This is a genomic window from Streptomyces sp. VTCC 41912 (assembly GCF_045799175.1).
Lineage (GTDB): Bacteria > Actinomycetota > Actinomycetes > Streptomycetales > Streptomycetaceae > Streptomyces > Streptomyces albulus_C.
The window spans coordinates 55,882-98,943 of record NZ_JBJMAB010000034.1 but is presented as its reverse complement, the minus strand read 5'-3'; the positions used below and the strand labels follow the sequence as shown (position 1 = coordinate 98,943).

Below are 43,062 nucleotides of genomic sequence, written 5' to 3'. Positions count from 1 at the left end.
GGCATCAAGCCGGTCATCGCCCGACGCGGCACCGAACACGGCTCCGGCCTGGGAACCAAGCGATGGGTCGTGGAACAGACGATCGCGCTCCTGCACTGGTTCGGCCGCCTGCGCATCCGTTGGGAAACTCGAGACGACATCCACGAGGCGTTCCTTAAACTCGCCTGTTCACTGATCTGCTGGCGACGCCTGCAAAACACGTTGCGTTAGGAACTCTTAGACCCGCGGTGTTCCCGGTTCGAGCCCGGGGGCGGGCACTGCTGACCAGCTCGTTTGCTGTTCGGCGACGGGCACCAGGACCAACGACTACGAGCACCAGGCGGTGAAGATGAACGGCTGTATCGACTGCACCAGTCCGGCAACTCGGCGGGGCCGGTGCGATGTTCACGACCAGGCGCACCAGGACCGGCCGTCGGTTCGGGCCAGGCGTTCGCGGGGCCGGCGACGGGCAAAGCGGTTCGACGCTGCTTCACGGCTCCGGCGGACCCTTGAGCGAAAGGGCCATGGCTGGTGTGACTGGTGCCTGGACGACTTCCCCGCGGACGGGATGGACGTCGATCACGTGCGGCCCCTCGCGTTGGGAGGGGCCGACACGGACGGAAACGTTCAGGTGTTGTGCCGGGGGTGCCATGCGCTGAAGACGGGGACGGAGTTCGGGGCCGCTCGCATCGAATGACGGGTTGGACGGCCCCGAACACAATGGCTGTTCAACGCTCGGTGCGATCCCGGGTCCTGATCTCGCTCCGGCGCTGGGCACGGGCACGCTGCCACTCCTGCCACAGTTCCTTGCGGTCCCGGGAGTTCTGGGGCCAAACGTGGCGAGCCAACCGGGTAACTCCGGCAACGATGGTGACGAGTGCGATGACGGCGAGGACAGCCCACCACGGGGCGCCTTCCGGCAGTTTGAACACGACTGTTGACCTTCCGACCTTGCTTGGTCGGCGGGCTACCTAGGCAGCCAGTACGGCGCTCCCCGGCGCACGACTGCTGTGATGCCCACCCCAGTTGATGTTCACGGGGAAGGCAGGGTTGGGCCCTCGGGGGATGACTTCTGGTGTTCGTTCGAGCGGGATGGGCGTCCACACGGGCAAGTCGTTCCTTGCGGCGCGACCAAGGAGCCCCGAGAGTAGGCGCAGGAGTAGGCGTGCAAGGAATCCGATTAGGCGCGCGATCAGTTCGGCTAGCGCACTCAGGAACTCTCGGGCTGCCTCGCGTCGTTCCTCGGCGGTGGTTGCGGTGCGCATCCCGTAAGCGGCTACGTGAAGGCGGGATCGAAGCCCCTTTGCGATGCGTACGGCCGCGTACGCCTCACGAGTTAGGAAGAAGTCAAGATCACTGATGCGTGTGGGCCTGATGTACGGGATGTCCACGGCCGGATCGTTGATGTACGAGACGCGTTCGTCCGTCAGGAACAGCTCAACAACCTCTTTGGCCAAGGCGCTTGGTATGTAGAACCTGGCCGGCTGGGTCTCGTTCTCTTCCATCACACCCCCTTCCCGATGCCCTGAACGACTGTAGCGGCTGCCTCCGACAGTATCCCCACCCTCCTGGAGGTGATCCCCCATGCCCCGCAAACCCCGCCCCCCTTGCAGCGTCCCCGGGTGCCCCGAGCTGACGCGCACTGGTGGTCGCTGCGACCGGCATCGACGTGAGGCTGAGAGGCAGCGCGGTACGTCTGCCGAGCGGGGCTACGGGACACGGTGGCAGCGCATCCGTAAGGCGTACCTGTACCGGAATCCGTGGTGCGTGCTGTGTGGTCGCATGGCGACGGTTGCTGACCATTTCCCTTTGTCGCGGCGTGAGTTAGTCGCGCAAGGGGTGAGTGATCCTGATGCGTTTGCTTGTCTGCGTCCGTTGTGTGCGACGTGCCATAACCGCGAGACAGCGAGGCATCAACCGGGCGGTTGGGCTGCCGAAAAACGTTCAAACTCGCAGCGTTTTTGAATGAATTACCAGGGGGGTACCCCCTTCCCCTCCCGCCGCTGATCGGCAGGGAGGGATTTCTTTCGCATGGCTAAATAAGCCATTTCTGTGGGCTGGCCCATTCACCAGCCACCAACGAGAGGGCGATCATTCATTCGCCCTCACATCTCTCAAAGGAGAATTTTTATGGCTCTCACCCTTGTCGAATCTGCGAAGCTTTCGCTTGACCAGTTGCAGCGTGGCGTGATCGAGACGTTCGTGCAGGAGTCTCCGATCCTGGACCGGCTTCCGCTGATTCAGGTGACCGGGAACGCATACAAGTACAACGAGGAGTCCAGTCTTCCCGGTGTTTCCTTCCGGGCTGTGAACGAGGCTTACCCGGAGAGTACGGGCACGCTGAACCAGCGGATCGAGACCCTCGCCATCCTCGGCGGGGACGCCGACCTGGACAAGTTCATCGTGCAGACCCGGGGCAACCTGAACGACCAGCGAGCCATTCAGACCATGCTCAAGGTCAAGGCGGCGTCGATTCACTTCGCCGACCAGTTCTTCAACGGTGACGTGGAAGTCAACCCGAAGGGTTTCGACGGGCTGCGCAAGCGGTTGCTCGGTGCTCAGGTGCTGGATTCGAAGGAGACCGGTCCTGTCGCCAACGGCTATGACTTCTTTGACACCTTGGACGCGCTGACCGCACAGGTACGTGGCATCAACGGCTCTAACGGAGCGCTGTACATGAACGCTGCCGTCCGGGCGAAGATCGAGTCCGGGTTCCGTCGGCTCGGTGGCGGCGAATTGCTCAGGGAGGTCATTGCGGGGAAGAGCACCGTCATGTGGAAGGGCGTCCCCCTCCTGGACGCCGGGCAGAAGCTCGACGGAGCGGACGTGCTGCCGCTCACGACGGGCACGGGCGGGAAGCAGACCGGTGACATCTACGCGGTGCGCTTCGGTACCAGCGAAGCTGACGCCGGTGTCTCCGGACTGACCAACGGTGGTGTCCAGGTGACCGACTTGGGCGAGGCGCACGACAAGCCCGTCTACCGGACCCGCATCGACTTCTACTGCGGTCTCGCGCTGTTCGGCGGCAAGGCCGCTGCCCGTCTGACGAACGTTCTCGTCGCATAGTGGTCCATTCATCCCCCGTGCTCGTTAGCCCAGTTGGGCTGCGAGCACGGGGACTTTTTGCGTACCCGGGCCAGGTCGCCGGGCATACGCTGGAGAGGGAGAGGAGCAGTGATCCCATGTCCACTGGGCTTGCCGACAACGTGAGGAAGTACCGGCGGACAGCCGGTCTGAGCCAGGAGGGTCTCGCCGAGGCGGCGGACCTGTCCCTGAGCACGGTGCGCAAGGTGGAGCAGGGTGGCGACGCCCGTGTGGAAACACTGCACGCCCTCGCCCGCGCCTTGGGGGTCACCACATCGGCTCTGTTCGCGACCGAGGTGCCCCGGCCGGTGGTCGATGACGGGGCGAACCGTCGCTACCTCGCCGAGCTGCGTCGGGCCCTCATGCCGCCGATCGGGCTCACTGCCGTGCTCACCGAACCGGCAGAGGCAGGCTCACTCTCCACGATGCGACGTGAGATCGAGGACGGGCACGCGCTCTACCAGGCGGACCGGTACAGCTCTGTTGCGAAGAAGTTGCCGGGGTTGCTGCGTTCGACCGAAGCCGCCGTTGCCGCCCTTGAGGACGACGAGCGGCAACAGGCGATGATCGCGCGCTCGTACGCCCTGCTGCTCGCCGGCAAATACCTCACGCAGGTACGGCAGTACGACATGGCGTACTACGCCCTGGCGGAGGGAATCCGCCTGGCGCGGGAATGCGGGCAGACGCTCACCGCTGCCACGGGCGTCGTGGGTCTGTGCTGGTTGCTGCTCAGGCAGGACCGGTTCGACGAGAGCGAGCAACTGGCGGCGATGACCGCCGACGAGATGGAGCCCAGGTTCTCGCAGGCGTCGCCGGGGGCGCTCGCCGTGTGGGGTGAGCTGTCGCTCAGGGTCGCGTCGGCGGCCGTGCGGAACAACCGCCCGGACGTGGCGCGGGAGGCCCGCAGGATGGCCGCGACGGCTGCCAGCGCGCTGGACCAGGAGCACATCGACTACCGGTCGCACTGGACGACCTTCGGCCCCGTCACCGCGGAACTCAAAGCCGTGGAGGACCTGTCCCTCATGGGCGACGCACGAGGCGTGATCCGGCGCACGGACGACGGGCCGTTGAGCGAGAAGGCCGTCCGCAACTACGGAAAGCCCAGTGCGAACAACTGGGATCGTCACCGGCTGGACGTGGCCCGAGCACACGTCCTGCTCGGCTCGCACCAGGACGCCATGGACGTGCTGACGTCGATCAGGAACACGTCCGGGGAGTGGATCAAGCACCAGTCCATGGCGCGCTACCTCATGCGCGACATCCTCAAGTCGCGGAAGCGCACGTTGACGCAGGACATGCGAGGGATGGCCGCTCACCTGAGTGTCGCCGAGTAGCTATCACGCTACGTGGTACATCATTCCTCGACGCCACCGAACTACCGCCTTGCGCATGTGGATTGGCCTCCCGGATCTCCATACGGTCGCTGTATGAACGCGGCGGACCGAGGGGGCCGAGGTGACAGACAGGACCAAGAGTGACCGCAAGCGGCGGCGTGACCTTGCCGATGCGGCGTTGGGGGTTCCTCCCCGATTACTCCCGTGGTCGAGGGACGGCAAGGTGTGCTTCCTGAGCACCGACGGCGGGCCGCGTAGCTTCGTCTCCCGTCTCGCAGACGACGTGGAGGACGTCCAGCTTGAGATGGCCGGCGACGTGCAGGAGGCGGCTGAGAAGGTGCTCACCGACCCCATGTCGCCGCATGCCGAGGTGAGATACACGGCCATTCGCCTGACCGAGTCCCTGCGCGAGGTCCTCCGGATCGCGGAGAGCCGGGGCGCTCGCATCCCCGCACCGGACGACGGAGACGTTGAAGGTGACGAGGAGTCCCCGCTCCCCGCGGAGGGCCGCAGATGATCACGCATGCTGATGTCGGGCAGCGAGTTCGGGACGGGGCCGGTCGCATCGGCATCCTCGTTGACCTGATCCCGGATTACGAAGACCCGGCCGACCCTCCCGGGGAACGACGGAAGCGGGCAACGGCCTTCCTGAGCCCGGAGGGCGGGGGCCGCGAGTGGCTCGCCCCTCCGGCAGTCGTGGTCCGCACCGATACAGGCTCCGACCCGCTGAGCGACGCCCGGTAGGGCGACTCTGCGGATCGGACGGCGACGCTCCCGACCGGATCAGCCTTGAGCAGGGACAGGCCGTGTCCCGTCTGAGTTGACGTGCTCAGGCTCTCGCCCCGGTCCGCCCCTTGGCTGGGGTGCCGCTCCGCGGTGAGGGCGTAGCCGCTGTGGCCCCGTCCGTGTCGTCCCTGTGGCGCGCGGGCGGGGTTACTTGCTGCCCTGGCGTTCACCCTCGCCGCTGCGGTCCCGAACGAACGACCCCATGCCGGGCGTGGTGGTGATCAGCCCCTCCTCGCGCAGTGCGGCAGTTGCCTTGCGGACCGTGGTCCGGGTCACGCCGAACTCGTTCTCTAGCTGAACTTCAGAGACGAGGTGTCGCGCCGGGTACTCACCGCTGTGAATGCGTCGGCGCACTGCTTCGGCGATCTGATGCCACTTGGGTCGGGTGGGGTCGAACTCGAACACGCGCGGAACATACCTATCACCTCCAGTGGCCGCATAGAGACCCCTGTATACACCTGAACATAGACATCCCTGCGTAACCCCCACTACCGTCGAACATGAAAACGCCCCGGAAGACCGGTCCTACGCGGTCCGCCGGGGCTTAGCCGACCAGCTTGCATAGGAGCTGAACGACCATGCGCGATGCTATCGCCCGTGCCCTGGTGTGCATGCTGGGGTTGCTGCTGCCCGCCCGAGGACGACACGCAGCAGCCCCCACCACCGAACCGGGTACCGAACCCGCACCCGTGAACCCGTGGTCCCGCCCCTGGACCGGGCCAACCAAAGAAGAAGCTGCCGAGTTCTTCCGACAGCAAGCCGAGAGCACGCTAGAGCTGCATGTGATCCGGGAGCGGCGGCGCGCGGCAGTGCTCGCCACCATGGGTACGGACTACCCGTACAGCTACCCCGGCGCCCCGTTCCCCGCGTCCGCGTTCACTGCCGAGGGGAGAGCCGCATGAGCTGGCACCGTCAGCGCTTCCCCCTCGTGCCGCCGGAGCAAGCTGAGACCTGCTGCCGCTGCGGGCAGCCAACGCGGGTCCCTGTCCCCGTACGCCATGTTCCCCGCGCAAGCGGACCTGACGCGATCATCTACGCCTGCCCCAACTGCGCCGTGCACCTCGTGCCCGGTCCCCTGCCTGGCGAACTGAAGTAGTCCCCCGTCCCACCAGCCCCGTCCGGGCTATCTCCGGACGGGGCTCTCTCAGGCCCGTCACAGAAGTACCCGTTATGAGCTTCGGGAAGCCGACAACGTGGGAAGCAACGCCAACCGCGTCAGAGCGCCTGCGCGAACGTGCTGAACAGGCGTTGTGGGTCGTAGGTCTGCTTGACCTTGTCGAGGCGGGTGGTGGCGGTCCCGTAGTAGGCGGACTTCCAGTTGGGCAGGCTGGCGTCGGTGTAGTTCTGGTAGGCGGCGCCCGAGGAGTGGCGCTGCATCGCGCCGTGGAAGGCGTCGAGCCATGCGGTGCCGGCGGCGCCGGAGCCGCCGGCGGGCCAGGAGGTCAGGTACTGGGCGAGGAAGCGGGAGCGGCGGTGGACGAACGCGGTGTCGGTGGTGCCGACGCGGTTGATCGCGCCGCCGAGTGCGGTCAGTGCGACGTTGCCGGTGACGCCCTTGTGGCCGCCGCTTTCGATCTGGGCCAGGAGGCTCTGGACGCCGGCCGCGGACAGGTTGCGGTCGAAGAAGTGCGAGCGGGCGGCGTAGGTCTCGCGGCCCAGTGATCCGGCGCCGGTGTGGCCGGGCAGGGTGCCCGGCATGTGGCACTGGGCGGTGGACTTCGAGGAGCAGCCCGCGTATGCCTCCATGGCGTCCAGGTAGCCGATCGGGGTGAGGCTGACGCGGGTGGCCGGGCCGGGGCCGCCGGGCTGGTCGGCGAGTTTGTCGACGGCGTTTTGCAGGTCGTGGTGGCTGCCGAGGGAGAAGGCCGCGACGGAGACCGCCGGGGTACCCCCGGCGGTAGCTGGGGGAGTGTCGAAGTGGGCGGTGGACCATATCTCGTCGGGCTGGTCCGGGCCCCACTTCTGCCAGGACCCGAGCACCGCGGCGGCCTTGGCCCAGGGCCAGGTCATGTATGCCATCACCGCGCGGGGCGCCGGGTGGGTGCGGAAGCGGAGTTCGGTGACGACGCCGAAGTTGCCGTTGCCGGCGCCGCGCAGTGCCCAGAAGAGCTCGGGGTGGTGGTTCTGGTCGCAGTCGACGGTCTTGCCGTCGGCGGTGACGACGGTGGCGCCGACCAGGCTGTCGCAGGTCAGTCCGTACGCGCGGGAGACCACGCCGTGGCCGCCGCCGAGCGTGAGGCCGGATATGCCGACGGTGGGGCAGGAGCCGCCGGGGACCGTGACGCCGTGCGGGGCGAGGCCCTCGTAGACGTCGATGAGTTTGGCGCCGGCTCCGATCCGGGTGGTGCCGCCGGTCGGTGCGCCGACCTTGTCGAGCGCCGAGACGTCGATGATGAGTTTGCCGTTGCCGCTGGAGAAGCCGGCGTAGGAGTGGCCGCCGCTGCGGATGGCGACGGGGGCGTCGTAGCGGCGGGCGAAGGCGAGGCACTCGGCGATGTCGCCGGGGTGTTTGACGTAGGCGATGGCGGACGGCTTCAGGGTGTCGAAGCGGGTGTTGTACAGGCGGCGGGCGGTGGCGTAGGAGGCGTCGGAGGCGCGTATCAGATCGCCGTCGAGGCCCTTGCCGAGCGCGTTCCAGGCGGTTTGGGTGGCGGGGGTCCTGGCGGCCGCCGCGCTGTTCATGGCGCCTGTGGTCCCGCTGGCGGAGGTCGCCGCGGTGGGGCCGCCGGGGGCCTCGCAGCCGGTGGCCCAGGCGAGGGAGGTGGCCGCGAGTCCGCCGCCGGCCGTCAGGAGTGTGCGCCGCTTCACTGGGATGGATCCCCCTTGGTTGTCGTACGGTCCGGTCCCGGCCCGCCGGTCGTCCGGCCGGTGGGCGCGGGGGTGTGCCGGGGCATCGCACCTGTGGGTCGGCCGGTAACGCTCCCGTTGTTCCGTGTCGTCCGGTACGCGAGTGAAGTCCGTTACCGCGTGGTGCTGTTGTGCCCCTCACTACCCAGATGCGGCGCGGGGGGTGACGGGTTCCCGGAACGGACCTGGTCATTCCACGGGGCGGTCCACCGCGGCGTCGGGACCGCCGTGCGCAGCCGCCGCGTGACGCTCGGCATCGGTCCGGGCCTGGGAGCGGGCGCGGCGGGCCATTCCGGTCCAACCGCAGTCGCAGCGGGCCAGGCAGAAGGAGCCGCGCTCGGTGGTGGAGGTGCGGTGCGGGGCTGATTCGGGCACCCGGCCACGCTACGCGCCCCAGGTGCCGTTGCGTGACGGGGCCCCGTCACGGTCGTTGAACGGTGCGGTCGACGCACCGTCAGACGAGTCGGGGGCGGGACGTCCGACCGTCCCGAGCGGACCGGCCGGCCCAGGCGGTCCCGAACACGGCGGCCGAGGGGGCTCGTACGCATGGTGGTGCAGGACAGGCGAGGCGGCGCGGTCGCCGCGGCCGTGGTGTGCGGGACGGGACTGATGGCGGGGCTGCTGGCGACGGCGGGCTGTTCCCCGAACGGCGCGGCGGCGGACGACCAGGTGGCGCCCGCGCGGGCGCCGGCCGCGGCGGAACTGCGGCGCAGCGTCGAGGCGCTGCTGCGGGCCGGTACGGCCAGGGTGCGGACGGCGATGGAGACGGTCAGTGGCGGGACGCTGGTGGCGATCCGGGGGGCCGGCGGCTACGACTTCGCGACCGCCAGCGGGCAACTGCGGTTGGTGCTGCCCGATCTGAAGGGCAAGCCCAGCGGCGGCAACCAGCCGATCACCGAGGTCCTGGCGCCCGGTGCGCTGTTCATGAAGAACCGCGGGGCGGGGGTGCCGGCCGACAAGTGGGTGCGGGTGGACACCGCGACGCTGCCCGACGGGAACCTCGTCACGGGTGGGGCGACGGATCCGCTGGCCGCCGCCGAACTCCTGCGCGGCGTGCGGGAGGTGACGTTCCAGGGGCAGGAGCGGTGGGGCGGGGTGCCGGTGCGGCACTACCGCGGTACGACCGATCTGGCGGCGGCCGCCGGGCGGGCGTCGGCGCGGACCCGGCCCGCGCTGGTGGCGGCGGAAAAGGGGTTCACCACCATGGTGGTGCCGTTCGACGCCTACGTGGACGACGCCGGGCGGTTGCGCAAGCTGCGCCAGCGGTTCCGGTTCGCCAACGGGGTGCCGGCGGGGGCGTCGGTGACCTCCACGACCGAGCTGTACGCGTTCGGCACCCCGGTCGTGGTGCGGCTGCCGGACCGGCGCGACATCTTCACCGGGAAGATCTCCGCGGCGTCCGGGTAGGCCCGACGGCGCGGGCCGGGCGCGGAAATGGTCCTTCCGTGTCATGTGCGGGGCGGGTGGCCCTCCTTACCCTGGCGGTAACCACCACGGCGTGGGAAGGCGCTCGAAGGGAGGAGGTGTCGGACGTGCCCGCCCATCGCCATCCGACGGTTCAGGACCAGGTCGCCCTCACCGAGATCGACCTCACCGGTGAGTTGATGATCGCGGCGGCGGCCGCGAGCGAGGACCGGCTCAGCACCGACCGGATCGACGAACTCCTGCACGTGGCCGGCGCCCCGCACGGGGACCGGCCCGATCGACAGGCGCCGGACGCGCCCTGACGGGCCTGGCCCCGCGGCGGTCAGCTGCGCAGCATCCGCTCGATCGCCTTGGTCGCCTCCTGGACCTTGGCGTCGACGGCGTCCGGTCCCTGGGCGGCGGCGTCGGCGACGCAGTGCCGCAGGTGCTCCTCCAGCAGTTGGAGGCCGAAGGACTGCAGGCCCTTCGTGCTGGCCGAGACCTGGGTGAGTATGTCGATGCAGTAGACGTCTTCTTCGAGCATGCGCTGCAGACCGCGGATCTGGCCCTCGATGCGGCGCAGTCGCTTGATGTGCGCGTCCTTTTGCTTGGCGTAGCCGTGACCGCCCGGCGCCGGAGTCCCCACAGCGTTATCGGTCACAGATCCGGGGGCGGTGCGGGGGGCGGTTTCCGGCGGGGAGCCGTGGCAGGCGGCGGCGGCTGCGGTGCCGCCGCTGGTGCCCGCGTCCGTGGTCGTCATGGCCATCTCCCGTGGTATTGAAGCGATCCGTATACCCCCGGCGGGTATATCGTACCGAAATTTTCGGGCACCCGCGGTACCCCGTGCAGAGCATGCTGCCCGATGGGCGACACTGAGGGAATGCCGGTTAGCTGGGTTAGCTGTGGCTGGATGATGCGCCTAGCATCAACTCGACCGAATCCGATGCACCCCGAGGATTTCACGTGCGCTTTCGTCTGACCCCCAGGGAGACGAGCTTCTACGACATGTTTGCGGCGTCTGCCGACAACATCGTCACCGGCTCCAAACTCCTGATGGAAATGCTCGGGGCGGACGCCTCCGCACGGGCCGAGATCGCCGAACGGATGCGCGCGGCCGAGCACGCAGGGGACGACGCGACGCACGCGATCTTCCACCAGCTGAACTCCTCGTTCATCACGCCGTTCGACCGCGAGGACATCTACGCCCTCGCCTCGTCGCTCGACGACATCATGGACTTCATGGAGGAGGCCGTCGACCTGGTCGTCCTCTACAAGGTCGAGGAACTCCCCAAGGGCGTCGAGCAGCAGATCGAGGTGCTGGCGCGGGCGGCTGAGCTGACCGCCGAGGCGATGCCGAACCTCCGCACGATGGCGAACCTCACCGAGTACTGGATCGAGGTCAACCGCCTGGAGAACCAGGCCGACCAGATCCACCGCAAGCTGCTGGCCCACCTCTTCAACGGCAAGTACGACGCCATCGAGGTGCTCAAGCTCAAGCAGATCGTGGACATCCTGGAGGAGGCGGCGGACGCCTTCGAGCACGTCGCCAACACGGTCGAGACCATCGCGGTCAAGGAGTCCTGAGCGCCGGCCATGGACACCTTCGCGCTCATCGTGACCATCGCGGTCGCGCTCGGATTCACCTACACCAACGGCTTCCACGACTCGGCGAACGCGATCGCGACCTCGGTCTCGACGCGCGCCCTGACCCCGCGGGCCGCGCTGGCGATGGCGGCCGTGATGAACCTCGCCGGTGCCTTCCTGGGCAGCGGCGTCGCCAAGACGGTCAGTGAGGGGCTGATCGCGACCCCGCACGGCAGCAAGGGGATGGGCATCCTCTTCGCCGGGCTGCTCGGCGCGGTCGTCTGGAACCTCGTCACCTGGTACTTCGGCCTGCCGTCCTCGTCCTCGCACGCGCTCTTCGGCGGCCTGGTCGGCGCGGCGCTGGCCGGCGGGACGCAGGTGATCTGGTCCGGCGTGATCGAGAAGGTCGTCCTGCCGATGTTCATCTCGCCGGTGATCGGGCTGGTGCTCGGCTACCTGGTGATGGTGGCCATCCTCTGGCTGTTCCGGAAGGCCAACCCGCACAAGGCCAAGCGCGGCTTCCGCATAGCGCAGACCGTCTCGGCCGCGGGCATGGCGCTCGGGCACGGTCTCCAGGACGCCCAGAAGACCATGGGCGTCGTGGTGATGGCGCTGGTCATCGCCGACGTCGAGACGGCCGACGACGCCATTCCGCTGTGGGTCAAGCTGGCCTGCGCGATCACCATGTCGCTCGGTACGTACGCGGGCGGTTGGCGGATCATGCGGACCCTGGGCCGGCGGATCATCGAACTGGACCCGCCGCAGGGCTTCGCCGCGGAGACCACGTCCGCCTCGGTGATGTACGTGGCGTCGTTCCTGTTCCACGCGCCGATCTCCACCACGCACGTCATCACCGCCTCGATCATGGGCGTCGGCTCGACCAAGCGCCCGCGTGCGGTGCGCTGGGGCGTGGCCAAGAACATCGTGATGGGCTGGTTCATCACGATGCCGGCCGCGGCGCTCGTCGCCGCCCTGGTGCTCTGGCTGATCAAGCTGGCCTTCGGCTGACGACCGGTCCCCTGTCCGCAGATGGTGAAGGGCCCGCCCCCGGGTGAGGGGCGGGCCCTTCGTCCTGTGGTGGCACCGCCATGCAGCACCGCAGGACACCGGGGGCGGCCGACGGCTCAGCCGAAGCGGCCGGAGATGTAGTCCTCGGTGGCCTGGACCGAGGGGTTGGAGAAGATCCGCTCGGTCTCGTCGATCTCGATGAGCTTGCCGGGCTTGCCGACGGCCGCCAGGTTGAAGAACGCGGTGCGGTCCGAGACCCGCGCGGCCTGCTGCATGTTGTGCGTCACGATGACGATCGTGAAGCGCTCCTTCAGCTCCCCGATCAGGTCCTCGATGGCGAGGGTGGAGATCGGGTCGAGCGCCGAGCAGGGCTCGTCCATCAGCAGCACCTGCGGCTCGACCGCGATGGCGCGGGCGATGCACAGCCGCTGCTGCTGGCCGCCGGAGAGGCCCGAGCCGGGCTTGTTCAGGCGGTCCTTGACCTCGTTCCAGAGGTTGGCGCCCTTGAGGGAGCGCTCGACGACGTCCTTGAGCTCGCTCTTGCGGTACTTGCCGTTCAGGCGCAGCCCGGCCGCGACGTTGTCGAAGATCGACATCGTGGGGAACGGGTTGGGGCGCTGGAAGACCATGCCCACGGTGCGGCGGACGGCGACCGGGTCGACGCCGGAGCCGTAGAGGTTCTCGTCGTCCAGCATCACCTTGCCCTCGACGCGGCCGCCGGGGGTGACCTCGTGCATCCGGTTCAGGGTGCGCAGGAAGGTCGACTTGCCGCAGCCGGAGGGGCCGATGAAGGCGGTCACCGAGCGCGGCTCGACGGTCATGGAGATGTCGTCGATGGCCTTGTGGGCGCCGTAGTACGCGTTCAGGCCGCTGACGTCGATTCGCTTGGCCATGTCAATCACTGCTTCTTTCTGTCGCGGCTCGGTCAGCGGCCGGTTTTGGGGGCCTTCCAGCGGGCGATGCCGCGGGCCACCAGGTTGAGGACCATGACGAAGACGATCAGCACGAGTGCCGCGGCCCAGGCCCGGTCGTAGGAGGCGTCGGAGCCCTGCTGCCACTGCTGGAAGACGTAGAGCGGCAGGGACTGCTGGGCGCCGTCGAAGGGGTTGTTGTTGATCGTCTTGGCGCCCCAGACCAGCAGCAGCACCGGAGCGGTCTCGCCGGTGATGCGGGCGATGGCGAGCATCACGCCGGTGGTGATGCCGCCGATCGAGGTCGGCAGGACGACCTTGAGGACCGTGCGCCACTTCGGGATGCCGAGGGCCAGGGACGCCTCGCGCAGCTCGTTCGGGACGAGCTTGAGCATCTCCTCGGTGGAGCGGACCACGACCGGCATCATCAGGATCGCCAGCGCCATCGAACCGGCGAAGCCGGACGGGCCGAAGCCGAGGATCAGGATCCACACGGAGAGCACGAACAGGCCGGCGACGATCGAGGGGATGCCGGTCATCACGTCGACGAAGAAGGTGACGACCTTCGCGAGCGTGCCGCGGCCGTACTCGACGAGGTAGATGGCGGTCAGCAGGCCGAGCGGGGCGGCGATCAGGGTCGCCAGGCCGACCTGCTCCAGGGTGCCGATGATCGCGTGGTACACGCCGCCGCCGGGCAACGCGTCGGGCAGCGTGCCCATCGAGTGGGACAGGAAGTACCCGTTGAGGACCTTGCGGCCGCGGTCGACGGTCTCCCACAGCAGCGAGGCGAGCGGGACGACGGCGAGCAGGAAGGCGGTCCACACGACGGTGGTGGCCAGCCGGTCCTTGGCCTGTCGGCCGCCCTCGACGGCCGCGGTCAGCAGGAACGTGCCGACGACGAAGAGCAGTGCGGCGATCAGTCCCCACTGGACGGCCGAGTCCAGGCCGGCGGCCAGGCCGGTGCCGCAGCCGGCGGCGACGGCGACCAGGGCGAGGACCGGCAGGGTCCAGCGCGGCAGCCGGGACTGCTTGAGCGCGAGCGGGGTGCGCGACTCGGCGACCTTGCGGTGGCGGTGGCTGGTGGCGACGGTCATGCGGAGGCCCCCGAGTACTCCTTGCGGCGGGCGATGATCAGCCGGGCCGCGCCGTTGACGAGCAGGGTGATCACGAAGAGGACGAGGCCGGAGGCGATCAGGGCGTCCTGGCCGAAGGTGTCGGCCTCGCTGAACTTGCTGGCGATGTTCTGGGCGAAGGTGCCGCCGCCCGGGTCCAGCAGGCTGGCGTTGATCAGGAAGCTCGGGGAGAGGACGGTGGCGACGGCCATCGTCTCGCCCAGCGCCCGGCCCAGGCCCAGCATGGAGGCGCTGATGACGCCGGAGCGGCCGAACGGCAGCACCGACATCCGGATGACCTCCCAGCGGGTGGCGCCGAGCGCCAGTGCGGCCTCCTCGTGCATCCGCGGGACCTGGAGGAAGACCTCCCGGCTGACGCTGGTCACGATCGGCAGGATCATGATCGCGAGCAGGATGCCGACGGTGAACAGCGAACGGGCGGCCCCGTTGCTGTAGCTGAAGATCCCGGTCCAGCCGAGGAAGTCGTTCAGCCAGCCGTAGAGGCCGCTCAGCTGCGGGACGAGGAAGAGCGCGCCCCACAGGCCGTAGACGATGCTGGGGACCGCGGCGAGCAGGTCGATGACGTAGCCCAGCGGCGAGGCCAGCCTGCGCGGCGCGTAGTGCGAGATGAACAGGGCGATGCCGACCGCGACCGGCACCGCGATGAGCATCGCGACCACCGAGCTGACGACGGTGCCGAACGCGAGCACCGCGATGCCGAACTTGGGCTCGGTGCCGACGGCGTTCCAGTCCAGGGTGGTGAAGAAGTTGCTCTTGTCCCCGGAGATGGCGAGGACCGAGCGGTAGGTGAGGAAGGCCGCGATGGCGGCCATGATCACCAGCAGGGTGATGCCGGAGCCCCGGGAGAGCCCGAGGAAGATCCGGTCACCGGGGCGGACCGCCTTGCCGGAGACCGATCCGGTGGCCGGTGGCGGGGACGGTGCGGTTGTCGGGTGGGGTGAGTAGTCCATGGGTTTCTCCGGTCTGCGGAGCCCTGCGGGGGCTCCTGCGCGGCGGTGCACCGGATGGGCGGCGGTCCCGGTGGGTCTTCGGGACCGCCGCCCGGCGGGTCAGGAGAGCGTCGCGACGGTCTTGCGGACCTTGTCGGCGATCTCGGTCGGGAGCGGGGCGTAGCCGAGGGCCTTGAGGGCGTCCTGGCCGTCCTTGCTGGAGACGTAGGTCAGGAAGGACTTGGTGGCCGGCAGGGTCTCGGCCTTGTTGCCCTTGTCGCAGGCGATCTCGTAGGTCACCAGCGTGATCGGGTACGCGCCCTCGGCCTTGGTGGCGTAGTTGAGCTTCAGCGCCAGGTCGTTTGCGCCCTGGCCGGCCGGCTTGGCCTCGGCGATCGCCTTGGAGGCGTTGTCGACGGTGGCCTCGACCGGGGCCTGGGCACCGGTGTTGATCTTGACCGTCGGGATCTTGCCGGAGGTCGCGTAGGACAGCTCGAAGTAGGAGATCGCGCCGCTGGTCTGCTTGACCTGCGAGGAGACGCCGGCCGAGCCGGACGCCGCCTGGCCGCCGGTGCCCTCCCACTTCTTCGCCGGCTCGTGCTTCCAGGCACCGCCGGAGGCGGCCTTGAGGTACTTGGTGAAGTTGTCGGTGGTGCCCGAGTCGTCGGAGCGGTGGAACGCCTGGATCTTCAGGTCGGGGAGCTTGGCGCCCGGGTTGAGCTTCTTGATCGCGGCGTCGTTCCAGTTGGTGATCTGCGAGTCGAAGATCTTCGCCAGGGTCGGCGCGTCGAGGACGAGGTTGTCCACGCCCGGGACGTTGTAGCCGACCGCGATCGGGCCGCCGACCATCGGCAGGTCGATCGCCTGGCCGCCCTTGCAGAGCGTCTTCGACTTGGCGATCTCCTCGGGCTTGAGCGCCGAGTCGGAGCCGGCGAAGGCCGTCTGGCCCTGGAGGAAGGTGGTGACGCCCGCGCCGGAGCCGGTGGGCTGGTAGTTGATCTCGGTGCCCTGGCAGGCGCCGGAGTAGTTCTGCACCCAGACGTCCATGGCGTTCTTCTGCGCCGACGAGCCCGAGGCGAGCAGCTTGCCCTTGCCGTCGCACTTGACGTTGGCGGCCTTGGCGGAGCTGCCGCCGCCGCTGCCGCCGGTGGTGTTGTCGGAGCCGCACGCGGTCAGGGCCAGGGCACCGGAGACGGCGAGAGCGCCAACGGCGAGGGCGCGAACCCGGTTCTTGCGCTGAAGCTTCACTGTCGAGAGTTCCTTCCTGGTGCGCGCCGTTTCCTCGGCGTGCGGAGTGGTGACGGAAAGGGGGGCGGCCGCGTTGCCTGGCGGCGGGCCGGCGCCCTCGGTACGGCCGAAATTAGGCAGATCAGGTGAAGCAGCCGATGGAGCGGAGTGAACGCACGGTGAACCTCGGCCGTCAGCTGAGTGCGGCGCCGTCGGGCGCGGACGGGCGGCCCGGGGGCGCGGGCGGGGGCCGCGGGCGCGGTCGGGACGCGCCGTGACGGAGCGCCCGGTTCCGGTGCGCGGCGCCGCCCCGGAGCGCCGGGTTCCGGGCCGAACCACCCGTTCTCCACCGGGAAACGGCCCGTCGCCCTGTCGAATTACCAGTCGGTATGGCAGCATCCGCGCCGAGAGCGCGCACACGAATCGGTGCGGAACGACCGGAGGTGACTGGTGGGGAGCCAGGGGGCACAACAGGGCGTTCGGGGCGTGGGTGCGGGGTGGGGCGTACGGGGCGGCCGGTTGGCGGTGTGCACCGCGGTCGCGCTCTGTGCGACGGGCCTGCTCGGCGGGACGGCGACGGCGGTGCAGCGCACGCCCGCCCCGACCCCGTCACCCGGGGGCGACGCCCGCCACCTCGAAGAGGTCCGCAAGGAGATCGAGGGCCTCTACCGCACGGCGGAGCGGGCCACCGAGGACTACAACGCCGCCGAGGAGCAGGTCCAGCTCCAGCAGAAGAAGATCGTCGAGCTGGCCCGCACCATCGACGACGCGCAGCGCCGGCTGGCCACGCTCAAGCGCCGGGCCGGGGCGCTGGCCAGCGCCCAGTACCGCACCGGCGGCATCCCGCCCGAGGCGAAGCTGATGCTCAGCACCGACCCGGAAGCCTTCCTCTTCAATGTCGATCTGGCCCGCAAGGGGCAGCAGGCCGTCAAGGGCGTGATCGGTCAACTCACGCACCTCAAGAGCGACTTGGAGAATTACGCCCAGGACGCAAGTCGCCGCTGGGAGGAGCTGGAAGCCAACCGCAAGAAGAAGGACGACGCCCGCAAGGAGATCAACGACAAGATCGACGCGGCGAAAAAGCTGGAATCCCGACTGGCCGCCAAGGAAAAGGAGCGACTGCGGAAACTGGAGGACGACCAGGCACTGCTCGCCCAGCAGAAATGGCTTGACTCCGGCGTACTCAAAGAGATCACCAACAAAGCCTCCGACCAGGGCAAGAAGGCGATTTCGTACGCCACTTCGCAGATCGGCAAGGATTACGTCTGGGGCGCCGTCGGACCGGACACCTTCGACTGTTCCGGACTGACCCTGCGGTCCTGGCAGGCCGCCGGCCGGACGATTCCGCGCACCTCGCAGGAGCAGTGGCGACAGCTGCCCCGGGTGGAGCTCAAGGATATGCGCCCGGGCGACCTCGTCATCTATTTCTCGGACGCCAGCCACGTCGGGATGTACCTCGGCGACGGCGCGATCGTGCACGCACCGCGCCCGGGCCGGCAGGTGACGATCACGGGCGCCGGCTCGATGCCGATCCTGGGCGTCGTCCGGCCGGACGGGGAGAGTGCCGGCTGAGTCGGCGCGGGTCCGCGACCGCGGCCGCGGCGGAGCGTTTCCGGACATTTTCCGGGCGCGCATTCCGTACCGTGCGGGCGAAATGTCATCCGGTGTCGTGCGGGTGAAATGGCGGTGGCGTCGGGCGGCGCCACCGCGCACGCATTGTTTTCCTTCCCGCGGTCCGCAAGCCGCTCGACGGCTGCCCTTCGGTAGCGATCCGGTAGCGGAATGCGCTCGACCGGGGTGATGTTCGTCATTCCCCGCCCAGGGCACCCCAGGTGAAATGGCCTATCAGCCCTGGCATATGACGAACGCCGCGTGACAAAGGGCATTCCGCGTGCCGCGGTCCGGGCGCTATGGTCGCCATTCGATGCCCGGTAGCGCCCCCCGCTCGGCTGACCGACGAGCAGGGTCGAACCGGGCACGGTGACGTGCCGGTCGGCCCGTCGCCGTACCCCTCGGGGGGAGGGAAGGAAGCAGACCCATGCCCGTACCCGTACCGCACCCGCGGACGGCCGTGCTGCCGCACCAGGCAGGACCGGCGGACTCCGGCTGCGCGGAGAACGCCCGCGCCGCCGCCGTCGGCATGCCCGCGCACGGGGGCTGCTCCGGGGCCGGCCCGCTGCCCCGCGACCTGCCGGCGGCCGAGCTGCCGCGCCCGGTCGTGGACGGTCGGACTGCTGCCCGCCCGCCGGCCGGCCATGCGCCCGGCGCCACGACCGAGCCGGTGACCTCCGCCACGTCCGAGGCGCCCGCCGCCGCGGACCCCTCCACCGCCGCCGTCGAGCCGAGGCCCGAGCCCCCGGCCCAGGGACTGACCCTGCTCCTCATCGGCGAGGACCCGAACAACCACGTCCCGGAGATGTGGGACTGGGCCGGCCGCAAGGTCCGGCTGCGCACCGCCCGCAACCTCACCGAGGCCGAGCGGCTGCTCACCGACGACGTGCACTGCATCCTGCTCGACCTCACCCCCGCCGAGCCGACCGGCCGCGAGGACCGCGACCCGCCCCGGGGCGACGGCCCCGGCGGCCCCGGCGGCAGGGGCGGAGACGAGTTGGCCGCGCTGCGCGCCGTGCTGCGCATGGCCCCGGCACAGGCCGTCCTCGTGCTCACCTGCGAGACGGACGCCGAGCGGGCCGCCGAGGCGGTGCGGGTGGGCGCCCAGGACTACCTCTTCCGCGACGAGCTGGACGGCAAGGTCCTCAGCCGCGCGGTGCGCTACGCCGTGGAACGCAAGCGCGCCGACCTGGCCCAGCGCCAGCTCACCGAGTCCCGGCTGCGCGCCCAGGAGAACGCCCGCCTGGAGCGCGGCCTGCTGCCCACGCCGCTGCTGGACGGCTCCGAACTGCGCTTCGCGGCCTGCTACCGGCCCGGCCGCAGCCGCGCCCTGCTGGGCGGCGACTTCTACGACACCGTCCGCACCCCGGACGGCACCGTGCACGCCATGATCGGCGACGTCTGCGGCCACGGCCCCGACGAGGCCGCGCTCGGCGTCGAACTCCGCATCGCCTGGCGCGCGTTGACCTTCGCCGGGCTGTACGGCGACGAGCTGCTGGCCACCCTGCAGAAGGTGCTGGAGAACGAGCGCCCCGACGACGAGATCTTCGCGACGCTGTGCACCGTCGACATCTCCGAGGACGGACACCGCGCCGGCGTGTGCCTGGCCGGCCACCCCGCGCCGCTGCTGGCCCGCGCCGGCGAGCAACCGGAGCTGCTGCCGTACGAGTTCGGCGGTCCGGCGCTCGGTCTGCTGCCGGAGGCCCGCTGGCCGCGCCGCCAGGTCGAGCTGGGCGCCGCCTGGAGCCTGCTGATGTACACCGACGGCCTCATCGAGGGGCGCATCGGCGAGGGCACCGCCCGGCTGGGGCAGGACGGGATGACCGAGCTGGTCGCCCGCCAGATGGCGAGCGGCCTGACGGGCGACGAACTGCTGGAGGCATCGGTGCGCGAGGTCCGCGCCCTGAACGGCGGGGAGCTCACGGATGACGTGGCGGTCCTGCTGCTGGACCGGCGGTAGGGCGCGGGGCCCGTACGGGCCCGGGGCGGAGACGGGCCCGTCGGGCCTCAGCGGCCGCCGTTGTACGGCCCGTAGGGGCCGTCCGAGCTGGAGCCGCGGCGGGGGCCGCGGCCGCCACCGCCGGCCACCGCGCGCAGTGCGGGCCGGACGTCGACGGTGTAGACGATCACCGCGATCATGCCGATGATCGGCAGGAACGACAGCAGGGGCAGCAGGAACAGCAGCGCCGTCGCGGCGCCGAGGAAGATCAGCCACATGGCCTTGTTCTGCTTGTCGGCCGCGCGGTAGGCGTCCTCGCGGCGGACCGCCGCGTCGATCAGCATCACTGCGGAGTAGATGCCGAGGGCGAGTTGCACCCAGCTCAGAACGCTCTGGAACCCGTAGATCAGCACGCCGTCCACCACCCGTTAGCCGTTCGCTTCGCAGTTCGCCAGGGAACTCGGTCTGTCATCTCGGTCCGTGCGGCTCCCGTGGGCCCCACCGTACCCGGACAACGGGCCGGACACGTGGGGAGTGCCCGGCCCGTGCGATGACCGCCGCTCACCGGCGGCTCACTTCGCGGACGGCGGCGGGGTGCTCTTCTTCGCCGGGCCGGCCGCGGGCTTGCGCACGGCGGCCGGCTTCTTCGCCGTGGCGGTCCTCGGCTCGGTCGAGGCGGTGGCCTTGGCCTCGGGGCGGGTCCCGTTGGCCGGCACCGTCTTGGCGCGACCGCCGGTCTCGGTGCCGTTCTTCGCCTCGGCCGTCGGCTCCGGCTCGATCGCCACCGCCAGCTCCTCGACCTGCTCGGCGGCGCCGCCGCGCCAGTTCTGCACCGCGCCGCGGCCGCGCTCGGCCAGCTCGTCGTAGGTCTCCCGGGCCTGCACGGCGACCTCGGCGGCCCGGCCGACGCCGCGCAGCGCCAGCTCCTGGGCCTGGTCGCGGAACTTCTTCAGGTCCCCGTCGAGCGAGCCCAGCAGGTCGGTCAGCTTCTCCTGGGCCTCCTTCGCCTGCTTGGTGACCAGGGACTGGATGTCCTTGGGGTCGGTGCTGCGGACCGACTCGAAGCGCTTGGGCGCCTCGGACTTGATCTTCTCGACCAGCTGCGGCACCTCGCCGAGCTTCTCGGCGGCCAGGTCGGCGGTACCGGCCAGGGCGTACAGCGGGGTCGCGTCGGTCAGGGCCTTGCGGAGGTCATCGGTGGTGATGGCCATGACGTGGTTCCTCCTGGAAACGATGGGTTGCGTCAGGTGGCGTGCGGGCCGCCGTCGGCCTCTGTCTCATGGGGGTGGCCCCCGTCCTCGGGTCCGTCGCCGGACCGCCGTGCGTCGTCGTCCGGAGTGCTGCCGCCGAGCCCGTTCTCCTTGCGGAAGGACTCGTAGATCTGCAGCAGGACCTGCTTCTGCCGCTCGTTCAACGACGGGTCGGTGAGTATCGCGGTCTGCACCCCGGCGCCGTCCGGGCCGCGCCGCTCGTCCAGGATCCCGGCCTGGACGTACAGCGTCTCGGCGGATATCCGCAGCGCCTTGGCCAGCTGCTGGAGGATCTCCGCGCTCGGCTTGCGCAGCCCGCGCTCGATCTGGCTGAGGTACGGATTGGACACCCCTGCGGCATCCGCCAGCTGCCGCAGGCTCAGCTGCGCGGTGCGCCGCTGCTCCCGCAGGAACTCGCCGAGGTTGCCGACATTGAGTGATGCCATGCCTCGATACTGCACGGTAGCGCTAACTATTGCAAGCAAGCGCTAGCAGGAGTGGTGCGTTGGGGTGTCGGGGCGGGAGCCCGGCGGCCTGCGCGGTGAGCTGTGTCACATCGCGTCACAGTCGGCGGGCCCGCGGTGTCTTGAGGCCGAACCCCTTGAACCGGAGGAGGCACCGTGAGCGTGAACACCGAGGTCGTCGTGGTCGGCGGCGGGTACGCCGGCGTCATGGCCGCCAACCGTCTGACCCAGCGCGACGACGTGACCGTGACGCTGGTCAACCCGCGCCCGACCTTCGTCGAGCGGATCCGCCTGCACCAGGTGGTGGGCGGGTCCCACGACGCGGTCGTCGACTACGCGGCGGTCCTGGGCGCGCGCGTCCGGCTGGTGGTCGACACCGTGACGCGGATCGACGCCGCCGGGCACGGCGTGGTGCTGGGGAGCGGCGGCACGGTCGGCTACGACTACCTGGTCTACGCGGTGGGCAGCGGCAGCGCCGATCCGCGGGTGCCCGGCGCGGCCGAGTTCGCCCACCCGATCGCCACACTGGAGGAGGCGCGGCGCCTGCGGCCGCTCGTCGACGCCGTGCCGGCGGCGACCGCGGTGACGGTCGTCGGCGGCGGACCGACCGGCATCGAGACCGCCGCCGAGCTGGCCGAGCTCGGCCGCGCCGTCACCCTGGTCTGCGGCGGGCAGCTCGGCCCGTACCTGCACCCGCGGGGCCGGCGCTCGGTCGCCAGGCGGCTGGCCGCGCTCGGGGTGCGGGTCCTGGACGGTCCCGGCGCGAAGGTGACGGAGGTGACGCGCGATGCCGTACGGCTCGGTGACGGCCGCACCGTGCCGAGCCCGGTGACCATCTGGACCGCCGGGTTCGGCGTGCCGGACCTGGCCGCGCGCAGCGGCCTGCGCACCGACGCCCTGGGGCGCCTGCTCACGGACGAGACGCTGACCAGCGTGGACGACCCGCGCATCGTCGCGGCCGGGGACGCCGCGGCGCCGTCGGACCGGCCGTTGCGGATGAGCTGCCAGGCCGCCGGTCCGCTCGGCGCGCACGCCGCCGACACGGTGCTCAGCCGGCTCGCGGGGGAGCGGCCCGCGGACCTCACCGTGGGGTTCGCCGGCCAGTGCCTCAGCCTGGGGCGCCGCGTCGGCTTCTTCCAGTTCGCGACCAAGGAGGACACCGCGAAGAAGTACCACCTCGGTGGCCGGCCGGGCGCGAAGCTCAAGGAGTTCGTCTGCAAGGGCACCGTCAAGCAACTGGCGGACGAGGGGCGCAAGCCCGGTGCGTACCGCCTGCACAAGGTGTTCAAGGAGGGCCGGCGGCAGGCGGAGTTGCGGGGCGAGCGCGACGGGCGGCCGGCCCCCGCCGGACCGACCGGTGGCGGGGAGCACCACCGATGACGCAGGACCGCGCAGGCGATCCGGCGACCGAGGCGTTCGTCGCCCACCGCAACCTGCTCTTCACCGTCGCCTACGAGATGCTCGGCTCGGCCGCCGACGCCGAGGACGTCCTCCAGGAGACCTGGCTGCGCTGGGTCGAGGTCGCGGTGGACCAGGTGCACGACCGGCGCGCCTACCTGGTGCGGATCACCACCCGGCAGGCGCTCAACCGGCTGCGCACCCTGACGCGGCGCAAGGAGGCGTACGTCGGCCCGTGGTTGCCCGAGCCGCTGCTCACCACGCCGGACGTGGCCGAGGACGTCGAACTCGCCGAGAGCGTGTCGATGGCGCTCATGCTCGTCCTCGAAACGCTGTCGCCGACGGAGCGCGCCGTCTTCGTGCTGCGCGAGGTGTTCGACGTCGCCTACGAGGAGATCGCGGCGGCCGTCGACAGGAGCCCCGCGGCGGTGCGGCAGATCGCCCACCGCGCCCGGCGGCACGTCGAGGCCCGCCGGCCCCGCGAGGTGGTCCCGGCGGGCACGGCCCGGGCGGCCCTGGAGGCGTTCCGCCGCGCGCTCGACACCGGGGATCCGCAACGGCTGCTCGACGTGCTCGCGCCGCACGTCGTCCTGGTGAGCGACGGCGGCGGCGTCAAGCAGGCCGCACTCCGGCCGATCACCGGCGCGGACAAGGTGGCCCGCTACCTGGTCGGCGGGATCGGCAAGGCCGCGGCCGCGCCGACCCTCGACCCCACCGTGGTCAACGGCAGCCCGGCCCTGGTCGTGCGGCTGGGCGGCGCGCTCGACGGCATCCTGGCGTGCCGCGTCGAGGACGACCGCATCACCGGCCTCTACTACGTCCGCAACCCCGAGAAGCTGACCCGGGTGGCGGCGCGCACGCCGCTCGCCCTGCGCTGAACGCCGAACGGGAAGACGGCGGGCGGCGGGTGGCGCCGACGGCCGCGGGGTCCGTGGTCGGGCGGCTGTCGGTGAGCGGTCGGTGAGCGGTCGGTGGGCTGTCGGCGGCCGTTGCGATCGTGTGGGGCAGGTCGTTCCGCCGGTCGTCACCGGCGGGCCGGCCGGTCGTTTCGTCCACGCAGCGAGGAGCCGCCGTGATGCCGTCCGTACCGCCCGCCCCGCCCTGGGACGTCCACCGGTTGCCGCCCGCCGACGGCCGCACCGTCCTGGTCACCGGGGGCAACGCGGGCATCGGGTACTTCGTCGCCGAACAGCTCGCCACGACCGGCGCCACCGTCGTGCTGGGCAGCCGGGACCCGGTGAAGGCCGAGGCCGCGCTGGCCGTGCTCCGCGCCCGGGTGCCCGGGGCGCGGGTGCAGGCCGTGCGGCTGGACCTCGCCGACCTCGGCTCGCTGCGGACGGCGGTGGCCTCGCTCGGGCCGCATCTGGACGCGGTCGTCCACAACGCCGGCGTCGCGCTGGACGATCCGCCGCGCCGGGAGACCGGCGACGGCCACGAGCTGATGTTCGGCACCAACCACCTGGGCCACTTCGCCCTGACCCGGTGGCTGCTGCCGCTGCTGGCGGCCGCACCCGCGGGCCGGGTGGTGACCACGGGGAGCTTCGCCGCGAAGACCGAAGAACTGGACCTCGCCGACCTCCAGTCCCGGCACGACTACCGGCCCAAGCGCAGCTACGGCCGCACCAAGCTGGCGCAGATGCACTTCGGGCTCGAACTCGACCGCCGGCTGCGCGCGGCCGGCTCCACCGTGACCAGCGTGGTGGTGCACCCCGGCGGGGCCCTGGACTCCCGCACGCCGGCCAGGCCCCCGGTGCACGAACGGACCGCCGGCGCCTGGCTGCGCGGCCTGCCCGCCGCCGTCGTCCTCCAGGGCAAGGACGCCGGGGCGTGGCCCGCGGTGCGCGCGGTGCTCGATCCGGCCGTCGGCGGCGGGCAGCTGTGGGGTCCCCGCGTCTTCGGGCTGCGCGGCGCACCGCGGCGCGAACCGCTCTGGCGCAACCTGGCGGACACCGCCGTCGCCGGCCGGCTGTGGGCGGCGAGCGGTGAGATGACCGGGGTGGACCCCGGGGACGCCCTCGGATAGCGGGCGCCCGGCGCGAGCGGGGCGGGGCGGGCGTGGCAGCGGGGAGAACGGGGGCTCGCCCGCCGTACGGGCCGGGCGGTGCGCCACCTAGGGTGGGCGGGCAACACAGCTTGTTCGCGTACGGACACACGGGGGTGGCCACCATGGCACGGAAGGCACAAGCGGAACAGACACGGCGACGGCTGCGCTCCAGCACCGTCATCCTCGGCGGCATGGGCGCGCTCGCCGCGGCCCTCACCTCGTGCGGCTCGGAGCCGGACAAGCGCTGCGTGGACCCCAAGAGCTACGACAGCGTCCTGGGGTACCGGGTGCTCAGCCCGTCGCAGTGCTCGTCCACGACGGGGTCGTCCACCACCGGCGGCCGCTGGTACTACGGCTCCGGCGGTTCGGGCCGGCACGCCGACGGCGGCACGTTCAGCAAGAGCCAGGCCGTCGACCGTGGCGGCTTCGGCTGCGCCGGCCCCGGCTCCCGGCACGGCTCCTCGGGCGGCTGACCGCCCGATGCGCCGCCACACCCTTGAGCCCCGCCCCGACTGGCGGTCCCTCGTCGAGGCCCAGGGCCTGATCTACCCGCTGACCCGGTACCCCGACGACTCGCTGCGCCCCTATTGGGACGAGAGCGCGTACTACTCCTTCTCGGCCGACGAGATCGAGGAGCTGGAAGGGGTCGTCGAGGAACTCCACGGCATGTGCCTGGCCGCCGCCGAGCACATCGTCACCCACGACCGGTTCGCCGACCTCGGCCTCACCGACCCGCGACTGGTCGCCCGGGTCGCCGAGGCGTGGCGCCGCCGCGCCGAACTGCCCTCCCTGTACGGCCGCTTCGACCTCCGCTACGACGGCACCGGCCCGGCCAAGATGCTGGAGTACAACGCCGACACCCCCACCTCCCTGGTGGAGGCCGCCAGCCCGCAGTGGTTCTGGATGGAGGACCGGTTCCCGGCCGCCGACCAGTGGAACTCGCTGCACGAGCGGTTGGTGGACGCCTGGAAGCAGCAGGCCCCCCTGCTGCCGCCGGGCGCCCCGCTGCACTTCGCGCACTCGGCCGCCGACGAACTGGGCGAGGACCTGATGACCGTCGCCTACCTGCGGGAGACCGCCGAGCAGGCGGGCCTGGCGACCGAGGCGATCACCGTGGAGGAGATCGGCTGGGACCGGCTCTCGGGCCGCTTCGTCGACCAGCGGCTGCGCTTCATCCGGGCCTGCTTCAAGCTCTACCCCTGGGAGTGGCTGGCCACCGACGCCTTCGGCCCGCACGTCCTGGACACCCTCGACAACGGCGGCGCCACCGGCACCACCCTGTGGATCGAGCCCGCCTGGAAGATGCTGCTGTCCAACAAGGCGCTGCTGGCGATCCTCTGGGAGCTGTTCCCCGGCCACCCCAACCTCCTCGCCGCCTACCTGGACGGCCCCCGCGACCTGCCCGCCGGCCCCGGCCACGTCGCCAAGCCCCTGCTGGGCCGGGAGGGCGAGGGCGTCACCGTCCACCCACCGGGAGAAGCCGCGGTCCGGCGCGACGAACCCTGCTGCTACCAGGAGTTGGCGCCGCTACCGGACTTCGACGGCAACCGGGTGGTGCTCGGCGCCTGGGTCGTGGCGGACGAGGCGGCCGGACTCGGCATCCGCGAATCGACCGGCCTGGTCACCGACGAGTACGCGCGGTTCCTGCCGCACCTCATCACCTGAGAAACCCGGTGCGGCGCACCGGGACGCGCTGTTACGGTCGGCCGTATGCAGCGCGCGGGCCAGAGGGTCACGACGACGCCGGAGGACGTCCCGGCGCGCTGACCGCTGACCTGTGAGTCATCGAGCCCCGGGGCGAGTGCCCCGGGGCTTCGCCGTGTGGTCACTCGCCCCGAGGGCGACCCGTGAGGAGACCACCATGAACGCCACCCCGGACCACGACCACCGCCGGCTCGGCCGCGCACTGGACCTGTTCGACACCGACCCCCTGATGGGCGCCGGACTGCCCTACTGGCTGCCGGACGGCGCGGCGGTGCGGCACGCCCTGGAGGAGTACGTCCACGAGGTCGAGCGCCGTGCCGGCTACCGCCACGTCTACTCGCCCGTCCTGGCCAAACGCGAGCTCTACGAGATCTCCGGGCACCAGGACCACTACAGCGACGACATGTTCCCGCCGATGGAGGTCGGCGGCGAGCAGCTCGTACTGCGCCCCAGCCTGTGTCCGCACCACGCCCTGATCTACCGCTCCCGCCCCCACAGCTACCGCGAACTCCCGCTCCGCCTGGCCGAGTTGGGTGGCATGTACCGTTCGGAGCGGTCCGGCGTGCTCGGCGGGCTCACCCGCGTACGGGCCATCCAGCTCAACGACGCGCACATCTTCTGCGCCCTCGACCAGGTCGCCGACGAGGCCGGTGCCGCCCTGGAACTGATCCGCCGCGCCCACGCCGACCTCGGCATCCGCGCCGCCCGCTACCGGCTCTCACTCCCGGGGGACGGCGGCAAGTACGTCGCCGACCCCGCGATGTGGCGGCGCGCCGAGGCCCTGCTCACCGAGGCCCTCGACGCCTCGGGCGTGCCCTACGAGGCCGCCGGCGGCGAGGCGGCCTTCTACGGCCCCAAGATCGACGTGCAGGTCGTCGACCGCGCCGGCCGCGAATCCACCCTGTCCACCGTCCAGGTCGACCTGCACCAGCCGCGCCGCTTCGACCTGTCCTACGTGGGCCCCGACGGCAGCCGCCACCGACCCGTGATGGTCCACCGCGCCGTCATCGGCAGCGTCGAACGCGCCGTCGCCCACCTCATCGAGGAGCACGGCGGCGCCTTCCCCGCCTGGTTGGCGCCCGTGCAGGTCGCGGTGCTCCCGCTCTCCGCCGCCGAACTCCCGCCCGCCGAAGCCCTGGTGCGGCGCTGCGTCGACCGGGGGCTGCGGGCGGCCCTCGCCGACCCCGCACAGGGCACCCTCGGCGCCCGCGTCCGCGCCGCCCGACACGTCCCCTACCAGGCGGTCATCGGTCCCCGCGAGGCCGGCGCCGACCTCGTCGCGCTCCGGCTGCGCGACGGCCGGCGCCCGGCGCCGCTGCCCGCCGCCGAGGCGCTGGCCCGGATCGCGGCGGTGGTGGCCGGGCGCGGCGGCGCGCTGTGGGCGGACGCCTGACGCCCCCGGGGGACCGGCGGGCCGTCGGGGGCGCTCACCTGCTTTCCGCCCCGGCCGGGGGCAGGGTGCCGATCACGACGGTGGCGTAACGCTCGTCGCAGGTGGCCACCTCGGCCAGCAGGCCGCTGCGCCGGACGGCCTCGACGGCCCGGTCGGCCTGCCGCTCGCCGGTCTCGAAGAGCAGATGGCCGCCCGGCGCCAGCCACCGGGGCGCCGCAGCGGTCACCCGCCGCAGCACGTCGAGGCCGTCGGTGCCGCCGTCGAGCGCCACCAACGGTTCGAAGTCGCGGGCCTCCGGGGGCAGCAGGCCGACCTCTTCGGTGGGGACGTAGGGGACGTTGGCCGTCAGGACGTCGATCCGCCCCCGCAGGTGCCCCGGCAGCGCGGCGAACAGGTCGCCCTCGTGGACCCGCCCGTCGACGGCGGCCACGTTGCGCCGGGCGCAGCGCACCGCGGCCGGTTCGATGTCGCAGGCGTGCAGTTCGACCCCGTCCAGTGCCGTGGCCAGGGCCGCCCCCACCGCGCCCGAGCCGCAGCACAGGTCGACCGCCACGGTGCGCCGGCCGGTCCGCTCGGCGGCCCGGCGCCCGAGGGCGACGGCCCGGCCCAGCAGGTACTCGGTGCGGCGCCGCGGCACGAAGACGCCCGGGTCGACGGCGATGCGCAGACCGCCGAACTCGGCCCAGCCGAGGACGTGTTCCAGGGGGTGGCCGACCGCCCGCCGCTCCACCATGGCGGCGAGCTCGTCGGGGGTGCGGGCCGTGGCGACGAGCAGCGCGGCCTCGTCCTCGGCGAAGACGCAGCCGGCGGCGCGGAGCCTGGCGACGACGGCGGCCCGGGGCGGCGCCGTCGGCGGAAGCGGGACGCCGGACGCGGGGGAGGGACGGGAGGAGGGTGACGGGTGGGACGACGACATGCTGGTGAGCCTTTCGGGATGCCGAGGGGCGCTTCCCGGGTCACGGATGTCGGGCGGTCACCTGGAGCCGGTGGACGCACGGACGCGAGACGGGAGCACCTGCCTGGTCTGGCGGGAAATCGGTCTCACCTCCTTGGGCGGTCGCGTGCACGGACGGGCGCGGGCCGGCGACACGGTGTCCGCCGGCGGCCGGGGCCACAGTACCCGACCTGGTGATCAGGAGTCAGGAGGGACCTGTGGGGACCGGGTGCCGAAGCCCCACGCACCCCGAAGGACGCGCAACCACGGTGCGGACCAGCAGGTTTGCGTGCGGGGCCGGTGGGACGCGCGCTGCGGCACGGCAGCCGGGCCCCGCGGGCGACAGCCGGCGAGACGCCTGACCTCGGCCGTTGGCCGGCCGATCCCCAGCCGATCCCCGGCCGTCGCGCACGGTTGACTTGGAGGGCGCTCCAACTCCTACCGTCAGGGGCAGGTCGAGGGGCGGACGGTCGCCCCGGGCCGAAGAGGCGCCCCGTCGCGGGGCACCCGTTCCCGTTCGCAGTACGTGCCAGGAGGTAGCAGCATGACGGAGATTCCCACCCGCCGCCTTGGGGGACTCGTGGTGTCCGCGCAGGGGCTCGGGTGCATGGGGATGAGCCACGGCTACGGCGCCTCCGACGACGACCAGTCGATCGCGACCCTGCGCCACGCGCTCGACCTCGGCGTCAGCCTGTTGGACACCGCGGACTTCTACGGGGCGGGGCACAACGAGGAACTGATCGGCCGGGCGATCGCCGGGCGGCGCGACGAGGTGGTGCTGGCCACCAAGTTCGGCTTCGCCAACCGGCTCGGCGAGCCGACCGCGATCCGCGGTGACGCCCCCTACGTCCGCGAGGCGTGCGACGCCTCGCTGCGCCGGCTCGGCGTCGACCACATCGACCTCTACTACCAGCACCGCGTCGACCCCGACGTGCCGATCGAGGAGACCGTCGGCGCGATGGCGGAACTGGTCGCGGCGGGCAAGGTGCGCCACCTCGGCCTGTCCGAGGCCGGTGCGGACACCCTCCGGCGGGCCCACGCCGTCCACCCGATCGCCGCGCTGCAGAGCGAGTGGTCGCTGTGGACCCGCGACCTGGAGCAGGAGATCGCGCCGGTCTGCCGCGAACTGGGCATCGGCCTGGTCCCGTTCTCCCCGCTCGGCCGGGGCTTCCTCACGGGGCGGTACACCTCCGTCGAGGGCCTGTCGGAGTCCGACGTGCGGCGCACCCAGCCCCGCTTCGCGGACGGCAACCTGGAGCAGAACCTCGCCATCGTGGCGAAGCTCGACGAACTCGCCGCCGAAAAGGGCGTCACCGCAGGCCAGTTGGCGCTCGCCTGGGTGCAGCACCGGGGCGACGACGTCGTGCCGATCCCCGGCACCCGCCGCCGGAAGTACCTGGAGGAGAACCTCGCGGCGCTCGACGTGCGGCTCTCCGCCGAGGAACTCGCCGCCATCGACGCCGCGGCCCCCGCCGACGAGGTCGCCGGCACCCGCTACGACGCGAAGAGCATGACCTTCGTCAGCAAGTGAGGACGTCCGCGGCGGGCCGCGCGGGCGGTGCGCCGCGGCCGCCCGCGGGGGGCGTCGGCCCTCACGCCGGCGACATCACCTCGTACAGGTTGCCGTCGGCGTCGGTGAAGAACAGCCCGCGGGCGCACAGCGGGTGATCGGTCCGGCCGTTGTCCGGTTGGTCGGGCCGGCTGCCGTACGGGACGTCGGCCGCCCGGAGGCGGGCGAGGATCCCGTCGAACGTCGCCGGATCGACGTCGAAGGCCAGGTGGTGGCCCTCGGCGTCCGGAACGGCCATGAAGTCGAGGGTGAGCGTCTCGTTGACCCGCACCGGGGCGAAGTGCCCGTTGCGGCCGGCCGGCGGGAGCTCCGCGAGCCCCATGACGGTGGCGAGGAAGCGGGCCGCCGCGCGGTGGTCGGCGGCCGGGACGATGGTGTGGTTGAGGGTGACCGGCATCAGGCGCTCCCGGGGTCGGCGAGGGTCCCGTGGAGCAGCACGGAGATGAGCTCCTCGGGGGCGAGCGGGGCGCCGCCCGCGCCGCCCCGTGCGGGCAGGCGGCTGAAGAGCAGGCCCAGGAAGGCGGCGGCGACCCGCTCCGGGGCCAGCCGCAGCCGCTCCCGGTCCGGTTCGACGAGGGTGACGACGGCGTCCTGCAGGACGCGGAAGGACCGGGTCCGCCCGTCCTCGGGGGGCTCGCCGCCCGCCCGCGCCGCCGGCGGGTGCGGGCGGTCGCGGCGGTGCCCGGAGGCGTAGAGGCTGCTGATGACGGTGCCCATCCGCTCCAGGTGGGCGCAGAGCGCCTCGGCGGCCTCGGTGAGCCGTACGGTCAGCGGCTCGTCGAGGGGGACGGAGGCGAGTTCGCGCAGGACGTGGTCGACGCCCACCGCCTCCGCCACGCAGGCGTCCAGCAGTGCGTCCTTGTCCTGGAACGCGCGGAAGATGGTGGCCTCGCCGATGCCGGCGGCGCGGGCGATCTGGCTGGTGGTGACGGCCGCCCCGTGCTCCGCGACCAGTGGCAGGGCGGCCGCGACGATCATGGCGCGGCGCTGCTCGACGTTCATGCCGGGCGCCCGGCGGCGGGCGGGCCGGTTCTCGGAGGCAGCTGCTGGTGGGGACATGCCGCCACGCTACGGAGTGAGTGCTCACTCCGTCAATGGGTCGTGCGGAGGAGGCGCGCCCGGAGGGCCGTCCTTAGACTTCTGGGAGGCGACGGACTGCCGAGCGGCGACCGGATTTCCGACGGTCGGCACGACCCCGAGGGGCGGCGCACCATGGAATGGAAGCTCGAACTGGTCCCGATTCCGGTGAGCGACGTGGAGCGCGCGAAGCGCTTCTACAGCGAGCAGGTGGGCTTCGCCGTCGACCTCGACCTCCGGCTCGACGACGGCGCACGGATCGTCCAACTGACCCCGCCCGGCTCCGGCTGCTCGATCGTCCTGGGCGTCGGTGACGGAGTGACGCCGGTGCGGCCCGGTTCCGTGCAGGGGGTGCAACTCGTGGTGCCCGACGTGGCCGCGGCCCGCGGCGAGTTGCTCGCCCGCGGAGTGCCGGTCGGCCCCGTCCAGCACGTGGCGGACGGGGCGCTGGCCGACGGCCCCGGCGGAGCCTGGAACTCGTTCGTCTACTTCAACGACCCGGACGGGAACGGCTGGGCCGTCCAACAAGGGGCGACGGACCCCGCGGACGGACACTGACCCCGGCCGCCCCGCCCCGGATCACACGGCGTCCGGATGGCGCTGCGGGTGGGTGGCCTCCAGGTGGGCCAGGTGCGTGCGCCCCCAGGCGCCCAGCGGGGCGAGCGCGTCGTTGAGGGAGGCGCCGAGCCCGGTCAGCGTGTACTCGACCTTCGGCGGCACCTGGTCGAACACCTCGCGGTGGACGATGCCGTCGGCCTCCAGTTCGCGCAGCTGCTGGGCCAGTACCTTCTCGCTGATCCTCGGCAGCTCCCGGCGCAACTGGCCGAACCTTCGGGGCCCTTGGGCCAGCGCCCACAGGAGCAGGACCTTCCACTTGCCGCCGATGACGTCCACGGCGGCGTCCAGTCCGCACTCGTAAGGGCCCTTCCGCCCGCTCACGCCGCCCCCCCTCCGCGTCCCCCGCGACGCACCCTCCGGGCGCGTCCGCACGCGCCTCGTGGCGTCCAGTATCGGCGATCGGGCCCGCGGCCGGCTTCAGTTGCCGTACGGGCGGGCGGTGCGCGCCTCCCGCAGGGCCACGGCCCACCACTCCAACTGGTTCAGCAGGGCGTCGGCGGCCTGGGCCGGCGGGGCCGGGTCGTGCAGCTGGCCCTGCTCGTCGAACGGGCCGGCGGTCAGCGCGAAGCTCACCGTCTCGCGCACCGTCGTGGCGTGCAACTCGGCGAAGACCAGCCGCAGTTGCTCGACCGCGCGCAGGCCGCCGGAGATCCCGCCGTACGAGACGAAGCCGACCGGCTTGGCCTGCCACTCGGCGCGCAGCAGGTCGACGGCGTGCTTGAGCGGGGCCGGGAAGGAGTGGTTGTACTCCGGCGTGATCACCACGAACGCGTCCGCCTGCTCGATGCGCTTGGCGTACGCGATGAACTCCTCGCTGCCGTGCCGAAGTTCGTACGGCCGGATGGCGTCCAGGTCGACGACGTCCACGGTGACGTGCGGGTGGGAGGCGCCGACGTGCCGGGTGAACCACTCGGTGACGACCGGGGCGAAGCGGCCCTCCCGGGTGCTCCCGACGATGACGGCGAGGGTGTAGCGCGCTGCGGACATGTGAGGCCCTTCGTGGCGGAGTGAGTGCGACGACCCCAAAGGTAGAACCTCAACTAAAGTTGAGGTCAAGTGCGCGGGGGCGAGGAGGGGTGACCCGCCCCCTGACGGGCCTCACGTACCGGCGGGCGTCACTGCGCGCCGAACAGCTCCAGCAACTCCGCCTTCTGGAACATCCGGGCCGTCTCGATCGCCGACGGGGACCCGGCCGCCGGATCGGCCCCGTGCGCCAGCAGGACCTTCACCACCTCGTCCTCGCCCTTGAACACCGCGCCCGCGATGGGGGTTTGCCCGCGGTCGTTGGCGCGGTCCGCGTCGCCGCCCCGCTGCAACAGGGCCTCCACGGTGTCCGGGTGACCGTGGTAGGCGGCGAGCATCACGAGGGAGTCGCCCTTGTCGTTCGTCAGGTTGGCGGGCACCCCCGCGTCCACGTAGGCGGCGACGGTGTCGGTGTCACCGTGCCGCGCCAGGTCGAACACCTTGGCCGCGAGCTGCAGCACCTCGGGGTCGTGCGCGTGCTCGATCGCCTCGGGTCCCTGCGGCTCGGAATTCGCGTCGCTCATGGTCGCCGGCCTCCTGCTGTGGTGGTGAGTGTGTGTCGAATGCACCGCCACTCTAGATTTCCCCGGCCCCCCACGCCGCGGACGCCGGGTCGCGGATCCCACCGAACCCACCCCAATGACCAGCACGTGCGACACGAACGCCGGGCCCGCGGACGCCACCGCCGGCCCGCCGGCTGCGGCGCGGCCGGCGGTCCGGCCACCGCCCGCCGCGCCGCCGGCTCCGTCAGAACGCCGCGCGGATCTCGCCCACCCGGCTGCCGCCCCCGTGCAGCGGCACGTCCTCGATCCGCGCCAGCACCGGATCGTCCACGCCCAGCCCCCGCAGGACCCGGGCCAGCACCGGGCCCAGCGTGCGGGTGGCACCATCGTCGATCTTGAAGGCCAGGGCCCGGCCGTCGGGCAGGGCCAACGCCTGCACCGCCTCGGCGCCCATCTTGGAGAGCGTGCCCGGCAGCGCCCGCATCAGCCAGGTGTCCGGCCGCCGGGTGCCCGCGACGTACTCCGGGTGCGCCCGCATCGCATCGGCCACCCGCCGCTCCGCCGTCCCCGGCTCCGCCAGGACGAAGTGCCGGTAGGACCGCGCCAGCCCCGTCAGCGACAGCGACATCAGCGGCGCCCCGCACCCGTCGGTGCCGATGTGGGCGACCTCCTCGCCGCCCGCGGTACGGACGACGTCCAGGATCAGCTGCTGGAGCGGGTGGTCCTGCTCCAGGTACGTGCCAAGCGGCCATCCGTTGAGCGCGCAGACCGCGAGCATCGCGGTGTGCTTGCCCGAACAGTTCATGGTGAGCCGGTCCCGGACGTTGCCGGCGGCGAGGTAGTGCTCCGCCTCCTCCGGGTCCAGCGGCAGGTCCGGCGGCGTCTGGAGCTGCTCGGCGGCGAGCCCGTGCTCGGCCAGCATGGTCCGCACCAGGTCGAGGTGGAAGGCCTCGCCGGAGTGGCTCGCCGCGGCCAGCGCCAGCCGCTCCCCGGACAGCTCCAGCCCCGCCCGCAGGATCGCCGCGGCCTGCATCGGCTTGTTCGTCGAACGCGGGAAGACCGGCGCGGTGACGTCACCGAGGGCCTGCTCGACGCTTCCGTCGGCGGCCAGGACCACCAGCGAGCCGCGGTGCCGGCCCTCGACGAAGCCGGAGCGCACCACCTCGGCGAGGACCGGCGACGGGACCGACTCGGCGGCGGCCGCCGCGGACGACGACTGCTCGGGTATCGGGGTGGACGAGGACGAGGACGAGGTCTTCGACGAGGTCACGGCCGGCCTTCCGGGGGAACGGGACCCGCTCCCCCGGAAGGCGGCTCGTGGCCGTTCAGGACAGCAGGTCGTCTACTTGTGCTTCGCCTTCACGGTACCTGCGGGCGATTTCGGCACTGCAATCGTCGGTCGTGTGCTGGAGGGACTGGCGCCGCTGCGAGATCTGCCGCTCGTAGCGGATCAGCCGCCCCATCGCGTCGTGCAACTCCTCGTCCGTGCGGGCCGTGAGGTCCGAGAGCTCGACCTCGCCGAGCATCTCGTCGGCGAGCCGGCGGTACTCCTCGCCGTGCGGGGTGCCGAGCGTCACGTGCCGGGCCGACGAGCGCTGGCGCGACGGCAGGTCGGTGAGGATCTCGGGCAGTCGGTCCAGCAGCGGCGAGTGCGACCCGGTGCGGCGGGCGATCTCGGCGCGGAGGATGTCGATCCGCCCCTGGAGCAGGCGCCGCAGGTAGCTGAGGTCGGCTTCCTGCTGCTGGCAGTCGCGGCGCACCCCGCGCAGCTCGGGCAGGCTCAGCCCGGACAGTTCGGGTGGCCCGGCGGGGCGGAAGCGGTCGCGCTGCTGAGGGGGGCGGGCGGTGGCTGCCTGGCCTGCCTGGAGCATGGGGTCGTCCTCGGTACGGGCGGGCTCGTCGGGAGCCGGCGCCGGGGTGGTGGTCGTCAGGGCGTGCGGGGGCTCCGGGGCGAGCGGGGTCTCCGGGGCGGCCGGTCTCGGGCGGCCGGACGACGGGGTGGGACGGGCCGGCGGCGGGCTGCCCGCCGGTGCCGTACGGGCGGTGGGCACGGGGCCGGGTGTCTGTCCGGCGCCGAGTGTGGTCATGGATCGTTCCCCTCGTCCGGTGCCGCATCCAGGGCATGTTGTCCGTGAAACGCACCGCGTGCACGCATCGTGCCACTCTGTGCGGTCCGTGTGCAGGGCCATGGCACTCGAACGGCCCTTGTGGGGGTACCCACGGCGGGGCGGCGCGGCGGCCCGGCATGATGGCGGGTATGCGAGCTGTGGTGCAGAGGGTGAACGGCGCACGCGTCGAGGTGGCCGGCGAGACGGTCGGCGAGATCGTCGGGGAGGGGCTGTGCGCACTGGTGGGCGTCACGCACGACGACACCCCGGAGAAGGCCGCGCAGCTGGCCCGGAAGCTGTGGTCGGTGCGGATCCTCCAGGGCGAGAAGTCCTGCTCGGACAACGGGGCGCCGCTGCTGGTGATCAGCCAGTTCACCCTCTACGGTGACGCGCGCAAGGGCCGCCGTCCCACCTGGCAGGCCGCCGCACCGGGCCCGGTCGCCGAACCGCTGGTCGACGAGGTGGTCGCCCAGCTGCGGGCGTTGGGCGCGCAGGTGGCAACCGGGCGGTTCGGCGCGGACATGAAGGTGTCCCTGACGAACGACGGACCCTTCACGGTGCTGCTGGAGGTCTGAGGGGCCGCCCGGCCCCGCCACGGGCGCGCCCGGTCGGGACCGGGCCCCGGAAGGGCCCGGTAAGGGCCCGTGGACGCGCCCTGGGGGCCCCTACGGCTCGACGACGACCTCCTGGGCCGCCGCGGTGCCGCCGGCGATCAGCGGGGCGTCGACCGGCACGTTGCGCTTGACCAGGGCCAGGGCGATCGGGCCGAGCTCGTGGTGGCGGGCCGAGGTGGTGACGAAGCCCAGTTGGCGGCCCTCCTCGCCGTCCGCGGCCAGCCGGATCGGCGTCCCGTGCGGCGGGAGGTGGACCTCGCTGCCGTCGAGGTGGAGGAAGACCAGGCGGCGCGGCGGCTTGCCGAGGTTGTGGACCCGGGCGACGGTCTCCTGGCCTCGGTAGCAGCCCTTCTGGAGGTGGACCGCGCTGCCGATCCAGCCGACCTCGTGCGGGATGGTGCGGTGGTCGGTCTCCAGGCCCAGCCGCGGGCGGTGCGCCTCGACGCGCAGCGCCTCCATGGCGAGGACGCCGATCGCGGGGCCGTGCGCCGCGGCGAAGGACTCCAGCGCGGCGCGGGGCAGGAAGAGGTCGCGGCCGTGCGCCACCTCCCGGACGACGGTGCCCTCGGGCGCCTCGGTGAGGGAGCCGGCCGGCAGGTGCACGACCGCGAAGTCGTCGGTGCGGTCGGCCACCTCGACCCGGTAGAAGAACTTCATGCTCTCCAGGTAGGCGATCAGCGCCTCCTGCGTGCCGGGCTCGGTGTGCAGCCAGGTCGTCTCGCCGTCGTCGACGAGGTAGACGGCGTGCTCGACGTGGCCGTGCGCGGAGAGGACCAGCGCCTCGGTGGCCTGGCCGGGCGGGAGTTCGCTGACGTGTTGGGTCAGCAGCAGGTGCAGCCAGCTGAGCCGTTCGGCGCCGCCGACGGTGACCACGCCGCGGTGCGAGAGGTCCACGAAGCCGGAGCCGTCGGCGAGCGCGCGCTGCTCCCGGAACAGGTCGCCGTAGTGCGCGGCGACGCCGTCGTCGGGGGCCTCGGCGGGCACGGCGCCGGGCAGCGACAGCAGGGGGCTGGCGGATGAATGTCGCAGCATGCACTCAGCCTACGGCCAGGGGCCGCGGGACTACCCGGGCCCCTCGGCGGCACCGTCGCCCTGCGCGGCCCGGTCGGTGCAGGCGGCGCACCGACCGAAGATCGCGAAGTGCTTCATGTCGGTGTCGAAGCCGAACCGCTCGCGCAGCGTGGCCACGAACGGCGCGGCGACCGACAGGTCCGCCTCGATGACGTCGGTGCAGTCCCGGCACACCAGGTGGATGTGGTGGTGGCGGTCGGCGAGGTGGTAGGTGGGCGCGCCGTGCCCGAGGTGGGCGTGGCTGACCAGATCCAGCTCCTCCAGCAGCTCCAGGGTGCGGTAGACGGTGGAGATGTTGATGCCGCCGGCGGTCTTCCGCACCTCGGTGAGGATGTCGTCGGGGGTGGCGTGCTCCAGCCTGTCCACCGCCTCCAGCACCAGTTGCCGCTGCGGGGTCAGGCGGTACCCGCGCCTGCGGAGGTCGCTCTGCCAGTCGGTGGTCACCACACGGCCAGTGTAGGAGGGCGGTCAGGCGGTGTGCACGCCCCGCAGATAGCGGGCGAGGTCGCTGACGGCCGTGGGGTTGCGGGGACTTTCGACGAGTTCGGCGTAGTCCATCACGTAAATCCGGTGGTGCTTGATCGCCGAGACGTTCGCGAGCGGGGCGTAGGACTCCAGGAACGCCTTCTTCTGGGCGGCGGTGGTGTCGCCGTAGTTGTTGATGACGATGACGTCGGGGTCGCGGGCGACGACGGTCTCCCAGCCGACGGTGGTCCAGGAGTCCTTGAGGTCCTTCATCACGTGGTCGCCGCCGGCCTTGGTGATGATGTCGTGCGGCGCGGCGTACTTGCCGGCGGTCAGCGGCTTGTCCCGGCCGTCGTCGTAGAGGAAGACGGTCGGGCGGTGGGCCGGCACCTTCGCCGCGGCGTCGGCGACCTGCTTCTTGTACGAGCGGATCAGCGCCTGGGCGCGGTCCTCGACGTCGAAGAGCTTCCCGAGGGCGGCGAGGTCGGTGTAGAGCGCGTCCAGCGGCGGCATCACGCCGCGGGCGCCGGCGCCGGTGGCGTTGTGGCAGGACTCGGTCAGCACGTAGGAGCCGATGCCGAGCTTGTCGAGGGAGGCGGGGGTCACGCCGCTGCCCTCGCCGAAGCCGTAGTTCCACCCGGCGAAGACCAGATCGGCCTTGGCGTCCAGGGCGATCTCCTTGGTGATGGCCTTCTTGGACAGCCAGGGGACCTCGTCGTAGGCGGCCTTCCAGGGAACCTTGGTCAGGTCGCCCTTGTCGTCGGGCATGACGTAACCGGCCATCCGGTCCTCCAGGCCCAGCGCGAACATGATCTCGGTGATGCCGACGTCGTTGGTGACCACGCGGCGCGGGGCCTGCTGATAGGTGGTCCGCGCGCCGCAGTTGGTGACGGTGACCGGGTAGTGGGCGGCGGCCCGGTCGTTCCTGGCGTCGGCGGGCTCCTCGGCGACCCGGGCGCCGCAGCCGGTGAGGGCGAGGGCCAGGGCGGTGAGCAGGGCGGCCGGGCGGACGCGGCGGCGGGTGGCGGTCGGGGCGGTCGGCATGGGGGGTCCTCGGGGTGCTCAGGAGGCGGGCAGGCGGTCGAACAGCAGCTGGACGGCGCCGGTTTCGGGGTGGTGCACGCGGTGCGCGCGGACGCCGAAGACCTCGGCCAGCAGCTCGGCGGTGAGCACGTCGTGCGGCGGGCCGGCGGCGACGATCCGGCCGGCGGCGAGGACGTACAGCTCGTCGCAGTGCACGGCGGCCAGGTTGAGGTCGTGCAGCGCGGTCAGCACGGTCGGGCGCCCTTCGGACCCGGTCCCGGCGCCGTCGCGGACCAGCGCCAGCACCTCCAACTGCTGGGCGATGTCGAGGTGGTTGGTGGGTTCGTCGAGGACCAGCACCCGCGGTTCCTGGGCGAGCGCGCGGGCCAGCAGCACCCGTTGCTTCTCGCCGCCGGACAGGGCCAGGAACCCGCGCTCGGCGAGGTGCGCGGCGCCCACCCGGTCCAGCGCCCGGGCGCAGACCTCGCGGTCGGCGGCGCTGGCCCGGCCGGAGCCGCGCTGGTGCGGCAGCCGCCCCATCGCGACGACCTCGGCGGCGGTGAAGTCGAAGTCGGTGCCGGCCTCTTGGGGCAGCGCGGCCAGCAGCCGGGCGGCCTCCCGGGCGGGCAGTGCGTGCAGGTCGGTGCCGTCCAGCCGGACCGCGCCGGCGGCCGGGCGCAGGGCGCGGTAGACGCAGCGCAACAGGGTGGACTTGCCGCTGCCGTTGGGGCCGACGAGTCCGATGAGCCGTCCGCTGTCGGCGGTCAGGTCGATGTCGTGGACGAGCCGCCGCCCGGCCACCGCCACCGACACCCCGGTGAGGTCGAGTCGCATCAGGCACCGCCTCCGAAGGTGTAGCCGCGCCGCCGCATCAGCAGCACGAAGCAGGGCACGCCGATCACCGCGGTGATCACCCCGACGGGCAGTTCCACCGGTGCCATCAGCACCCGGGAGAGCAGGTCCACCCAGACCAGCAGCACCGCGCCCACCAGCGGGGCGACGGCCAGCACCCGGCGGTGGTCGGCGCCCACCAGCATCCGGGTGGCGTGCGGCACCATCAGCCCGACGAAGCCGATCGCGCCGCTGACCGCGACCACCGCGCCGGTGGCCGCGGCGGCCACCACGAACAGTTCCCGGCGCAGCCGCTCGGGGTCCACGCCCAGCGCGGCGGCGGTCTCGTCGCCCATGGCCAGGGCGTTCAACCGGCCGGCGGAGAGCAGGAGGTGGGCGAGGGCCGCGGCGACGGCCAGCGCGGCGATCGGCACCGAGCCCCAGCCGGCCCCGCTGAGGCTGCCGAGCAGCCACATCATCGCCGAGCGGGCCGCCTCGCCGCGGTCGGCGGTGAACACCATCAAGGTGGTGAGGGCGGAGAAGCCGTAGTACATCGCGGTGCCGGTCAGCACCAGCCGCATCGGGGTGAGCCCGTGGGCGGTCCGGGCGGCCGCGTAGACCAGGGCCATGGCGAGCAGGGCGGAGAGGAAGGCCGAGACCGACAGCGCCCAGACGCCGAGCGCGCCGAGCGCCCCGAAGAGCAGGACGGCGTTGGCGCCGACCGCCGCGCCGGAGGATATGCCGAGCACGAACGGGTCGGCGAGGGCGTTGCGGACCAGGGCCTGGACGGCGACGCCGATCGCGGAGAGCCCGGCGCCGACCACGGCCGCGAGCACCGCGCGGGGAAAGCGCAGCTCCCACACGATGGTGTAGGCGGCGACCTCGTCGGGTCGGATGGTGCCGCCGGTCAGGCCGGCGCCGAGGTAGCGCAGGACCTGCGGCCAGCCGATGCCGGCGGCGCCGAGGCCGGTCCCGCACAGCAGGGAGCCGAGCAGGACGACGGCGAGCACCGTGGCCAGGGGGAGGGTGCGGGCGGGACGTGCCAAGGGTGGTCAGACCTTCGGCTCGGGCCGGGTGCGCGGGGGTCCCCTGCTGCTGGAGAGCTTGGGGGCGGAAAGGAGCGGTGGGCCCCGGGCCGGGCACCTCCCGGCCGATGCCGGAAGTGGCCCCACGCGGCATCCCCTCGCAGTCCACGGCGAGTTGGTGAGGATCCGGCGCCGCCGCGGGTGATCGGGCTCGCGGAACGGGCCCCTGTGCGGGGCGTCCGCTTACCGTTGCGGGTCAGCGCCGGACTCTCACCGGACTTCCCCCGCGGGGCGCGTCATGGAGTTGTGCGGCGGGCCGGGCGGTCCGCCGGGGTGGGGCCGGAGCCCCTGGCCGGGCGGGCTCAGCCCTCGTAGGGCGTGCCGTCCGGGCGGAAGAACGACACGCCGTCCGGCATGTCGTCGGGCAGGCTCTCGGCCCACTCCTTGAGGTCGGCGACCTTCTTCAGCTGCGCGGACATGTAGGGGCGCAGCGGGACCTCGGGGGTGGCCTTCTCGCCGACCCACATCAGGTCGCCCTTGACGTAGCCGTAGAGCCGCTTGCCGCCGCTGTACGGGCCGGCCGCCGCGGTCCGCGCGATGGCGTCGGTGGCCAGGTCGATCTGCGGCTTCTGGTCGGCCAGCTCGCCGTACCAGATCTCGACGACGCCCTGGTCGCGGGTCATCACGACCTCGACCTTGCGCTCCCCGTCGACCCGCCAGAAGCCGGTCTCCGTCTCCAGCGGGCGGACCTGCTTGCCCTCGCTGTCGAGCACCCAGGTGTGCGAGGTGTATTCGAGGAAGTCACGGCCGTCGTGGGTGAAGACGACTTCCTGGCCGAAGTTGCACTTCTCGGCGCCGGGGAAGTCGAAGACGCCCGCGCCCTCCCAGCGGCCGAGGAGGAAGGCGAGCGGCACCAGCGACGGGTTCAGGTCGGACGGGATCTCGATCATGAGCTCAGGCGATCTGTAGTGCTCCGGAGGCGGCGCGCGAAGCGCTCCTGCGAAGGGCGGCGGGAGACGGTAAGGCTGGCGGTCAGCGCTGGCCCTGGTACAGCTTCTTCCAGGTCAGCCCGGCGAACGCGATCACGCCGACGGCGACCAGAACCAGCAGGGTGGTGAAGAATGCCTCAAGCACGAGCGCGCTCCTTGGGCGGAGGTGAGGTGGTTACGGACCGCCTGAGAGTCTAGTCGGCGCCCCGGGCGCCGGCGCTGTGAGGTCCGCCGCGGCGGTGCGTCCGGTCGCCGGACTCCCGCAGGGCGTGCACGCCCGGGCCGCCCGACCGCGCCTACGCTTGGCCCATGGCGAAGAAGCTGGTGATCAAGGTGACGGCGGGCGCCGACGCGCCCGAACGGTGCTCGCAGGCGTTCACGGTGGCGGCGGTGGCGGTGGCCAGCGGCGTCGAGGTGTCGCTGTGGCTGACCGGGGAGTCGGTGTGGTTCGCGCTGCCGGGCCGGGCGGCGGAGTTCGAGTTGCCGCACGCGGCCCCGCTGCCGGAGCTGATCGAGGGGATCCGCGCGGGCGGCGGGGCGATCACGGTGTGCACGCAGTGCGCGGCGCGCCGCGGGATCGAGGAGAAGGACCTGATCGAGGGGGCGGGCATCGCCGGCTCCCAGCTGTTCGTGAGCGAGATCATGCCGGACGGCGTGCAGGCGCTCGTCTACTGAGGAGGCGGGCCCGCCGCGCGGGCCGGGGCGCGCGGGCGGGCGGCTAGCGCCGGCGACGGTCGTCGTCGTCGCGGTCGTCCAGCTCGCGCCACCAGCGGTCGGACTCCGGGTCGCCGGACTCGTCCCACCAGCGTTCGCCCGGCTCCCGGCGGTTGCCGACGACCGCCGCGACGGGCGGGATGACCATGGCGACGACGCACATCGCCACCGCGGCCGGCACCGACCACAGCCGCACCACGCTCCACGCCAGCACGAACAGCACCAGGCACACGCCCATGAGGACGAAGTACTGGCGGTGCCGGCGCTGCGGCGGGGTGGGGTGGTGGTGCGCATGCGCGTGCATAAGTCCACGGTAAGTCCGTGGCGCCCCGGAAAGAAGCCCGGTGGGAGGGCCCGTACGGGCCCCGCGCCGCACCCGGACGGCACGGAGGGCCGCACCCCTTAAGCCAAGGCGTCCAAACCCCTGGGGTGCGGCCCTCCGGCCGGACGGACCCGGGTCACGGGTCC

49 protein-coding genes and 1 riboswitch are annotated in these 43,062 nt (G+C 72.0%); of the genes, 22 read left to right on the top strand and 27 right to left on the bottom strand.

What is annotated here, in order from left to right:
* Together ACJ6WD_RS32550 and ACJ6WD_RS32545 are read left to right on the top strand one after the other, a co-directional pair.
* The coding region (locus ACJ6WD_RS32550; RefSeq protein ID WP_407617088.1) for a transposase at positions 1-210 on the top strand (210 nt) is incomplete at its 5' end.
* Positions 211-328: 118 nt separating this feature from the next.
* A complete protein-coding gene (locus ACJ6WD_RS32545; protein ID WP_407617091.1) occupies positions 329-676 on the top strand; it encodes an HNH endonuclease in 348 nt (115 codons plus the stop codon).
* Between the two features lie 274 nt (positions 677-950).
* On the opposite strand, the gene ACJ6WD_RS32540 is transcribed toward ACJ6WD_RS32545, so the two are convergent.
* On the bottom strand, positions 951-1,484 hold the full coding sequence (locus ACJ6WD_RS32540; RefSeq protein ID WP_407617087.1) for a hypothetical protein: 534 nt from the start codon (positions 1,482-1,484) through the stop codon (positions 951-953).
* 625 nt (positions 1,485-2,109) lie between these two features.
* Here ACJ6WD_RS32540 and ACJ6WD_RS32535 point away from each other — a divergent pair.
* The 3 genes from ACJ6WD_RS32535 (at position 2,110) to ACJ6WD_RS32525 (ending at position 4,914) form a co-directional block, all read left to right on the top strand.
* Complete coding sequence (locus ACJ6WD_RS32535) at positions 2,110-3,045, top strand: major capsid protein (protein WP_407617086.1); 936 nt, start codon at positions 2,110-2,112, stop codon at positions 3,043-3,045.
* 116 nt (positions 3,046-3,161) lie between these two features.
* Positions 3,162-4,397 carry a helix-turn-helix transcriptional regulator gene (locus ACJ6WD_RS32530; protein WP_275464566.1) on the top strand — a complete coding sequence of 412 codons (1,236 nt, stop codon included), beginning with the start codon at positions 3,162-3,164 and terminating at the stop codon, positions 4,395-4,397.
* 121 nt (positions 4,398-4,518) lie between these two features.
* On the top strand, positions 4,519-4,914 hold the full coding sequence (locus ACJ6WD_RS32525; protein ID WP_376447145.1) for a hypothetical protein: 396 nt from the start codon (positions 4,519-4,521) through the stop codon (positions 4,912-4,914).
* A gap of 416 nt (positions 4,915-5,330) precedes the next feature.
* Here the strand turns inward: ACJ6WD_RS32525 and ACJ6WD_RS32520 are convergent, their stop codons facing one another.
* A complete protein-coding gene (locus tag ACJ6WD_RS32520) occupies positions 5,331-5,588 on the bottom strand; it encodes a GntR family transcriptional regulator (RefSeq protein WP_038518887.1) in 258 nt (85 codons plus the stop codon).
* A 173-nt stretch (positions 5,589-5,761) separates the two neighbouring features.
* Between ACJ6WD_RS32520 and ACJ6WD_RS32515 the strand changes: the two genes are divergently transcribed.
* Complete coding sequence (locus ACJ6WD_RS32515) at positions 5,762-6,085, top strand: hypothetical protein (protein WP_407617085.1); 324 nt, start codon at positions 5,762-5,764, stop codon at positions 6,083-6,085.
* A 313-nt stretch (positions 6,086-6,398) separates the two neighbouring features.
* Here the strand turns inward: ACJ6WD_RS32515 and ACJ6WD_RS32510 are convergent, their stop codons facing one another.
* Both ACJ6WD_RS32510 and ACJ6WD_RS32505 read right to left on the bottom strand, forming a co-directional pair.
* Positions 6,399-7,991 (bottom strand): FAD-binding oxidoreductase, encoded by a 1,593-nt coding sequence (locus ACJ6WD_RS32510; RefSeq protein ID WP_407617084.1) that lies wholly within the window; start codon positions 7,989-7,991, stop codon positions 6,399-6,401.
* 228 nt (positions 7,992-8,219) lie between these two features.
* On the bottom strand, positions 8,220-8,405 hold the full coding sequence (locus ACJ6WD_RS32505; RefSeq protein WP_233658668.1) for a hypothetical protein: 186 nt from the start codon (positions 8,403-8,405) through the stop codon (positions 8,220-8,222).
* A gap of 171 nt (positions 8,406-8,576) precedes the next feature.
* On the opposite strand from ACJ6WD_RS32505, the gene ACJ6WD_RS32500 reads away from it, so the two are divergent.
* Complete coding sequence (locus tag ACJ6WD_RS32500; RefSeq protein WP_016570951.1) at positions 8,577-9,437, top strand: hypothetical protein; 861 nt, start codon at positions 8,577-8,579, stop codon at positions 9,435-9,437.
* 125 nt (positions 9,438-9,562) lie between these two features.
* Positions 9,563-9,757: a hypothetical protein gene (locus ACJ6WD_RS32495; RefSeq protein ID WP_020929742.1), complete on the top strand. Its 195-nt coding sequence runs from the start codon at positions 9,563-9,565 to the stop codon at positions 9,755-9,757.
* Positions 9,758-9,777: 20 nt separating this feature from the next.
* Here the strand turns inward: ACJ6WD_RS32495 and ACJ6WD_RS32490 are convergent, their stop codons facing one another.
* Entirely contained in the window at positions 9,778-10,194 is a 417-nt protein-coding gene (locus ACJ6WD_RS32490; protein ID WP_020963595.1) for a metal-sensitive transcriptional regulator, read from the bottom strand.
* A gap of 203 nt (positions 10,195-10,397) precedes the next feature.
* Here ACJ6WD_RS32490 and ACJ6WD_RS32485 point away from each other — a divergent pair, with 203 nt between their 5' ends.
* Together ACJ6WD_RS32485 and ACJ6WD_RS32480 are read left to right on the top strand one after the other, a co-directional pair.
* Positions 10,398-11,018 (top strand): DUF47 domain-containing protein, encoded by a 621-nt coding sequence (locus tag ACJ6WD_RS32485; protein ID WP_016570948.1) that lies wholly within the window; start codon positions 10,398-10,400, stop codon positions 11,016-11,018.
* 9 nt (positions 11,019-11,027) lie between these two features.
* Positions 11,028-12,026 carry an inorganic phosphate transporter gene (locus ACJ6WD_RS32480; protein ID WP_407617083.1) on the top strand — a complete coding sequence of 333 codons (999 nt, stop codon included), beginning with the start codon at positions 11,028-11,030 and terminating at the stop codon, positions 12,024-12,026.
* A 116-nt stretch (positions 12,027-12,142) separates the two neighbouring features.
* On the opposite strand, the gene pstB is transcribed toward ACJ6WD_RS32480, so the two are convergent.
* The 4 genes from pstB to pstS form a co-directional block, all read right to left on the bottom strand.
* Entirely contained in the window at positions 12,143-12,919 is a 777-nt protein-coding gene (pstB, locus tag ACJ6WD_RS32475; protein WP_016570946.1) for a phosphate ABC transporter ATP-binding protein PstB, read from the bottom strand.
* 32 nt (positions 12,920-12,951) lie between these two features.
* Positions 12,952-14,031, bottom strand: a complete 1,080-nt coding sequence (gene pstA / locus ACJ6WD_RS32470; RefSeq protein ID WP_331248616.1) for a phosphate ABC transporter permease PstA — start codon at positions 14,029-14,031, stop codon at positions 12,952-12,954.
* A complete protein-coding gene (gene pstC / locus ACJ6WD_RS32465; RefSeq protein ID WP_233658666.1) occupies positions 14,028-15,020 on the bottom strand; it encodes a phosphate ABC transporter permease subunit PstC in 993 nt (330 codons plus the stop codon). The genes pstA and pstC overlap by 4 nt, the downstream gene beginning before the upstream one ends.
* A gap of 99 nt (positions 15,021-15,119) precedes the next feature.
* A complete protein-coding gene (gene pstS, locus ACJ6WD_RS32460; RefSeq protein ID WP_016570943.1) occupies positions 15,120-16,247 on the bottom strand; it encodes a phosphate ABC transporter substrate-binding protein PstS in 1,128 nt (375 codons plus the stop codon).
* Positions 16,248-16,712: 465 nt separating this feature from the next.
* Here pstS and ACJ6WD_RS32455 point away from each other — a divergent pair, with 465 nt between their 5' ends.
* Positions 16,713-17,798: an NlpC/P60 family protein gene (locus ACJ6WD_RS32455; protein ID WP_407617082.1), complete on the top strand. Its 1,086-nt coding sequence runs from the start codon at positions 16,713-16,715 to the stop codon at positions 17,796-17,798.
* A 466-nt stretch (positions 17,799-18,264) separates the two neighbouring features.
* Positions 18,265-19,797 carry a SpoIIE family protein phosphatase gene (locus ACJ6WD_RS32450; RefSeq protein WP_331248613.1) on the top strand — a complete coding sequence of 511 codons (1,533 nt, stop codon included), beginning with the start codon at positions 18,265-18,267 and terminating at the stop codon, positions 19,795-19,797.
* A 47-nt stretch (positions 19,798-19,844) separates the two neighbouring features.
* Here the strand turns inward: ACJ6WD_RS32450 and ACJ6WD_RS32445 are convergent, their stop codons facing one another.
* From ACJ6WD_RS32445 to ACJ6WD_RS32435, 3 genes are all read right to left on the bottom strand, one after another.
* Entirely contained in the window at positions 19,845-20,189 is a 345-nt protein-coding gene (locus tag ACJ6WD_RS32445) for a DUF2516 family protein (RefSeq protein ID WP_174505033.1), read from the bottom strand.
* A 159-nt stretch (positions 20,190-20,348) separates the two neighbouring features.
* Positions 20,349-20,987 carry a hypothetical protein gene (locus tag ACJ6WD_RS32440; protein ID WP_331248612.1) on the bottom strand — a complete coding sequence of 213 codons (639 nt, stop codon included), beginning with the start codon at positions 20,985-20,987 and terminating at the stop codon, positions 20,349-20,351.
* 32 nt (positions 20,988-21,019) lie between these two features.
* Positions 21,020-21,472 (bottom strand): helix-turn-helix domain-containing protein, encoded by a 453-nt coding sequence (locus tag ACJ6WD_RS32435; RefSeq protein WP_044377617.1) that lies wholly within the window; start codon positions 21,470-21,472, stop codon positions 21,020-21,022.
* 174 nt (positions 21,473-21,646) lie between these two features.
* Here ACJ6WD_RS32435 and ACJ6WD_RS32430 point away from each other — a divergent pair, with 174 nt between their 5' ends.
* From ACJ6WD_RS32430 to thrS, 6 genes are all read left to right on the top strand, one after another.
* Complete coding sequence (locus ACJ6WD_RS32430; protein ID WP_407617081.1) at positions 21,647-22,870, top strand: NAD(P)/FAD-dependent oxidoreductase; 1,224 nt, start codon at positions 21,647-21,649, stop codon at positions 22,868-22,870.
* Positions 22,867-23,766: an RNA polymerase sigma-70 factor gene (locus tag ACJ6WD_RS32425; RefSeq protein ID WP_233658661.1), complete on the top strand. Its 900-nt coding sequence runs from the start codon at positions 22,867-22,869 to the stop codon at positions 23,764-23,766. The genes ACJ6WD_RS32430 and ACJ6WD_RS32425 overlap by 4 nt, the downstream gene beginning before the upstream one ends.
* Positions 23,767-23,963: 197 nt before the next feature.
* Positions 23,964-24,911 (top strand): SDR family NAD(P)-dependent oxidoreductase, encoded by a 948-nt coding sequence (locus ACJ6WD_RS32420; RefSeq protein WP_407617080.1) that lies wholly within the window; start codon positions 23,964-23,966, stop codon positions 24,909-24,911.
* 143 nt (positions 24,912-25,054) lie between these two features.
* The gene (locus ACJ6WD_RS32415) at positions 25,055-25,405 is read left to right on the top strand and encodes a hypothetical protein (protein ID WP_233658660.1); all 351 of its coding nucleotides are present in this window, start codon (positions 25,055-25,057) and stop codon (positions 25,403-25,405) included.
* 7 nt (positions 25,406-25,412) lie between these two features.
* Entirely contained in the window at positions 25,413-26,597 is a 1,185-nt protein-coding gene (locus tag ACJ6WD_RS32410; RefSeq protein ID WP_331248609.1) for a glutathionylspermidine synthase family protein, read from the top strand.
* A 196-nt stretch (positions 26,598-26,793) separates the two neighbouring features.
* The gene (gene thrS / locus ACJ6WD_RS32405) at positions 26,794-28,029 is read left to right on the top strand and encodes a threonine--tRNA ligase (protein ID WP_376444136.1); all 1,236 of its coding nucleotides are present in this window, start codon (positions 26,794-26,796) and stop codon (positions 28,027-28,029) included.
* Positions 28,030-28,063: 34 nt separating this feature from the next.
* On the opposite strand, the gene ACJ6WD_RS32400 is transcribed toward thrS, so the two are convergent.
* Positions 28,064-28,945, bottom strand: coding sequence for a putative protein N(5)-glutamine methyltransferase (locus tag ACJ6WD_RS32400; protein ID WP_376444139.1), 882 nt, complete (start codon positions 28,943-28,945; stop codon positions 28,064-28,066).
* A gap of 562 nt (positions 28,946-29,507) precedes the next feature.
* Between ACJ6WD_RS32400 and ACJ6WD_RS32395 the strand changes: the two genes are divergently transcribed.
* Entirely contained in the window at positions 29,508-30,494 is a 987-nt protein-coding gene (locus ACJ6WD_RS32395; RefSeq protein ID WP_038520919.1) for an aldo/keto reductase, read from the top strand.
* A gap of 61 nt (positions 30,495-30,555) precedes the next feature.
* Here ACJ6WD_RS32395 and ACJ6WD_RS32390 read toward each other — a convergent pair whose 3' ends face one another.
* Positions 30,556-30,930 (bottom strand): VOC family protein, encoded by a 375-nt coding sequence (locus ACJ6WD_RS32390; protein ID WP_038520921.1) that lies wholly within the window; start codon positions 30,928-30,930, stop codon positions 30,556-30,558.
* Entirely contained in the window at positions 30,930-31,511 is a 582-nt protein-coding gene (locus ACJ6WD_RS32385) for a TetR/AcrR family transcriptional regulator (RefSeq protein WP_407617090.1), read from the bottom strand. The genes ACJ6WD_RS32390 and ACJ6WD_RS32385 overlap by 1 nt, the downstream gene beginning before the upstream one ends.
* 234 nt (positions 31,512-31,745) lie before the next feature.
* Here ACJ6WD_RS32385 and ACJ6WD_RS32380 point away from each other — a divergent pair, with 234 nt between their 5' ends.
* Entirely contained in the window at positions 31,746-32,168 is a 423-nt protein-coding gene (locus ACJ6WD_RS32380; RefSeq protein ID WP_407617079.1) for a VOC family protein, read from the top strand.
* A 21-nt stretch (positions 32,169-32,189) separates the two neighbouring features.
* On the opposite strand, the gene ACJ6WD_RS32375 is transcribed toward ACJ6WD_RS32380, so the two are convergent.
* From ACJ6WD_RS32375 to ACJ6WD_RS32355, 5 genes are all read right to left on the bottom strand, one after another.
* Positions 32,190-32,549 (bottom strand): helix-turn-helix domain-containing protein, encoded by a 360-nt coding sequence (locus ACJ6WD_RS32375; RefSeq protein ID WP_233658655.1) that lies wholly within the window; start codon positions 32,547-32,549, stop codon positions 32,190-32,192.
* A gap of 96 nt (positions 32,550-32,645) precedes the next feature.
* The gene (locus ACJ6WD_RS32370; protein ID WP_233658654.1) at positions 32,646-33,215 is read right to left on the bottom strand and encodes an NADPH-dependent FMN reductase; all 570 of its coding nucleotides are present in this window, start codon (positions 33,213-33,215) and stop codon (positions 32,646-32,648) included.
* Between the two features lie 128 nt (positions 33,216-33,343).
* The gene (locus ACJ6WD_RS32365) at positions 33,344-33,775 is read right to left on the bottom strand and encodes an ankyrin repeat domain-containing protein (protein WP_016571812.1); all 432 of its coding nucleotides are present in this window, start codon (positions 33,773-33,775) and stop codon (positions 33,344-33,346) included.
* A 223-nt stretch (positions 33,776-33,998) separates the two neighbouring features.
* Positions 33,999-35,024, bottom strand: a complete 1,026-nt coding sequence (locus ACJ6WD_RS32360; protein ID WP_374206823.1) for an asparaginase — start codon at positions 35,022-35,024, stop codon at positions 33,999-34,001.
* A 55-nt stretch (positions 35,025-35,079) separates the two neighbouring features.
* The gene (locus tag ACJ6WD_RS32355) at positions 35,080-35,841 is read right to left on the bottom strand and encodes an ABC transporter substrate-binding protein (protein ID WP_233658653.1); all 762 of its coding nucleotides are present in this window, start codon (positions 35,839-35,841) and stop codon (positions 35,080-35,082) included.
* Between the two features lie 170 nt (positions 35,842-36,011).
* Here ACJ6WD_RS32355 and dtd point away from each other — a divergent pair, with 170 nt between their 5' ends.
* Positions 36,012-36,437, top strand: a complete 426-nt coding sequence (gene dtd, locus ACJ6WD_RS32350) for a D-aminoacyl-tRNA deacylase (RefSeq protein ID WP_233658652.1) — start codon at positions 36,012-36,014, stop codon at positions 36,435-36,437.
* Positions 36,438-36,527: 90 nt separating this feature from the next.
* On the opposite strand, the gene ACJ6WD_RS32345 is transcribed toward dtd, so the two are convergent.
* The 6 genes from ACJ6WD_RS32345 to ACJ6WD_RS32320 all read right to left on the bottom strand — a co-directional run bounded on the left by ACJ6WD_RS32345 (position 36,528) and on the right by ACJ6WD_RS32320 (position 41,841).
* A complete protein-coding gene (locus tag ACJ6WD_RS32345) occupies positions 36,528-37,508 on the bottom strand; it encodes a YgfZ/GcvT domain-containing protein (protein ID WP_407617078.1) in 981 nt (326 codons plus the stop codon).
* A gap of 30 nt (positions 37,509-37,538) precedes the next feature.
* A complete protein-coding gene (locus tag ACJ6WD_RS32340; protein WP_331248603.1) occupies positions 37,539-37,994 on the bottom strand; it encodes a Fur family transcriptional regulator in 456 nt (151 codons plus the stop codon).
* Between the two features lie 21 nt (positions 37,995-38,015).
* Positions 38,016-39,056 (bottom strand): ABC transporter substrate-binding protein, encoded by a 1,041-nt coding sequence (locus ACJ6WD_RS32335; RefSeq protein ID WP_407617077.1) that lies wholly within the window; start codon positions 39,054-39,056, stop codon positions 38,016-38,018.
* Between the two features lie 18 nt (positions 39,057-39,074).
* Complete coding sequence (locus ACJ6WD_RS32330; RefSeq protein WP_038520928.1) at positions 39,075-39,869, bottom strand: ABC transporter ATP-binding protein; 795 nt, start codon at positions 39,867-39,869, stop codon at positions 39,075-39,077.
* Positions 39,869-40,912, bottom strand: a complete 1,044-nt coding sequence (locus ACJ6WD_RS32325) for an iron ABC transporter permease (RefSeq protein WP_233658647.1) — start codon at positions 40,910-40,912, stop codon at positions 39,869-39,871. The genes ACJ6WD_RS32330 and ACJ6WD_RS32325 overlap by 1 nt, the downstream gene beginning before the upstream one ends.
* Positions 40,913-41,090: 178 nt before the next feature.
* Positions 41,091-41,176: riboswitch (cobalamin riboswitch) on the bottom strand.
* Positions 41,177-41,253: 77 nt separating this feature from the next.
* Positions 41,254-41,841 (bottom strand): FABP family protein, encoded by a 588-nt coding sequence (locus tag ACJ6WD_RS32320; RefSeq protein WP_233658646.1) that lies wholly within the window; start codon positions 41,839-41,841, stop codon positions 41,254-41,256.
* 348 nt (positions 41,842-42,189) lie between these two features.
* Between ACJ6WD_RS32320 and ACJ6WD_RS32315 the strand changes: the two genes are divergently transcribed.
* Positions 42,190-42,555 (top strand): DsrE family protein, encoded by a 366-nt coding sequence (locus ACJ6WD_RS32315; RefSeq protein ID WP_016574259.1) that lies wholly within the window; start codon positions 42,190-42,192, stop codon positions 42,553-42,555.
* A gap of 43 nt (positions 42,556-42,598) precedes the next feature.
* Here ACJ6WD_RS32315 and ACJ6WD_RS32310 read toward each other — a convergent pair whose 3' ends face one another.
* A complete protein-coding gene (locus ACJ6WD_RS32310) occupies positions 42,599-42,898 on the bottom strand; it encodes a DUF3099 domain-containing protein (RefSeq protein ID WP_020929750.1) in 300 nt (99 codons plus the stop codon).
* Positions 42,899-43,062: the final 164 nt, after the last annotated feature.

Excerpts from the sequence above, each read along its gene's own strand:
- ACJ6WD_RS32385 (WP_407617090.1), bottom strand. The coding sequence starts at position 31,511 with ATGATCGTCGCGGCCGCCCTGCCACTGGTCGCGGAGCACGGGGCGGCC.
- ACJ6WD_RS32420 (WP_407617080.1), top strand. The coding sequence starts at position 23,964 with ATGCCGTCCGTACCGCCCGCCCCGCCCTGGGACGTCCACCGGTTGCCG.
- ACJ6WD_RS32480 (WP_407617083.1), top strand. The coding sequence starts at position 11,028 with ATGGACACCTTCGCGCTCATCGTGACCATCGCGGTCGCGCTCGGATTC.
- ACJ6WD_RS32380 (WP_407617079.1), top strand. The coding sequence starts at position 31,746 with ATGGAATGGAAGCTCGAACTGGTCCCGATTCCGGTGAGCGACGTGGAG.
- ACJ6WD_RS32370 (WP_233658654.1), bottom strand. The coding sequence starts at position 33,215 with ATGTCCGCAGCGCGCTACACCCTCGCCGTCATCGTCGGGAGCACCCGG.
- ACJ6WD_RS32540 (WP_407617087.1), bottom strand. The coding sequence starts at position 1,484 with ATGGAAGAGAACGAGACCCAGCCGGCCAGGTTCTACATACCAAGCGCC.
- ACJ6WD_RS32395 (WP_038520919.1), top strand. The coding sequence starts at position 29,508 with ATGACGGAGATTCCCACCCGCCGCCTTGGGGGACTCGTGGTGTCCGCG.
- ACJ6WD_RS32390 (WP_038520921.1), bottom strand. The coding sequence starts at position 30,930 with ATGCCGGTCACCCTCAACCACACCATCGTCCCGGCCGCCGACCACCGC.
- ACJ6WD_RS32345 (WP_407617078.1), bottom strand. The coding sequence starts at position 37,508 with ATGCTGCGACATTCATCCGCCAGCCCCCTGCTGTCGCTGCCCGGCGCC.
- ACJ6WD_RS32425 (WP_233658661.1), top strand. The coding sequence starts at position 22,867 with ATGACGCAGGACCGCGCAGGCGATCCGGCGACCGAGGCGTTCGTCGCC.
- ACJ6WD_RS32435 (WP_044377617.1), bottom strand. The coding sequence starts at position 21,472 with ATGGCATCACTCAATGTCGGCAACCTCGGCGAGTTCCTGCGGGAGCAG.
- ACJ6WD_RS32355 (WP_233658653.1), bottom strand. The coding sequence starts at position 35,841 with ATGACCACACTCGGCGCCGGACAGACACCCGGCCCCGTGCCCACCGCC.
- ACJ6WD_RS32535 (WP_407617086.1), top strand. The coding sequence starts at position 2,110 with ATGGCTCTCACCCTTGTCGAATCTGCGAAGCTTTCGCTTGACCAGTTG.
- pstC (WP_233658666.1), bottom strand. The coding sequence starts at position 15,020 with ATGGACTACTCACCCCACCCGACAACCGCACCGTCCCCGCCACCGGCC.
- pstA (WP_331248616.1), bottom strand. The coding sequence starts at position 14,031 with ATGACCGTCGCCACCAGCCACCGCCACCGCAAGGTCGCCGAGTCGCGC.
- ACJ6WD_RS32440 (WP_331248612.1), bottom strand. The coding sequence starts at position 20,987 with ATGGCCATCACCACCGATGACCTCCGCAAGGCCCTGACCGACGCGACC.
- ACJ6WD_RS32315 (WP_016574259.1), top strand. The coding sequence starts at position 42,190 with ATGGCGAAGAAGCTGGTGATCAAGGTGACGGCGGGCGCCGACGCGCCC.
- ACJ6WD_RS32450 (WP_331248613.1), top strand. The coding sequence starts at position 18,265 with ATGCCCGTACCCGTACCGCACCCGCGGACGGCCGTGCTGCCGCACCAG.
- ACJ6WD_RS32415 (WP_233658660.1), top strand. The coding sequence starts at position 25,055 with ATGGCACGGAAGGCACAAGCGGAACAGACACGGCGACGGCTGCGCTCC.
- pstB (WP_016570946.1), bottom strand. The coding sequence starts at position 12,919 with ATGGCCAAGCGAATCGACGTCAGCGGCCTGAACGCGTACTACGGCGCC.
- ACJ6WD_RS32400 (WP_376444139.1), bottom strand. The coding sequence starts at position 28,945 with ATGTCGTCGTCCCACCCGTCACCCTCCTCCCGTCCCTCCCCCGCGTCC.
- dtd (WP_233658652.1), top strand. The coding sequence starts at position 36,012 with ATGCGAGCTGTGGTGCAGAGGGTGAACGGCGCACGCGTCGAGGTGGCC.
- thrS (WP_376444136.1), top strand. The coding sequence starts at position 26,794 with ATGAACGCCACCCCGGACCACGACCACCGCCGGCTCGGCCGCGCACTG.
- ACJ6WD_RS32310 (WP_020929750.1), bottom strand. The coding sequence starts at position 42,898 with ATGCACGCGCATGCGCACCACCACCCCACCCCGCCGCAGCGCCGGCAC.
- ACJ6WD_RS32320 (WP_233658646.1), bottom strand. The coding sequence starts at position 41,841 with ATGATCGAGATCCCGTCCGACCTGAACCCGTCGCTGGTGCCGCTCGCC.
- ACJ6WD_RS32335 (WP_407617077.1), bottom strand. The coding sequence starts at position 39,056 with ATGCCGACCGCCCCGACCGCCACCCGCCGCCGCGTCCGCCCGGCCGCC.
- ACJ6WD_RS32500 (WP_016570951.1), top strand. The coding sequence starts at position 8,577 with ATGGTGGTGCAGGACAGGCGAGGCGGCGCGGTCGCCGCGGCCGTGGTG.
- ACJ6WD_RS32545 (WP_407617091.1), top strand. The coding sequence starts at position 329 with ATGAACGGCTGTATCGACTGCACCAGTCCGGCAACTCGGCGGGGCCGG.
- ACJ6WD_RS32410 (WP_331248609.1), top strand. The coding sequence starts at position 25,413 with ATGCGCCGCCACACCCTTGAGCCCCGCCCCGACTGGCGGTCCCTCGTC.
- ACJ6WD_RS32515 (WP_407617085.1), top strand. The coding sequence starts at position 5,762 with ATGCGCGATGCTATCGCCCGTGCCCTGGTGTGCATGCTGGGGTTGCTG.
- ACJ6WD_RS32365 (WP_016571812.1), bottom strand. The coding sequence starts at position 33,775 with ATGAGCGACGCGAATTCCGAGCCGCAGGGACCCGAGGCGATCGAGCAC.
- ACJ6WD_RS32490 (WP_020963595.1), bottom strand. The coding sequence starts at position 10,194 with ATGACGACCACGGACGCGGGCACCAGCGGCGGCACCGCAGCCGCCGCC.
- ACJ6WD_RS32330 (WP_038520928.1), bottom strand. The coding sequence starts at position 39,869 with ATGCGACTCGACCTCACCGGGGTGTCGGTGGCGGTGGCCGGGCGGCGG.
- ACJ6WD_RS32530 (WP_275464566.1), top strand. The coding sequence starts at position 3,162 with ATGTCCACTGGGCTTGCCGACAACGTGAGGAAGTACCGGCGGACAGCC.